This is a genomic window from Acinetobacter tjernbergiae DSM 14971 = CIP 107465, assembly GCF_000374425.1.
Taxonomy (GTDB): Bacteria; Pseudomonadota; Gammaproteobacteria; order Pseudomonadales; family Moraxellaceae; genus Acinetobacter; species Acinetobacter tjernbergiae.
In genome coordinates this window covers 1-57671 of sequence record NZ_KB894377.1, presented here as the reverse complement: position 1 = coordinate 57671, position 57671 = coordinate 1, and the positions used below count along the sequence as shown (strand labels likewise).

General features: G+C 37.7%; 49 protein-coding genes and 3 pseudogenes (1 of these 52 running past the window's edge). 23 read left to right on the top strand and 29 right to left on the bottom strand.

Features of this window, described 5'->3' with window-relative positions; translation table 11 throughout:
• Nucleotides 1-426, bottom strand: the beginning of a protein-coding gene (locus tag C502_RS0116080; RefSeq protein WP_018679811.1) for a hypothetical protein. 978 nt of this gene lie to the left of the window's left edge; only the first 426 of its 1404 coding nucleotides appear in the window; it begins with the start codon at nucleotides 424-426; the stop codon falls past the left edge of the window.
• A 336-nt stretch (nucleotides 427-762) separates the two neighbouring features.
• Between C502_RS0116080 and C502_RS18435 the strand changes: the two are divergent.
• Together C502_RS18435 and C502_RS0116070 are read left to right on the top strand one after the other, a co-directional pair.
• A pseudogene (locus C502_RS18435) lies at nucleotides 763-1711 on the top strand (ribonuclease Z).
• Nucleotides 1712-1964: 253 nt separating this feature from the next.
• Nucleotides 1965-3575, top strand: a complete 1611-nt coding sequence (locus C502_RS0116070; protein ID WP_018679810.1) for a TROVE domain-containing protein — start codon at nucleotides 1965-1967, stop codon at nucleotides 3573-3575.
• Nucleotides 3576-3890: 315 nt separating this feature from the next.
• On the opposite strand, the gene C502_RS19180 is transcribed toward C502_RS0116070, so the two are convergent.
• Together C502_RS19180 and C502_RS0116060 are read right to left on the bottom strand one after the other, a co-directional pair.
• On the bottom strand, nucleotides 3891-4049 hold the full coding sequence (locus C502_RS19180) for a hypothetical protein (protein ID WP_018679809.1): 159 nt from the start codon (nucleotides 4047-4049) through the stop codon (nucleotides 3891-3893).
• Nucleotides 4050-4495: 446 nt separating this feature from the next.
• Nucleotides 4496-4789, bottom strand: a complete 294-nt coding sequence (locus C502_RS0116060; RefSeq protein ID WP_018679808.1) for a hypothetical protein — start codon at nucleotides 4787-4789, stop codon at nucleotides 4496-4498.
• Between the two features lie 108 nt (nucleotides 4790-4897).
• Between C502_RS0116060 and C502_RS0116055 the strand changes: the two genes are divergently transcribed.
• The 6 genes from C502_RS0116055 (at nucleotide 4898) to C502_RS0116030 (ending at nucleotide 9837) form a co-directional block, all read left to right on the top strand.
• The gene (locus C502_RS0116055; protein ID WP_018679807.1) at nucleotides 4898-5188 is read left to right on the top strand and encodes a hypothetical protein; all 291 of its coding nucleotides are present in this window, start codon (nucleotides 4898-4900) and stop codon (nucleotides 5186-5188) included.
• Between the two features lie 236 nt (nucleotides 5189-5424).
• Nucleotides 5425-6699: an RtcB family protein gene (locus tag C502_RS0116050; protein ID WP_018679806.1), complete on the top strand. Its 1275-nt coding sequence runs from the start codon at nucleotides 5425-5427 to the stop codon at nucleotides 6697-6699.
• Between the two features lie 29 nt (nucleotides 6700-6728).
• The gene (locus tag C502_RS0116045; protein WP_228129349.1) at nucleotides 6729-7460 is read left to right on the top strand and encodes a hypothetical protein; all 732 of its coding nucleotides are present in this window, start codon (nucleotides 6729-6731) and stop codon (nucleotides 7458-7460) included.
• 28 nt (nucleotides 7461-7488) lie between these two features.
• The gene (locus C502_RS0116040; RefSeq protein WP_018679804.1) at nucleotides 7489-7947 is read left to right on the top strand and encodes a DIP1984 family protein; all 459 of its coding nucleotides are present in this window, start codon (nucleotides 7489-7491) and stop codon (nucleotides 7945-7947) included.
• Between the two features lie 258 nt (nucleotides 7948-8205).
• Entirely contained in the window at nucleotides 8206-9255 is a 1050-nt protein-coding gene (gene rtcA / locus C502_RS0116035) for an RNA 3'-terminal phosphate cyclase (protein ID WP_018679803.1), read from the top strand.
• A 12-nt stretch (nucleotides 9256-9267) separates the two neighbouring features.
• Nucleotides 9268-9837 (top strand): RNA 2'-phosphotransferase, encoded by a 570-nt coding sequence (locus C502_RS0116030; RefSeq protein WP_018679802.1) that lies wholly within the window; start codon nucleotides 9268-9270, stop codon nucleotides 9835-9837.
• 16 nt (nucleotides 9838-9853) lie between these two features.
• On the opposite strand, the gene C502_RS0116025 is transcribed toward C502_RS0116030, so the two are convergent.
• From C502_RS0116025 to pheA, 4 genes are all read right to left on the bottom strand, one after another.
• Nucleotides 9854-11314, bottom strand: coding sequence for an aminoacyl-histidine dipeptidase (locus tag C502_RS0116025; protein ID WP_018679801.1), 1461 nt, complete (start codon nucleotides 11312-11314; stop codon nucleotides 9854-9856).
• 101 nt (nucleotides 11315-11415) lie between these two features.
• Nucleotides 11416-11799 carry a hypothetical protein gene (locus C502_RS0116020; protein WP_018679800.1) on the bottom strand — a complete coding sequence of 128 codons (384 nt, stop codon included), beginning with the start codon at nucleotides 11797-11799 and terminating at the stop codon, nucleotides 11416-11418.
• A 285-nt stretch (nucleotides 11800-12084) separates the two neighbouring features.
• On the bottom strand, nucleotides 12085-14331 hold the full coding sequence (locus tag C502_RS0116015; RefSeq protein ID WP_018679799.1) for a bifunctional prephenate dehydrogenase/3-phosphoshikimate 1-carboxyvinyltransferase: 2247 nt from the start codon (nucleotides 14329-14331) through the stop codon (nucleotides 12085-12087).
• A 122-nt stretch (nucleotides 14332-14453) separates the two neighbouring features.
• Nucleotides 14454-15563, bottom strand: coding sequence for a prephenate dehydratase (pheA, locus tag C502_RS0116010; protein ID WP_018679798.1), 1110 nt, complete (start codon nucleotides 15561-15563; stop codon nucleotides 14454-14456).
• A 196-nt stretch (nucleotides 15564-15759) separates the two neighbouring features.
• On the opposite strand from pheA, the pseudogene C502_RS0116005 reads away from it, so the two are divergent.
• A pseudogene (locus C502_RS0116005) lies at nucleotides 15760-16087 on the top strand (alpha/beta hydrolase); the annotation flags it as partial.
• Between the two features lie 90 nt (nucleotides 16088-16177).
• Here the strand turns inward: C502_RS0116005 and C502_RS0116000 are convergent.
• The gene (locus tag C502_RS0116000) at nucleotides 16178-17323 is read right to left on the bottom strand and encodes an acyl-CoA dehydrogenase family protein (RefSeq protein ID WP_018679797.1); all 1146 of its coding nucleotides are present in this window, start codon (nucleotides 17321-17323) and stop codon (nucleotides 16178-16180) included.
• A 248-nt stretch (nucleotides 17324-17571) separates the two neighbouring features.
• On the opposite strand from C502_RS0116000, the gene C502_RS0115995 reads away from it, so the two are divergent.
• Both C502_RS0115995 and C502_RS0115990 read left to right on the top strand, forming a co-directional pair.
• A complete protein-coding gene (locus C502_RS0115995; RefSeq protein WP_018679796.1) occupies nucleotides 17572-18570 on the top strand; it encodes a glycosyl transferase family protein in 999 nt (332 codons plus the stop codon).
• A gap of 249 nt (nucleotides 18571-18819) precedes the next feature.
• Complete coding sequence (locus C502_RS0115990; protein ID WP_018679795.1) at nucleotides 18820-19089, top strand: hypothetical protein; 270 nt, start codon at nucleotides 18820-18822, stop codon at nucleotides 19087-19089.
• Between the two features lie 170 nt (nucleotides 19090-19259).
• Here the strand turns inward: C502_RS0115990 and C502_RS0115985 are convergent, their stop codons facing one another.
• Nucleotides 19260-19532: a YeaC family protein gene (locus C502_RS0115985; protein ID WP_018679794.1), complete on the bottom strand. Its 273-nt coding sequence runs from the start codon at nucleotides 19530-19532 to the stop codon at nucleotides 19260-19262.
• Nucleotides 19529-20437 carry an NAD(+) kinase gene (locus C502_RS0115980; RefSeq protein WP_018679793.1) on the bottom strand — a complete coding sequence of 303 codons (909 nt, stop codon included), beginning with the start codon at nucleotides 20435-20437 and terminating at the stop codon, nucleotides 19529-19531. The genes C502_RS0115985 and C502_RS0115980 overlap by 4 nt, the downstream gene beginning before the upstream one ends.
• A 232-nt stretch (nucleotides 20438-20669) precedes the next feature.
• On the opposite strand from C502_RS0115980, the gene mrcB reads away from it, so the two are divergent.
• Together mrcB and C502_RS0115970 are read left to right on the top strand one after the other, a co-directional pair.
• Complete coding sequence (gene mrcB, locus C502_RS0115975) at nucleotides 20670-23078, top strand: penicillin-binding protein 1B (RefSeq protein WP_018679792.1); 2409 nt, start codon at nucleotides 20670-20672, stop codon at nucleotides 23076-23078.
• 19 nt (nucleotides 23079-23097) lie between these two features.
• Entirely contained in the window at nucleotides 23098-23670 is a 573-nt protein-coding gene (locus C502_RS0115970; protein WP_018679791.1) for a tetratricopeptide repeat protein, read from the top strand.
• Between the two features lie 5 nt (nucleotides 23671-23675).
• Here the strand turns inward: C502_RS0115970 and C502_RS0115965 are convergent, their stop codons facing one another.
• Nucleotides 23676-24587 (bottom strand): thiamine phosphate synthase, encoded by a 912-nt coding sequence (locus C502_RS0115965; protein WP_018679790.1) that lies wholly within the window; start codon nucleotides 24585-24587, stop codon nucleotides 23676-23678.
• A gap of 177 nt (nucleotides 24588-24764) precedes the next feature.
• Between C502_RS0115965 and hemP the strand changes: the two genes are divergently transcribed.
• Nucleotides 24765-24935, top strand: a complete 171-nt coding sequence (gene hemP, locus C502_RS0115960; protein WP_004661888.1) for a hemin uptake protein HemP — start codon at nucleotides 24765-24767, stop codon at nucleotides 24933-24935.
• A 76-nt stretch (nucleotides 24936-25011) separates the two neighbouring features.
• On the opposite strand, the gene C502_RS0115955 is transcribed toward hemP, so the two are convergent.
• The 5 genes from C502_RS0115955 to tsaA form a co-directional block, all read right to left on the bottom strand.
• On the bottom strand, nucleotides 25012-26346 hold the full coding sequence (locus C502_RS0115955; protein ID WP_018679789.1) for a sensor histidine kinase: 1335 nt from the start codon (nucleotides 26344-26346) through the stop codon (nucleotides 25012-25014).
• 4 nt (nucleotides 26347-26350) lie between these two features.
• Nucleotides 26351-27010 carry a response regulator transcription factor gene (locus tag C502_RS0115950; RefSeq protein WP_018679788.1) on the bottom strand — a complete coding sequence of 220 codons (660 nt, stop codon included), beginning with the start codon at nucleotides 27008-27010 and terminating at the stop codon, nucleotides 26351-26353.
• 97 nt (nucleotides 27011-27107) lie between these two features.
• Complete coding sequence (locus tag C502_RS0115945; protein ID WP_018679787.1) at nucleotides 27108-27470, bottom strand: NirD/YgiW/YdeI family stress tolerance protein; 363 nt, start codon at nucleotides 27468-27470, stop codon at nucleotides 27108-27110.
• An 88-nt stretch (nucleotides 27471-27558) separates the two neighbouring features.
• Entirely contained in the window at nucleotides 27559-29337 is a 1779-nt protein-coding gene (locus tag C502_RS0115940) for a GspE/PulE family protein (RefSeq protein ID WP_018679786.1), read from the bottom strand.
• A gap of 43 nt (nucleotides 29338-29380) precedes the next feature.
• Complete coding sequence (tsaA, locus tag C502_RS0115935; RefSeq protein ID WP_023274672.1) at nucleotides 29381-30115, bottom strand: tRNA (N6-threonylcarbamoyladenosine(37)-N6)-methyltransferase TrmO; 735 nt, start codon at nucleotides 30113-30115, stop codon at nucleotides 29381-29383.
• Between the two features lie 100 nt (nucleotides 30116-30215).
• Between tsaA and C502_RS0115930 the strand changes: the two genes are divergently transcribed.
• Complete coding sequence (locus C502_RS0115930) at nucleotides 30216-30995, top strand: ferredoxin--NADP reductase (RefSeq protein WP_018679784.1); 780 nt, start codon at nucleotides 30216-30218, stop codon at nucleotides 30993-30995.
• Nucleotides 30996-31138: 143 nt separating this feature from the next.
• Here the strand turns inward: C502_RS0115930 and C502_RS0115925 are convergent, their stop codons facing one another.
• Entirely contained in the window at nucleotides 31139-31699 is a 561-nt protein-coding gene (locus C502_RS0115925; protein WP_018679783.1) for a TetR/AcrR family transcriptional regulator, read from the bottom strand.
• A 448-nt stretch (nucleotides 31700-32147) separates the two neighbouring features.
• Here C502_RS0115925 and C502_RS0115920 point away from each other — a divergent pair, with 448 nt between their 5' ends.
• Together C502_RS0115920 and C502_RS0115915 are read left to right on the top strand one after the other, a co-directional pair.
• A complete protein-coding gene (locus C502_RS0115920) occupies nucleotides 32148-33005 on the top strand; it encodes a hypothetical protein (RefSeq protein WP_018679782.1) in 858 nt (285 codons plus the stop codon).
• A 147-nt stretch (nucleotides 33006-33152) separates the two neighbouring features.
• On the top strand, nucleotides 33153-33608 hold the full coding sequence (locus C502_RS0115915; protein WP_018679781.1) for a DUF441 domain-containing protein: 456 nt from the start codon (nucleotides 33153-33155) through the stop codon (nucleotides 33606-33608).
• A gap of 128 nt (nucleotides 33609-33736) precedes the next feature.
• Here C502_RS0115915 and C502_RS0115910 read toward each other — a convergent pair whose 3' ends face one another.
• A complete protein-coding gene (locus tag C502_RS0115910) occupies nucleotides 33737-34657 on the bottom strand; it encodes a LysR family transcriptional regulator (RefSeq protein ID WP_018679780.1) in 921 nt (306 codons plus the stop codon).
• A gap of 147 nt (nucleotides 34658-34804) precedes the next feature.
• Between C502_RS0115910 and C502_RS0115905 the strand changes: the two genes are divergently transcribed.
• Entirely contained in the window at nucleotides 34805-35368 is a 564-nt protein-coding gene (locus C502_RS0115905) for a demethoxyubiquinone hydroxylase family protein (RefSeq protein ID WP_018679779.1), read from the top strand.
• A 51-nt stretch (nucleotides 35369-35419) separates the two neighbouring features.
• Here the strand turns inward: C502_RS0115905 and C502_RS0115900 are convergent, their stop codons facing one another.
• On the bottom strand, nucleotides 35420-36211 hold the full coding sequence (locus C502_RS0115900; RefSeq protein WP_018679778.1) for a DUF4198 domain-containing protein: 792 nt from the start codon (nucleotides 36209-36211) through the stop codon (nucleotides 35420-35422).
• A 226-nt stretch (nucleotides 36212-36437) separates the two neighbouring features.
• Between C502_RS0115900 and C502_RS0115895 the strand changes: the two genes are divergently transcribed.
• A complete protein-coding gene (locus C502_RS0115895; RefSeq protein WP_023274671.1) occupies nucleotides 36438-37643 on the top strand; it encodes an MFS transporter in 1206 nt (401 codons plus the stop codon).
• Nucleotides 37644-37671: 28 nt separating this feature from the next.
• Here the strand turns inward: C502_RS0115895 and C502_RS0115890 are convergent, their stop codons facing one another.
• Both C502_RS0115890 and C502_RS0115885 read right to left on the bottom strand, forming a co-directional pair.
• Nucleotides 37672-38280 (bottom strand): DUF2238 domain-containing protein, encoded by a 609-nt coding sequence (locus tag C502_RS0115890; protein WP_018679776.1) that lies wholly within the window; start codon nucleotides 38278-38280, stop codon nucleotides 37672-37674.
• A gap of 185 nt (nucleotides 38281-38465) precedes the next feature.
• A complete protein-coding gene (locus C502_RS0115885; RefSeq protein ID WP_018679775.1) occupies nucleotides 38466-39449 on the bottom strand; it encodes an ion transporter in 984 nt (327 codons plus the stop codon).
• A 241-nt stretch (nucleotides 39450-39690) separates the two neighbouring features.
• Here C502_RS0115885 and C502_RS0115880 point away from each other — a divergent pair, with 241 nt between their 5' ends.
• Nucleotides 39691-41148, top strand: a complete 1458-nt coding sequence (locus C502_RS0115880) for a DASS family sodium-coupled anion symporter (protein ID WP_018679774.1) — start codon at nucleotides 39691-39693, stop codon at nucleotides 41146-41148.
• A gap of 68 nt (nucleotides 41149-41216) precedes the next feature.
• On the opposite strand, the gene C502_RS18430 is transcribed toward C502_RS0115880, so the two are convergent.
• From C502_RS18430 to C502_RS0115850, 7 genes are all read right to left on the bottom strand, one after another.
• Nucleotides 41217-42893, bottom strand: coding sequence for an ATP-binding protein (locus C502_RS18430; RefSeq protein WP_018679773.1), 1677 nt, complete (start codon nucleotides 42891-42893; stop codon nucleotides 41217-41219).
• Between the two features lie 153 nt (nucleotides 42894-43046).
• Nucleotides 43047-43382: a hypothetical protein gene (locus C502_RS19590; protein WP_018679772.1), complete on the bottom strand. Its 336-nt coding sequence runs from the start codon at nucleotides 43380-43382 to the stop codon at nucleotides 43047-43049.
• 61 nt (nucleotides 43383-43443) lie between these two features.
• A complete protein-coding gene (locus C502_RS0115870) occupies nucleotides 43444-46083 on the bottom strand; it encodes a bifunctional aconitate hydratase 2/2-methylisocitrate dehydratase (protein WP_018679771.1) in 2640 nt (879 codons plus the stop codon).
• 259 nt (nucleotides 46084-46342) lie between these two features.
• Nucleotides 46343-46702 carry a hypothetical protein gene (locus tag C502_RS0115865; protein ID WP_023274669.1) on the bottom strand — a complete coding sequence of 120 codons (360 nt, stop codon included), beginning with the start codon at nucleotides 46700-46702 and terminating at the stop codon, nucleotides 46343-46345.
• Between the two features lie 102 nt (nucleotides 46703-46804).
• A complete protein-coding gene (locus C502_RS0115860) occupies nucleotides 46805-47287 on the bottom strand; it encodes a DUF4124 domain-containing protein (RefSeq protein ID WP_018679769.1) in 483 nt (160 codons plus the stop codon).
• Between the two features lie 134 nt (nucleotides 47288-47421).
• The gene (locus C502_RS0115855; RefSeq protein ID WP_018679768.1) at nucleotides 47422-51927 is read right to left on the bottom strand and encodes a translocation/assembly module TamB domain-containing protein; all 4506 of its coding nucleotides are present in this window, start codon (nucleotides 51925-51927) and stop codon (nucleotides 47422-47424) included.
• Nucleotides 51928-51975: 48 nt separating this feature from the next.
• Entirely contained in the window at nucleotides 51976-54699 is a 2724-nt protein-coding gene (locus C502_RS0115850; RefSeq protein ID WP_018679767.1) for an autotransporter assembly complex protein TamA, read from the bottom strand.
• Nucleotides 54700-54858: 159 nt separating this feature from the next.
• On the opposite strand from C502_RS0115850, the gene C502_RS0115845 reads away from it, so the two are divergent.
• Nucleotides 54859-56181 carry an MFS transporter gene (locus C502_RS0115845; RefSeq protein ID WP_018679766.1) on the top strand — a complete coding sequence of 441 codons (1323 nt, stop codon included), beginning with the start codon at nucleotides 54859-54861 and terminating at the stop codon, nucleotides 56179-56181.
• Between the two features lie 3 nt (nucleotides 56182-56184).
• Entirely contained in the window at nucleotides 56185-56820 is a 636-nt protein-coding gene (gene coq7, locus C502_RS0115840; protein WP_018679765.1) for a 2-polyprenyl-3-methyl-6-methoxy-1,4-benzoquinone monooxygenase, read from the top strand.
• A gap of 453 nt (nucleotides 56821-57273) precedes the next feature.
• Here the strand turns inward: coq7 and C502_RS19670 are convergent.
• Nucleotides 57274-57387 (bottom strand): annotated as a pseudogene (locus tag C502_RS19670) (DUF2799 domain-containing protein); the annotation flags it as partial.
• Between the two features lie 61 nt (nucleotides 57388-57448).
• Here C502_RS19670 and C502_RS0115835 point away from each other — a divergent pair.
• Nucleotides 57449-57671, top strand: a 223-nt coding sequence (locus C502_RS0115835) for an IS1/IS1595 family N-terminal zinc-binding domain-containing protein (protein ID WP_018678676.1), incomplete at its 3' end; no start/stop codon positions are given.

Below are 57671 nucleotides of genomic sequence, written 5' to 3'. Positions count from 1 at the left end.
GTTATTCTGACTTACATTATTTGATAATAAAACACCATTTGACATATCATGCCATAAATTTGATGTTGCATACTTCTTCTGTTCTTCACCCAAGGCATATGCTGAATATACAACCAAAACAAATAAACTTAGAGCAGAAAACGTTATTAAGTTTTTATAGCCATAATTCTGAATTAATGTACCTGCCAATAGCATCATTCCAGATAAAAACCATGTTACTGCCCCCCAACCTACTCCTTCACCATAAAATCCAAAAAACACCCCAAAAGCCATAAGTACCATCGTACCAACTGAAAGACCTAAAGCTTTTGATTTATCTTTTTTTAATACCAACAGTGTATAAATAAAGGTAATATTTGCCCAAACAGGAAAAGTTACAGGTATATAAACAATTGTAAATTGCGTGAGCATTGCTGCCAAAAACATAGTCCCCCCTAAAAAGTCGTTTGTAAATGGCAGAAATATCGAACTTAAGTAGAGGACGAGAGCAAAAATTGCAAAAAATTTAGTTATCTTATTCATATCTATTAAATCTTATATTTATCTTGGGGCTCAGGAAGTTAAAGAGGGTTTTTACGCAGTAATCCTACATTTGTGGATGGGTAATACAAAATATTATGTTCACGATTTCATGTAAATCAAAATATAGAGTGTAGGTAGTAACATCCGTTAATTATATTCATTTCAAATGCCATGATTTCTATAATATTTTATAAATGCCTATAATATACGATACGCATTTCAGTGAAAAATTCCAACAATATGCTTCATTTTACTTTTTTAGGCACATCTTCTGGTGTGCCCACATTGACTCGGAATGTTTCTGGCTTAGCAATCCGTAACAGTAATAATAAAGATTGGATATTAGTTGATGCAGGTGAAGGTACTCAACATCGGATTCAACAGGCCAAACTTTCATTACAAAGCTTGGTTGCCATCTGCATTACTCATGTTCATGGTGATCATTGTTATGGACTCGTCGGTTTATTGGCAAGTGCAGGTATGAATGCACGGACTGCGCCCTTAACCATTATTGCACCCAAACAAATTCAACAATGGATTGAAATAACTGCACAACTGACGGATCTGCATTTACCCTATCCACTGAAATTCATTGATGTGAATGAAGCCACTCAAATACAACAGTTGACTGATGAGCTTTCGATTCAAGCCCACCCACTCAGTCATCGAGTACCGAGTTTTGCCTTTAGTATTATTGCGCAATACACCCAAAAGAAATTAGATACCCAGGCTTTAATTCAACTCGGCGTACCAAAAGGTAAAGTTTGGGGTTATTTACAGCAAGGCTTAGACCTCCAGTTTAATGAGCAAACCTTAAAAGCGGTTGATTTTATTCAAATCCAAACGCAACGTGTACATGCAATTGTCGGTGGAGATAATGATCGTCCTGAGTTATTGGCTCAAGCTTGCCAAGATGCTCAACTCTTAATTCATGAAAGCACTTACACCCAAACCATTTTAGATAAAGTGGGTTCAGGCCCCATGCATAGTTCAGCAAAGATGGTTGCAGAATTTAAGCAATCTCATCCTGACTCATTTTAGCCCTCGCCATCAGGATAATATTGGACAACAAGCCATTGCTGAAGAAGTTCGTGAATTTTATCAAGGCAATTTCTATTTAGCCGATGATTTTGATCAATTTAGTTTAAATGAAACAGGTCAACTTTCAAAAATCGTTGCATCATCATAATTTTTCCTCCTATGTGATCTATCAATGAAAACTACATATAGATCACATATCTTTTTTAATACTTTCATATCTATTTAGATATATTATATTCATAAAAATCCACTCAACTTTTCTCATAAAAAATATTTATTATTTTATTTATAATAATTATCAGTTACTTAAAAATAAAATAAATTAAAAAAAAGAGAATTGGCACACTCTCTGCAATAACACAACCAAGATAAAACAATTTAAAATTTATGGAGGATGCGTCATGGCAAACCAGACAATTTTTGCCTCTCAGGCAACCAAAAACAAATTGATCAGCAATGAAGCTGGTGGACGTGCTTTTCAATTAGATGATCGTCAAGCTTTGGCGCAACTTGCAGCTACAGGTACGTTGAATCATACATTTTACCAAAATGCGCAAGCTCAGCTTGAGCAAGTTTTAGCATTTACACAAAATGTAGAGCCAACTTTTATTGCTAAAACGGCAGTCTACGCACGTAAAAACAATCACATGAAAGATATGCCTGTCTTACTGTTGGCAATTTTATCGCAACTTGAGCAAAACTTATTTAAAGCTGTATTCCCATTGGTGATTGATAATGGCAAACAGTTGCGTAACTTTGTGCAAATCATGCGTTCAGGTGCGATACAGCGTAAATCTTTGGGTAGCTTACCAAAGAAAATGATCAATCAATGGTTAATTAATGCCAGCGACAATCAGTTGCTTTCTGCCAACATTGGTAATCAACCCTCTTTGGCAGATGTGTTAAAAATGACCCATCCAAAGCCTAAAGATGCAAACCAAGATGCTTTCTTTGCCTATATCTTGGGTAAAAAATATGAGCTTGAGCAACTGCCACTCAAAGTGCAGGTATTGGAAAAGTTCCGTCAAGACTTAACACAGGATGTACCTGATTTACCAATGCAATTGCTGACCAATTTATCGCTTTCAGCACAGCAATGGGCAGAGATTGCTAAAAATGGCGGTTGGCAAATGCTCAGAATGAACCTGAATACTTTTGCCCGACACGGCGTATTTCAGATCGAAGGTATGGACAATGTCATTGCAAATAAATTACAAGATCAGGATATGATTCGTAAAAGTCGAGTTTTGCCTTATCAATTGATGGCAACTTGGGCAGCTTTAGATGATGCAGTACCTCAAGTTGTACGACAAGCTTTGGAACAAGTGATGCAAGCCGCCTTAGAAAATGTGCCTCGTTTAACAGGTCGTGTGGTGGTTGCTGTGGATGTATCCGGCTCAATGGCAAGCCCAGTGACGGGTTATCGTAAAGGTGCAACTTCAAAATTGCGTTGCGTAGATGTTGCATCGTTATTTGCTTGTGCTTTAAAGCAGGTCAACCCTGAGATTGAAATTATGCCGTTTGATACGCAATTGCATTCGCTCAACATCGTGGAACATGAATCGGATGTAAGCCTATTAGGTCGATTAAAACAGGTTTTCTCTGGCAACAAAACACGCTCTATTTTTGAGGTTGCCAAACAATTTGCTGCGCTTGGTGGTGGTGGAACGAATTGCAGCATTCCATTAAAGCGACTTAATCGAGATCAGAGAGCTGTCGATTTGATGATTTATTTTTCAGACAATGAATCTTGGGCTGACCAATTACGCACACAACACAAAACAGGCATGTTATATGAATGGGATATTTTAAAACAACGCTGCCCTCATGCAAAATTGGTCTGCGTAGATTTACAGCCATATACACATACACAAGTCCCTGAACGAATTGACACCATCAATATTGGCGGTTTTAGCGATGAGGTCTTTCGTTTAATTGATCTGTTTGCACAAGGTAAAATGCACGCTGATCATTGGGTCAGTGAAATTGAAAAAATCGAATTACGGACTTGATTCGTCAGGTCAGTAAAGTGTGGCAAATGCTTTAGGAACTACATCTTTTAAATGTCATGTTTCTAATTTTACTTTATTGCCATACAATAAAACTGCACAAATGCAGATGGAACTACATCACTATCCTTTCACGATAGCTCAGCACAAGCTGGCTCGATGTTTCATCATTCTTGTTGTGCAGATTTATGATTATCACAAATACTGATTGGATTACATCGCATAGGGCTAATACCCTAGTTCAAAAAAATCTAATTACTGACTTGTTGTGATAGTCATAGCCAGTAAAATGCCAATAGGACTACATTTGTTGAGGGTTCAAGTCCCTTCAAATTGATGCAAATCAGTTTGTAGCTCAATTGGATAGAGCCATGTATAAAAGGTCTTGTCATTTTTGTTTACTGGCCACAGACCAAATGCTGTTAGGACTACATAAAAGGCTTCAGCGTCAGCAATGACTTGATGGTTCGATTCCATCTTGATCGACTTCGATCAATGGCGGAAAGGAAAACGCACTGAAATGATTGTCTTAATACTCTTTGTTGGTCTATTTTTTGTGGTACGGCATAAAATGCATTAAGGACTACATTCCTACCATCAATGTGAGTAGCCACTCTCACCTGTATGCAAGTACAGTCGTCTAATTAAGGCAATGGTCTCAAGTCTTTAATTTTTTTGTTTATGTCGCATCATCACAAATGCCAATGGGACTACATGGTGAATGCGTAAGCACGGGGTTCAAATCCCTATTCCTTTTTAGGAAAAGTCTCATTATTTTTGTTGTGATGATTACTTTTAATCTCAATCAAATGCAATAAGCACTACATAGCAAAATCGTGCGTAGCTGTATATCTATTTATGGATATGGCAGTTAAGGAAAAAGAAGTGTTTACCCAACTTGTTGATTGAGATCAGTTTATTATTTATGGAATAATATCTGGAGATGAAGAGTCGAATATTCCTCGCAATAACCGAAATGGTAAAGTAACGATCCAATAAACAACTTCAACTGTAATATCAATCACATCCACCCAGTCCCACGCATCATTTCTACGATCGTGGTTTTCTCGTTTTGGTTTTACCCAATAAGCAAGCAGAAAACAGACAAAACTTACCGCTAGAAATATAAAATTAAAGTCGTCTACTAAAAAACGTATAAGGCATAATACCCCAGTAATAAATAAAAGAATCGTGAGTAGATAACGAAGAATATCCATGAGGCTTGGCAATTTATTTATCTTTTGCTATGGTTATAACATGCCTTTATGCAAAGACATATCCATACTCTTAATAAAAGACAGGTGTCAGTCTTTAAAACGCAAAATATGTCCATTACAGTCTATCTTCAAGACGATCAAGACATTGATCAAGCCTTATACTTGCTCAATCAAAAACATTACCACCTACAAGCCACCCGATGGTACAAAAAACGATATGGTTATTTTGAAAAGCCCTCAGTATTAAAGCGTAAGCGAAAAAAGATGAAACTCAACCTTAGTCAAAGAAACCGAGCATTGTATTATTGTTACCATGAACATCCTCAACATACTTTATGGTTAAAAATTGATGTAAAGCAACAGTTCTCTCGTACAGGTAAAAATGCAATGGGCTATTAAATATAATTTAGGATATAAAAATATATATTTTTATATCCAAATTCTTACAAGACTCCATTTTAAAAAATATTAAAATTAAATATATCAATAAATATCAATATCTTAAATCATATTTCTATATTTAAAAAAAGTTGGCACACTCACTGCAATAGTATAATCACACAATATCATTGGGATCTTGTGCATATCACCTGTCTGCAACCGCTTGGCAGGCAGGCTTTGAAAGGAAAGTGAAAATGTCAGTTATTGAAGAAGTTAAGCAACAAGCTCAAATTGAGCAAGCAAAACAACAACGCGCCTACCAAGTGCTGCAAAATGAAAAAAGTATGCCTGTGAAAATGTGGACAAATGGCGTAATTGTTGATGACAACTCAAAACAACAACTATTACAAACAGCACAAATGCCATTTATCTATAAATGGATGGCAGTGATGCCAGACGTACACTTTTGCTTAGGTGCAACCATTGGAAGTGTAATTCCAACCAAAGGTGCGATTATTCCTGCGGCTGTGGGTGTCGATATTGGTTGTGGAATGATGGCAACTCGCACCAGTCTAACGGCTTCAGATTTACCTGATAATTTACATGGATTAAGAACCGAGCTTGAACGTTTGATTCCACATGGTATGACTAAAACACGTGGTCGCCGTGATCAAGGTTCATGGGAAACGCCACCTGAAATGGTTGATCAAGCTTGGGCTGACTTAGTGACTGATTTTGAGTTGATTTGTGCTAAGCACCCTCGCCTAAAAAATACCAATAACCGTAAGCATTTAGGAACTTTGGGTACAGGAAATCACTTTGTCGAAATCTGTTTGGATGAATATGATCAAGTTTGGATTATGTTGCACTCAGGTTCTCGTGGTGTAGGAAATGCAATTGGAACACATTTTATCGAGCTTGCTCGTCAGGATATGCAAAAGCATTTTATTAATTTACCCAACAAAGATTTGGCGTATTTAGTCGAAGGTACTGAGCATTTTGATGATTATTGGTTTGCTGTGGGTTGGGCGCAACGTTTTGCCATGAAAAACCGTGAAATCATGATGCAATCTGCGATTAAAGCCTTAGCCACCATTATCCCAAAACCATTTAATGCCAAGCTAGAAGCCGTAAACTGTCACCATAATTATGTGGAAAAGGAAGAGCATTATGGCGAAGAAGTGATGGTGACACGTAAAGGTGCTGTACGAGCCAAACTAGGTGAATACGGAATCATTCCTGGTTCGATGGGTGCGAAGTCTTTTATTGTGCGTGGTCTTGGAAATCAGGAATCATTCTGTTCATGTTCGCACGGTGCAGGTCGTGTAATGAGCCGTGCAGAAGCCAAACGACGCTTTACCGTAGAAGATCAGATTGCACAAACTGAAGGTGTGGAATGTCGTAAAGATGCTGATGTGATTGATGAAATTCCATCGGCCTATAAACCGATTGAAGATGTCATGAAAGCTCAACAGGATTTGGTTGAAGTGATGTATACATTAAGACAAGTGGTTTGTGTAAAGGGTTAAATATGATCCATGAGGTTGAGGAAAATAAAATGACTAGTCTAACTGATTTAAAAAACTTAATTACAGAGGCTTATCAACTATTTTCCTCATATTTAATGGGGGATCAATTCGAGGTTTGTCATGGTACTTGCTGCTTACAAACCGCTGATGGTGAATTATTAAAACGTCTACCAGTGGCACAGCTTAACTGCCGATTGATTTATGAATATCTTGATGCTGCTGAAAGTATGGATAAATTTGCATTAGCACAACAAATTAAACATTTGCTACCTAAAATATTGGAATTACTGATTCAAGGCGAAAACCTTAGTCATAGCACAGAAATTATTTTAAACAAATGTTATTTTAATTTAGAGAACGCTTGGGAAACGAAAGAAATCCAATTTATGCAGAAATTTGCTTTGGCTTTCTTCCAATATAAAGCAATATATTTCGATGAAAATTATAGCTTAGATGAATACATTACTATGTTTCATCTAGCAGGCTTAGATATTCAACCATTACTTGATGAGTGGGTTCTTTTATTAACTCACCATTCAGCATTAATCAATTTAGCAAATATGCTCAATTATTGGTTCTACAATGGTATCTACAACAATAGTTTTGCGGATCATAAGCTAAAACAAATCATGTATGTTTGGATTAAAAATTCAGAGCATCAAAATATCATATTAGATCAATTTCTATATGCACTTGAACAGAATAGTTTAACTCCACAGCAAATAGAAACAATCAATTCTGCCTCTTATCATCTTTATTAAAGAGAAATGAAAATAAAGGTAAATTCAAATGAAACTTGCAGAAGCACTTTTACTGCGAAGCGATCAACAAAAAAAGCTCACTTCATTAAAACAACGGATCAACGCCAATGTATTGGTACAAGATGGTGATGAACCGAGTGAAGATCCAAATGAACTGATCAAACAGGTGTTTGCTTTAACTCAAGAAAGCAATCAATTGATTTGTCGTATTCATTTGACCAATGCGCAAGCAAAGCTAGAGGATGGCAAAATTCTGCTGTCCCTATTAAGCTTGCGGGGTAGTTATGCTGAACAACATAAGATTCTCATTGATGCGATTGCCAATACCCATCGTGAACCTGATCGTTATAGCGCACGTGAAATTAAATGGCAAAAAGTTATCCCTGTTTCTAGCTTGCAAAAACAAGCCGATGATATCAGCGCGAAACTACGCGATTTAAATATCAACATTCAGGCTGCCAATTGGCAGATTGACTTAGTCGAATAGACAATAGATTTTGTGGATTTATTTCACAATACCAGTTTGAACATACTGGGCGAGTACAAGATCCCGCTTTACTCCGATCTGAGGGATTGAAAATAATTCAGGCGGCTATGGCAGCATGTGAGCCGTGCATCAATCTTCACTGATTAGGCTCAGCACCGTGTACCTAGTAAACCTTTGCCAAAAACAAAGTGACACGTTACTTCGCATTACCATGTACTGACAGTATGTTCATTAAATTAGAAAATAAGGAAAATAGACGTGAATAACATTTTGGCAAAGCTGCCAACCACCATCCAAATTGATGGTTCACAAGGCGAAGGTGGTGGGCAAATTTTAAGAACCGCCCTTGCCCTTTCAATGATTACAGGTCAAGCGTTTGAACTGATTAACATTCGGGCTGGACGTAAAAAATCAGGTCTGATGCGTCAACATTTGGTCTGTGTACAGGCATCTCAACAGATCAGCCAAGCTTATATTGAAGGTGCTGAACTACATAGCCAACGTTTGTACTTTGCGCCACAACATGTGCAAAGTGGAAAATACCAATTTCAAATCGGTTCGGCAGGAAGCACAACTCTCGTTTTGCAAACATTATTGCCTGCTTTACTCTTACAAAATGAAGCCAGTGAACTCACCATTTCAGGCGGTACACATAACCCACTTGCGCCAACGGCGGATTTTATTGAACATTGCTTTTTGCCTTGCCTAAAAAAGCTAGGAATTGGTGTCGATTTCAAATTAAACAAAGCAGGTTTCTTCCCAATTGGCGCGGGAGAAATACAAATCACCATTCAACCCTGGCTAAACCGTGAGAAACTAGATTTATTAGATTGTGGTTCATTACAGAGTATTGATGCTTTTGCAGCGGTGCTGAATCTTTCAGAAGAAGCGCAAATCGTACAACGAGAATTAGCGACTTTAAATAAAAGGTTAACACTCAATTCTCAGCAGCACTTTCATTTAAAGGGAATCAGCCAAGGCAATACCGTTTATGTCAAAGTTGAACATCAGCATCACACCCAACTGTTTACAGCCTTAGGTGAAATGCGTAAAAGTGCAGAACAAATTGCGAACAATTTAGCTGAGGACGTCAAATATTATCTAAACTCAAAAGCAGTCGTTGATGAGTATTTAGCAGATCAACTCTTGTTACCTTTAGCATTGGGTCAAGGTGGTCGTTTTACGGCTCAATGCATCAGTGAACATACTCGCACCCAAGCAGCGATGATTGAAAAATTTATTGATTGTAATATTGAGTTTATCGAGTTGGATAAAACGCTATTTCAGGTCAATATACACGTTAAATAATGAAGATTAGAAATGAAAACACATACACAAATCAGTAAATTCTTAAGTTTAATCCTAAGACATAAACCTGAGCAAATCGGGCTTCAACTCGATCAAGAAGGTTGGGCAAAGATTGCTGAACTCATTGATGCAGCACAGCAACACAATACATTTTTGGATGATGAATTCATCCAAACAATTGTGGCGCAATGTGACAAGAAGCGCTTTCAAATTTCAGACGATGGTTTAAATATTCGTGCAGTACAAGGTCATTCAACCCATACAGTACAAAGAGAGATGATTGCAATTGAACCACCGCAACATTTATATCATGGTACAGCCAGTCGATTTATGGAATCAATTCAGGCACAAGGCTTAATTGCGGGACAACGTCATTATGTCCATCTCAGTGAACATAAAGAAACGGCGCTCAATGTCGGTCAACGTTATGGAAAGCCAATTTTACTCTTGATTGACACAGTACAAATGTATAAAGACGGCTTTGCGTTTTATCAAGCAGAAAATGGTGTATGGCTAATAACACATGTACCAACTCAATATTTATCACTGATTGATCAGACCAAGACAGGATCATTGGTCTGATCTCAGGATTAATTCGTTACTTCACACTTTCCAATGCAGTCACCAGTAACTTCCAGCATTTCTCGACCGTATCTACTTTAACCCTCTCACCCGGCGCATGCGCCCCTTGAATATCAGGACCAAACGATACCATCTGTAAATTCGGATAATGTTCAGCGATAATGCCACACTCCAAACCGGCATGAATCACTTTCAAGTTTGGCTCAATCTTAAATGCAGATTGATAAGCCTGTTGCAAACATTTCAATGCAGCCGAATCTGGATTCGGTGTCCAACCTGATACCAACGGCGTTAATTCAGATTGAATCTCAAAACTGGCAAAGTGCTGTTGAATCTTTTGAGCAAATGCTACTGCTTCTTGATTCACCATCGAACGAACCATAATTAAGGTTTTCGCTTCATCTTTAGTCAGTTTGACCACGCCAATATTATTCGAGGTTTCAACCACATCAGCTAAAGCCGCACTCCATTCAGCAATGCCATAAGGACACGTTGCTAATGCTTGCAACCAAGCTTGTTGATGAGGTAGTGCAATCACTTCATCAATCTGATTGGTATTTTGTTGTACTGTGATTTGGATCTGATCATCAATACCTTGTAGTTTTTTCTGCCATTCAACTTGTGTGACTAGAAGTACTTTTTTCAAATCAGCTAGTCGTTCTGCTTGAATCGCAATCGTTGCAACAGCTTCTCGAGGAATAGCATTCCGTGCTGTACCGCCTACAAATTCAACTAGTCGGGCATTTGATTGTGCAAAATAGTCATTGAGGAAATTGGCTAAAATCACATTGGCATTGCCACGACCTAATTGGATATCCACACCAGAGTGACCACCTTTTAGACCCGAGACCAATAGGTCAACATAGATCATATCTGTAGGAGCAGTGACATATTCCAATGGTTGTTGTACTTCGAGATCAATACTGCCTGCACAACCAAGATAAAGCTCACCCCATTCTTCGGTATCAATATTAAATAGCCATTGACCTTTTAAAACCCCAGACTCAAGTAAACGCGCACCACTCATTCCCGCTTCTTCATCAATGGTTAAAAGAACTTCAATTGGCCCGTGCGCAATATCACTTGATTCTAATATAGCCAGTGCGAGAGCAACGCCAATCCCATTGTCTGCACCAAGCGTGGTATTTTCAGCAATCAGCCAGCCATCTTTTAATACAGGTCGAATGGGATCTTTAAAAAAGTCATGCTGCGTGCCACGATTAGCTTGTGTCACCATATCCAAATGACCTTGTAAAATGACACCTGTAACCTGCTCTTTACCTGCTGTTGCAGCTTTACGAATAATTAAATTACCAATTTCATCAATATAAGTGTCTAAGCTGCGCTGTTCCGCCCAATCTTTTAAATGTTGTCTTAACTGTTGTTCATGCTTTGATGGTCTAGGAATCGTACACAAGGTCTCAAAATGTTGCCAAACCTGTTTTGGCGATAATTTAGAAAAATCGACCTGTGTCATGCACTTATCCTCTCAAATAGAACTTTTAAAAGAATATACACCATACGCCTAAGTGGCGATGCTTAAATCACTTTATTTAAGATTTTATTGGCAAAATTGTCTTAACTTTTCCACACAAACTGAGAAAAACTATGTTCTGCTTTTAAGCTATTTTCAACAGCCTGTGCAAGCTGACGAATGATACTTTGGGTCTCAATCTTTTCAAACCAAGCTTGTTCTTGTTGTGGGTTTGCAGAGATTTCACACAAAATATGACCCTCTGTATCTTGTTGAGAACATAAGATTGAAAGAGGCAGTTGATGATTATCAATCCTAACTTCAATTTTTTCATGTTCATGGCGAATATGTTCCGCATCAAAACCATAGTGTTCTAATTGTTTATACAATAGTGCAGCCACGTATTCTTGCGTGATATAGCATTCATTGGGTGGATGATCAATTACCCCATGCTTAGGGCAATCTGCTATAAATTGCAATGTTTTCATGGTATTCCCTCTATTTTTTATGTTCTTAGCTGGATCACAGCATAAAACCGACTCGTACGGTAAGGATTATTATATATACAATTGTCTTTAATTGATTAGCCGATTGTCTTACTTATTTTACTAATTTGATAAATTTCGACCCAATTAGATATGTACATGGCCAAACCCGTCATTTTGATTATTTATACGTTTTATAATATCGACGAACAACTTCTTTTTATGAATTTATTCACAAAAAATGCAGCATTTAGATCGAGTAAATACTGCATTTTGGGAATCAAATGATTAATTCACAACCTGTAAATCTAAACCTGCTGTATTTGCAAGCTCAGTAAAGGTTGGGAAACTTGTCGCAACAGTTTCAGTACCATGAATGGTAATTTCACCTGAAGTACGCAAACCTGCGATACTAAAACTCATGGCAATACGATGATCATGGTGAGATTCAATTTCGCCGCCTGTGAAAATTGCTGACCAATCACCAGACTTGCCTTTGCCTTCAATAATGATGCCATCTTCTGTTGGTGTGCAATCAATGCCCATGATTTTCAAACCATCTGCCATGACTTGGATACGGTCAGACTCTTTCACACGAAGTTCAGCCGCACCTGTTAGAACAGTTTGACCTTCTGCACATGCCGCTGCAATGAATAATGCTGGGAATTCATCAATTGCTAAAGGCACTTGGTCTTCAGGCATATGAATACCCTTCAACGTTTTAGAACCTTTGATATGAATATCTGCAATTGGCTCACCACCTGCAATACGTTCATTCTCAACCATCAGATCCGCACCCATTTGCTTCAGAATCTCGATTACGCCAGTGCGTGTTGGGTTGATACCCACTGCTTCTAGCACAACGTCCGAACCTTCAGTAATTGCCGCACCCACCATAAAAAATGCAGCAGATGAAATATCAGAAGGCACTTGAATATCTGTACCAACCAATTTCCCACCACCGACCAATGATATTTTATTACCTTCAGTTTTTACATCATAACCAAAGGCACGTAACATACGTTCGGTATGATCACGGGTTGGTTCTGGTTCAGTTACAGACGTTTCACCAGCAGCCCATAGACCTGCCAATAGAATACCTGATTTGACTTGAGCAGAAGCCATCGGTAAGTCGTACTGAATACCCTTTAACGCTTGGCTGCCAGTAATGCTAACAGGCGGGGTACCTTTCTCACCTGTGGTTTGAATTTGCGCACCCATTTCACGCAATGGCTTGGCAATACGCTCCATCGGACGTTTAGACAATGATGCATCACCTGTCATGACAGAATCAAACTTCTGCGCAGACAACATGCCAGATAACAAGCGCATACTTGTACCTGAGTTACCCATATATAAAGCGCTTGCAGGTGCTTTTAAGCCTTGCATGCCCACACCATGGATCGTGACTTCACCATTCTTAGGCCCTTCGATACTCACGCCCATATCACGGAAAGCCTGCAAAGTTGCGAGTGCATCTTCACCTTCCAAGAAACCTGTTACATGGGTTGTACCTTCCGCAATCGCACCAAACATAATCGAGCGATGTGACACAGATTTGTCACCTGGTACAGTGAATTTACCTGCGAATGTTTTCTTGCCTGGTAAAATGGTAAATTGCTGTGTCACCTTATTTTTCTCCATCAAAGGTTTGTTGGCTAACATATGGTTAAAGTGCTGACGTGCTGCTTGCGCATGTCCAAGTAAGCCCATCAACGCTTGAGAATCTTCCTGTTCAATCAATTTCTTCAAAACCGACAATTGCTGTTCAAAACCATTCACAGCATTCAAAATTGCAGTTTTATTGGCAAAGAAAATATCATGCCACATCTGTGGATCACTGGCGGCAATCCGAGAAAAGTCACGAAAACCGCCCGCAGCATAACGAAAAATATCGAGATTATCTTCACGATTTGCCAATTGTTCGACTAAATTAAACGCCATCAAATGTGGTAAATGACTCGTATGAGCAAGCACTTCATCATGCTTGGTGACATCCATACAAATCACTTCCGCTTTAGCCGCTGACCAAAGCTGAATCAACTTTGCAACCGCCCAATCCGCACTACTTGGAAGTGGTGTCAAAATCACTTTATGATTGGCAAATAAATCAACTTTACCTGCATGAACACCGGTATGTTCCGCACCTGCAATCGGATGTCCTGGTACAAAGCCTATTGGTAAATCTTCACCAAAAACAGCTTTTGCAGCATCCACCACATTGCCCTTAGTACTGCCCACATCTGTGATGATCACATTCTCTGCGAGATATGGCTTAATCTGTTCCAATACCTTCTGCGTAGCACGAACAGGTAAAGCTAAGACAATTAAATCTGCGCCCTGAACAGCTTCTTCTGGGCTTGCATACCCCTGTTGAATCAGCCCCAAAGCCTTTGCATCATCTAGTGTCTTTTTTGAACGTGTTGCAGCCACAATTTGAGATGCAAGTTGTTCTGCCACAATCACACGCGCTAGACTCGACCCAATCAGCCCAAGCCCAATAAATGCAACTTTTTTAAATAATGGTTGAGACATAAAACATATTTGCCTATGTAAAAATATCTCCTGAGGAACACCCTGTTTCACAAGCTCTTTTAAAAGAGAGGGACTTGCGCAGTTACGCTGCTCAGGAGGGATTTAAAATACAATAAATAGACCTATAAAACAGCGATTGGATAAGAACCTAATACGCGTAGCTCTTTGACTATTGGACGGATTTCATCCAAAGCGGCAGCTACATTTTCTTGACCAATATGCCCCTCTAAATCAATAAAGAATACATATGCCCATTTCTCAGGTAATGCAGGACGGGTCTCAATACTGGTCAAACTGATTTTATGTTTTGCAAACGGCGCAAGAATTTCTAACAAAGCCCCTGCACGATCATGTGCTGAAATTAATAATGACGTCTTATCATTGCCACTTTGAGGGATTTTCTCGCGACCAATCACAAGGAAACGTGTGGTATTTTCAGGATTATCTTCAATATTGCTATGTAAAACTTCAAGATTATACATGCTTGCAGCAATATCAGAGGCTATCGCAGCAGAATGCCACTCATTACGAATACGGCGAGCAGCTTCTGCATTTGAATTCAGCGCAACACGCTCCACCCCTGGATAATGGGCATCTAACCATTTACGACACTGCGCCAAAGTTTGCTGATGCGCATAAATCTGCTTAATACTGTCTTTACGAGTATTTTCAGAAACCAAGAATTGGTGGTGGATACGCAGCTCAACTTCACCAATCACATTGACTGTCGATGATTTAAAACAATCCAAGGTGTGATTAACAATCCCTTCTGATGAATTCTCGACTGGAACAACACCATAATGTGCGCTCCCTGCTTCAACTTCACGGAATACTTCGTCAATCGTTGGTAATGGACGCACAACCGCATCTTTACCAAAATGTTTTAATACAGCGGAATGTGTATAAGTCCCTTCTGGCCCTAAGAACGCAATGCTTTGCGGCGCTTCAAGAGCCAAACAAGCTGACATAATCTCACGGAATAAACGTGCCATCGTTGCATCAGATAAAGGACCTTGATTGCGCTCCATGACTTTACGCAATACTTGAGCTTCGCGTTCAGGGCGATAAAATAACGGATTCTCTTCGGATGCAAATTTCGCTTTAGCTACAGCTTCTGCCAACGTAGCACGACGATTGAGTAACTCTTGGATTTGTTGATCAACACTATCAATATCGTTACGAATCTGTTCTAAATTAAGTGAATTCGATGTGTTTTGTCCATCGTTTACCATTGAATGCAGCCTCAGCAAAATCATCTATAAGAATGGATTACAATTCATCTGTGAATTGATTATCCGAGCTAGTATAACAACACTTTAAGCTATTAAACACGCTGAGTTTTAACTCTTTTGATGCCCCAACTTTATTGATAATGATTTGCACGATATATTGAAAGGCAAAATTTCAACCTTGGTGAGGCAATTATGTTTAAACAACTCAGTATTTTGGCTTTTGCTTTACTTAAAGAACAAAAATGATGAAACACAAAATATCATGTTCATGATAACAGCGGGAACGCATAAACAACGTAAAAGCGCCATTCAAAATGATGCGTCGATACCGAAACAAAATGATTTTTATCAAAATTTTAACAAGCATCGTTCAGCGCAATTTTTCTTTTGGAATTATAAACACCCCGCAGAACAACATCTCACCAACTTAATATGCCAGCTTACCAGAAGCAGTGATGTTAGCTGGATGCCAAACTCTGAATTGTTCAAAATTATTTGATGAGCCAACAATACCAATATTTTAAAAACTATTTTTTACAAATACTTATAAACAAAAAGCTGAATCAGAAATTTGATTCAGCTTTTATGATTTTCACATGCGTATTGTGTATAGCTTAAGCTTTACCAATCAATCCACGTGCAACAATTTCTTTCATAATTTCATTCGTTCCACCATAGATACGTTGGATACGAGCATCAACAAAGAAACGTGAGATCGGATATTCAGTCATATAACCGTAACCACCAAATAACTGAAGTAAATTATCAGCCACTTTCATTTGCATATCAGTACTGAAGCTCTTCAACGCAGCCGCAGTTTCAACATCTAACTTGCCTTCATTATATAAAGCAACGTTTTGGTTATAAAAAGCAGCTGTTGCGAGTTCATCAATCTTCGCTTGAGCCAATACAAAACGGGTATTTTGGAATTGTGCAATCGCTTGACCAAATGCTTGACGTTCTTTGACATATTGCGTTGCAATATCAATTGCACCACGAATCGCACCTAAAGCCGTAGATGCAATCGCAGTACGCTCACGCGGTAATTCTTGCATTAAATATGCAAAACCTGAACCTGGATTACCTAACAATTGATCTTTAGGCACTTTGACATTATCAAAGAATAATTCTGAGGTATCTTGTGAGTGCAAACCGATTTTGTCTAAGTTTGTACCTTTTTTAAAGCCATCTAAATGCGTGTCAACGAGTAATAAAGATACACCTTTTGCACGTGCTTGAGGATCAGTTTTAACTGCTAGAACGACAACATCCGCATGTTGACCATTTGAAATAAAGGTCTTAGAACCATTCAATAAATAATGATCATCTTGCAAAATTGCACTGGTACGCATTGCTTGTAGGTCAGAACCTGCTCCTGGCTCAGTCATCCCAATTGCACCAACTGCTTCACCAGAAACCATCTTCGGTAACCAGTATTGTTTTTGTTCCTCAGTCCCAATATGTTGGATATAAGGTGCAGCAATTTCTGAATGACATGAAATACCTGTCGATAATGCGCAATAACCAGCACGAGCAGATTCTTCAACCAACATTAATGAGTAATGTGTTGGAACGCCATAACCGCCGTATTCCTCTGGTACATCTACACACAGAAAGCCATTTTCACCCAATAATGTCCAAACAGAACGCGGCATAAGCCCTTCACGTTCCCACTGTTCATAATGAGGCGCAATGTGTTCGCTCATAAAACGTTTAAAGTTATCACGGAAGAGTTCCAAATCTGCATCGTAAGCTAACATCTTTAATTTCCTTTCGCTTTCATTTTTCTTAAAAATTTGTATCGCAGCCATGCTAATGATTTTTAGACAAAATGTCATGTTCCGTTTGCATCAAATTACTAGACTGATTCGGTCAATAATTTTATTTATAGCGATTCATCTGACAAAACAATTGCTTAATCATTACACAGCCTCCCTCATTTTTTACGCTCAACACGCTGCTTTTATGTCATATTAATTCTATTCTTCGCGATGATTTTTACACGACAATGAATACAAAACGAAATATCTATCAAACAGCAGAACATCCCTTTGCTCAATATGTTCGTATTTTAGGTAAAGGCAAAACAGGCTCTCGCTCGCTAAGCTATGAAGAAGCCTACCAAGCGTTTAGTATGATTCTGAAAAATGAAGTACTTGATGTTCAGCTTGGTGCTTTTTTAATGTTGTTACGTGTAAAAGAAGAATCTGTCGATGAACTTGCAGGGTTTGTACAAGCTACACGTGATCATCTCAATTTTGAAGCATTAGATGTTGACTTAGATTGGTCGTCATATGCAGGAAAACGTAAACATTATCCGTGGTTTTTGTTAGCAGCACTCACCTTAGCTCATCACGGTTATAAGGTTGCGATGCATGGTGCATCGGGTCATACCATTAATCGTGTTTATACCGAACAAGTGCTTCAATACTTAGGCTATTCTATTTGTAAAAATGAGCAAGATGTTCGTGAACAACTTGATCAACATAATTTTGCATTTCTTCCGCTTGAAGCTATTTCCCCTGTTCTAAGTGATTTGATTTCACTCCGCAATGTGATGGGTTTACGCTCTCCAATTCATACCCTTGCTCGTTTGATTAATCCATTTAATGCCAAAGCGACCTTACAAGCAATTTTCCACCCTGCTTACCGTACTTCACATCAACAAACGGCTTTCCGTTTAGACTATCAAAATAGTGCTGTGATTAAAGGTGAAGGTGGTGAGTTCGAGCGTAATCCTGATGCCAAGACTTTAATTTGTGGCATTAAAAATGGTGAGTTGTACGAACACGAACTACCAAAGTTAACACCTGACCGTAGTCCAATCGAAGAAGAACTAGATCTTGCAGTATTTAAAGCGGTGTGGCTTGGTGAGCAAACACATGAATATGGTGAAATGGCTGTGACTGAAACGATGGGAATTGCTTTATACACGATGGGTGCTGTAGAAAGTTACGAGGAAGCGATGAATAAAGCGAAAGAGCTTTGGGACAATCGTTTTAAGTAGATATAGTCACTTAAATACTAAGTCTTAACTTGTTTGATGTTGCACTCTAGAAAGAGTGCAACAAGGAAATATAAAATGGTTTCTTTTACAAGTGAAGGTTCACTATTTTCAATAGAAAACAAAAAGTTTGTTTTAGAACCATATTTTAATTTTAGATAAATCAAAAGACATATCTATAGAAAAAGCTACTACTAGATAGGTCAAATAGCACACAAGTTGAATAAATAGGAGAATGGGGAGATATAAAATATGTCGCATTCTGAAGATATAAATCAATTGAAATTAATCTTGCAAGGCGAAAAACCAAGTGTTGTATTAAATCGTATACTAACGACTAATCCAGGATTAGATAAACATGATTTGGCTTCTATTTTCCTTGAAGAATTCTGTCTTTTAGATAGTAAAGCTCTACCTTTAATTTGGCACTGGAAAAGTATTAAGTCAGCTAGAGGAATATCTGATGAACAATTTGACGACTCAATTTTGGTGCAAATGAGAGAGGCAGGATATTTTGTTTAATCTACTCATCTCACGACTGTGCAGTGAAATGCCGAACTAGCTCACCGCTAATTTATAAAAATCTATTAAGTTAATATTGCAAATCATACAACTATTGAATTAGATATAACTCTGAAAGCAAAAAGCGATGACTTTATTAAAATCATCGCTTTAAATAACACTTGTATTAATTAAACAAACCGAATCGGCTTAAATTCAGGCTCATTTTTGTGATGATCATCATCACATTCCTCACCTTCTTCTTTAGTACCACGGTCGATATAACCACTACGCTGTTCTTTTGGTAAGTGTTCCATTTCCCACGCATACACAGCCTGCATACATGTTTCACGTTGCTCTTTGGTCAATGCAATACCATTTGGCCATTTACCAATTTCAACAGCAGTCCGAAGACGCTCAACAATTTCAGGATTTAAAATAGCGAGCATTTGTTCAATATTCATGAGTCATCCTGTTGAAAAGATTCAAAATCTTGATTCCACCCCAGTTTGGTACGACATGCCATATAGAAGTCATAGCCAGGTGGATGTAATAAGCTTAGTTTAAACGGATGTTTGCGAATATGCACAGTGTCACCGACATTTAATGCAACACTATGTTGACCATCGGCACTCACCATCGGCAAAACACGATTTTCACGGATGGTAATATTAATCTCACTTTGCCCACCTACAACGATTGGGCGAGATGACAAAGTATGTGGATGCATCGGCACCAATGCGATCGCATCCATACTTGGATGCAAAATTGGTCCACCACCTGATAGTGAATAAGCGGTCGAGCCTGTTGGCGTCGATACAATTAAACCATCACTGTGCTGGCGATAAACGTATTGCCCATCAATACTCAGCTCAAAATCGATCATATGAACCGATTTACCTGAGTGTAACACCACATCATTTAAGGCAATTGCATCATAAATGGTTTCATTATTGGTACGAACTTCCATTTCCAACAAGAAACGTCGATCGAGTTGAAATTGACCTTGTAGTACCTGATCCAGTTTGAAAATGGCTTCAGCAGGCTTAATGTCGGTTAAAAAACCAAGTCGACCACGGTTAATTCCGATCACTGGCGTGTTATATCTCACCAAAGCACGGGCAGCATGAAGTAATGAACCATCACCACCAACAACGATCACCAAATCGACTACTTCACCGAGTAAATTGCGGCTCACAGTCTGCCCATAGCTATAAGGTACGAGCTTTGCTGTTTCCTGATCAAAAACGGGATTTAGGCCTAAAGTGATCAAATGATCATGAATTAAACATAACGTTTCTACTACAGAATATTTATCTGGTCGTCCGATTAGACCAATATTTCGAAAGGATTTATGTGAAATTTGCACGAATAACTCAGCTACGTCGCGATTGCTGATATCATATCACTAACAATCAAATTTTCGTTGATGATTGATTAAAAAGTATAAAAATGTCTATTTGTTGTTTTTTTACACGTTTAATGTCAACACATGCTTAATTTTTTTATTGCATGTTGCTATTTATTCACAGTTTTATGATTGCAAATTGCTAATAAGCTATCGCATCATTACCCACATTGTTTCGGTTTAACTCAAATCTATGAAGTGTGAACGTGGTATTGGTTTTCTAGCACTAATTTTTTCAATTTTAGTGATTGGGGTTTTTATTGCCTTTAGTATCTATCTGATCCGCTTGGATAATATTATTCGTAATAAATTTGAGGGTCAGCGTTGGGATATTCCTGCCAAGGTATTTGCTCGTCCATTAGAAATCTATGCAAATGCACCAATTACCCAAGATAATTTTATTCAAGAATTAAAACTATTGGGTTATAAAAATACAGCAAACTATGACAAATCAGGAAGCTACATCGTTCAAGGTAACCAAATGTATGTACATACACGTGGTTTTGACTATGGTGATAGCAATGAGCCTGAACAAGTACTTGAGCTCGCTTTTGTTGAGGGTCAAGTGGGTGAAATACGTTCAACCAAACCATCTAGCACAGGGATTGCACGTTTAGAACCCTTATTAATTGGTGGCATCTATCCACAGCATAATGAAGACCGTGTACTCATTAAACTGAATAAAGTGCCGAAAACACTGATTGAAGCACTTATTTCTACCGAAGATCGTAATTTCTATCACCATCATGGAATTTCAATTCGTGGTACCGCGCGTGCTTTGGTCAGTAACGCAACGGGTGGTCGACGCCAAGGTGGTTCAACATTAACGCAACAGTTGGTTAAAAACTTCTATCTTTCACCAGAAAAAACACTGAAACGTAAAGTCAATGAAGCACTGATGGCTTTATTGATTGAATTGCATTACAGCAAAGATGAAATTTTAGAAGCCTACTTAAATGAAGTGAACTTAGGTCAAAATGGCAGTTACTCAATTAATGGCTATGGTCTCGCTTCACAATTCTATTTTGGCTTGCCATTAAGTGAACTAAACATCTCACAACAAGCATTTCTAGTTGGTTTAGTGCAAGGCCCATCCTTATATAACCCTTGGCGAAACCCTGAAGCCGCAAAAAAACGTCGCGATGTTGTATTGAATAATATGATGGTGATGGGCTATTTAAGCGAAGCTGAATATCAAGATGAAATTTCGCGTCCTTTAAATATTATTAGTAAACCAACTTTAGGGCCTGCAAAATTCCCTGATTTTCTTGATATCGTCCGTCGTCAATTACGCACAGAATATCAAGAAAGTGATATTACCAATCAAGGTTTAAAAATCTTTACAACACTTGATCCGATTGCACAAACTCAAGTGCAAAATGCTTTTAAAGATTCTGTTGAACGTTTAGCAAAAGCGAATCCAGCACGTTTGAAAAACTTACAAGGTGCTGTGCTTGTTGCCCATCCTGAAAATGGTGAATTGGTTGCTGCTGTGGGTTCAACCCAAGACTTTACAGGCTTTAACCGTACTTTGGATGCTAAACGTCAAGTCGGTTCATTATTGAAACCCGTCATTTATTTAAATGCAATTGAATCAGGTCGTTATACATGGGCAAGTCCGATTGAAGATAGTGCTGTGAATATTCCTATTGATGGTGATAAGAACTGGACACCTAAGAACTATAGCGGTGGTGAACATGGCGTTGTTCCAATGCAACAAGCCTTGGCAAACTCATACAACCTGTCAACTGTACGCTTGGCGAATGAATTTGGACTATCTGCATTTTCTAATAAATTAAAGCAATTTGGTGTCAGTTCCAGTATTCCTGCTTACCCATCTATTTATCTGGGTGCAGTGAATATGTCCCCAATGGAAGTGCTGAGCATATATGGCAACTTTGCAACTGGCGGCTTTAAATATCCTCCTCGCTCTATTCGCACCGTGGTTGATGCGCAAGGACATTTACTCGAACGCTACAGTTTAAATGTTCAACAAACCATTGACCCTGCTGCTGCCTATATTTTGAATTATGGTCTACAGCAAGTTATGCGTTCTGGTACAGGTCGATCGGCTTATAGCAGCTTGCCTGAAAATTTGAATTTAGCTGGTAAATCAGGCACAACTAATGATACACGTGACTCATGGTTTGCAGGTTACTCAGGTAATCATGTGGCGGTTGTTTGGTTAGGTCTCGATGATAATAAAGTGACTGGGTTAACAGGTTCTTCAGGTGCATTGCCTGTATGGACCAATGTCATGAAACAACTACGCCAACAACCTGTTAACCTGCGTCAAACAGACAATGTGGAATGGCAATGGATTGACAGTGCAACTGGTGACCTATCTGCTCAAGGTTGTGATGGCGCGATGTACATCCCTCTGCTTCGACAAACTGTGCCTCGTCGTGCGACCCTATGTGGTCAATCTCATTATGAAGTTGAACCAACCACTCTTCCATCAGCAGAAGGGACTCAAGGTGATGTACATAATGACAGTAACACCAATTATATTAGAGAAAGTGAAAACCAAATGGACACCGATTTATCCAATCATAACTCAACACGTGTGATTTCTAGCGGTAGTTATAGTGGTGAGAATTAAGTTACAAGGATGATTGGACATGATTAAGAAAACAACGATTGTAGTTGGAGTATTGCTGCTCGCAGGTTGTACTTCGGCTCCTCCGCCAAAAAATAAAAAAGTGGTCATCAAATTAGGTGAACCACCAACCATGACGAACACGCAGAAAAAGAAAACTGCTCCGCTAGCGTCGAATGTAAAAATTACGCCGTATGAGCAAAAGGAAATAAAGCGCCAAAATGTACCTGTGGTTGTGCCTGAACAAAAAGTTCAGCAAAAGTTCAATGATGGCAGCCAACTTCCTGCTTTTCGAACGTTGATGCAAAAAACCCAAGTGGCTTATAAACAGCAGCAACTTGCTGAAGCAGAACGTTATGCGCTTCAAGCTCAACGTATTGCTCCCCAAGCGACCGAAACTTATTTGTATTTAGCATTGATTGCAGACCAACGCAAACAATATGCAAATGCGGAAGCTTTGGCACGTCGAGGTTTAAGCTATGCGCAAAGTAACTCAATGAAAAAACAACTTTGGTTTATTGTGCTCCGAGCAAGCGAAGCACGTAATCACCCAGTAAAAGCCCAAGAAGCTAAAAAAGCCATTCAAGCACTGTAAAAGAATCAATTAATTGAACTAAATTGACGGATTCCCGCAAGCCCATAAGCATGATGTTTTTGGGCTTGCTCTAAATTTTCAGGTGCAACACCACCTAAAGCAAAGACTGGGATATCACTATCCTTTGCTAACTCAGCAAAATCATCCCACCCTAAAACTTTTGCATTCGGATGCGTTTCAGTCGAATTAACAGGGCTTAAAAATACCGCATCACAGCCAATATGATGTGCATGTTGTAGTGAAACCGCATCATGGCACGCTGCAATAAAACGTTTCCCGATGACTAATTCACCTTTGTTCAACCCCATTAATTGGGACTGTTTAAGATGAATCGTATCAATTTTGGCTTGTAATTCTGTATTAAGCTCTCGCCAAAGATCAATATTGAGTATCAATTTTTGTCGCTGAACATCATTTAAAGTCCTCAACTGCTGTTCAATTTTCTCGATTTCACCTGTTTGCACACGCCAATACAATTGGGCATTACTTTGGGGTAAAGCAGCAATTCGATCATTAATCTTGATCAAATGAGACCAGATTAAACGTTGCAGAATCACAGTATTCGCCTTAGGAAAATTTAAGCGAGCGAGTTGATCACGATCATACCAAGCCCAAGGCTGATGAATTTGATTAAGTAATTCATCAGGTACATAGGCATGAAATAAATGCAAATTGACAATAATGTCATCATATTCATGCTGAATCATATCAAACATATGCCAATCTTTTAGACCAATACCAACTTCTTCATAAATCTCTCTACGGCAGGCTTGTTCAGGTGTTTCACCCTGCTCAACTTTCCCCCCTGGAAATTCATGTTTATTGCCTTGATGTTGATTTGCTTGTCGCCACCCCACCAATACTTTGGACTTATGTAATAAAATTGCGATTGCAACATCAACTATAGCTTTTGCCATAACAGTCTAAAATCTCACATCTTTTCATAACAATTCTAAGTAGTTTGCCAAGTAATTCACATGACAAAAAACAAAATTAATAAATGATTTTGTAAATTCTTAAAATTTACGTTGACAGGCCTATTCGATAATGATTATCATTTAAAATATTAAAAAGCACACCACGGAGCATAACAAATGAACGCACCATTCAACTTATTTACTCGCAGTACAGACGCAGCTCAATCGTTACCAATGCTGCATTCCAATAACCTTTTTGCTTTAGGTCGAGAAATCCGCATTATGCATGCCGGCGAAGAATATCGTCTACGCTTAACTCGTAATAATCGCCTGATTTTAACGAAGTAATATAATAACAACCGCATAATAATAAACGTGGGAATAGCAGTCTGTCAGCGCATACTGCTTTTTTTATTTTCTCAAATTAAGTCAATGCCAGTCGAATCCTCACACTTAGACCGCCGTACTGAGATTGCTCAAACGTGATCTCCCCATGATGCAATTCGATGATTTTTGTACAAATTGACAACCCTAAACCTGAGCCTTGCGTTTTTGTGCCTAAAGCACGATAAAAACGTTCTCCAAGCCGTTCAAACACGGCTTCATTTAACCCATGCCCTTCATTTTCAAAGATAAGCTCCAAGTCCTGTTGCTGTATTAAAGTAATATAGACATGCCCATGTTCTGGCGTATAACGAATTGCATTGTCGATAATATTACGGATGCAGGTAAAAATTAACTGTTGGTTGGCAAGAGTCGTGTGATTCTCATCTGTCATAGACTGTAAATGGAATTGAATCGATTTTTGATTTGCAAATAAATGCAAAGCCTGTACAGCTTCATCAATCACGATATGCAAATTAACCTGTGTTTTAGGTAAGCTTCCAGCATGCTCTGGGTCTAAACGTGCCAATAAAAGTAGGTTTTCTAGTATCTGAATCCCTCGACTCACATCTTGCTGCATTTGCGTAAAATCTGCTGCACGCTCAGGATATTTACGCTGTAAAAGCTGTAAACGCATTTGAATAGCAGACAAAGGAGAACGTAGCTCATGTGAAGCATCAGCCGTAAAGCGTTGCTCCGCCTGTAAAGATTGATCTAAACGATGCAATAAATGATTGAGCTGCCTTAGCATCGGTTGTAACTCTTTCAGTTCAACCTCACTCGATTGAATGGGACTTAGATCGTCTGCACTTTTTGCTGATATTTTTGCTGCTAGTTGATGAATTACTTTAAATTGACGCTTAATCAAGAAATGTACAATGATCCACTGTAATAGCCAGACCATCAATAGGATAAATAAATAGCTCAGAAAACTATGCATTAACTCATCAAATCGCTCATCCAATGGTTGCAATAGCATGACTTGCAATTGTGAATCTGCCTCATCGATTGTATAACTTCGCCATAATTTATGATCCTGCCAAATTAAGCCATAATGATCAGCAGTTTTAAAGATGAGCTTGTAATACGATTGATCAAGCTGAAAATCTTCTGACTGCGTTAATATCTGTTGTTGATTGCTCAAACGGTATTGAATATCAAACTGATCACTTAATTCATCTATCTGATGCCCAGATGTTTTGGTTAAGTCGGCGATCAGCAACATATCAGAAATCTCATCCATGATTTGATCTTGTACTTGCATGGTTTGATATATTGAAATCAGCACGAATAAAAGTAATGCAATACAACCTGCAACGATTGAACTCATCAACGAGGTCTTTACCAGTTTGCTCTGTAATGACACGACTTTCATGATGTTATTCCTGATGCATTCGATAACCTAAACCACGAATCGTTTTGATGTATTGTCCACCAATTTTTTTGCGAATTTGATAGATAAAAACTTCAATCGCATTGCTTTCAATTTCATCACCCCACGCATACAGTGACTCTTCAAGTTGCTCGCGTGTCAAAATATGATCGGGCTTTTGCATCAGTTTATGCAGAATTTGAAACTCTTTGGCAGTGAGGTTGATCAACTGCCCTGCTTTGGTCAAGGTTTTCGCTTGTGGATCGAGTTGTAAATCTGAAAAACTCAAATACTGTCCAACTTGTGCTTGATGCTGACGTAACTGTGAACGAACTCGCGCCGATAATTCTTCTAAGTTGAATGGCTTCACTAAATAATCGTTTGCACCTAAGTCCAAGCCTCCAACCCGATCATGAATATGGTCTTTAGCCGTAATAAAAATGACGGGGGTTTTGGTATTCTGACGACGTATTATTTTAAGAATTTCGTCACCAGAGGCATGAGGTAAACCACGATCTAACAAGATACAATCATATTGGTGCTGTTCTATTGCTAAAATCGCATGATCACCACGCTCGACCCAATCAACACTATAACCATCCATTTCTAGCCAGTCTTTAAGACTTTCTGCCTGAGAAACATCATCTTCCGCCAATAAAATCCGCATAAAATAATCCTCTCATTTGAGCATTCAAATTTACCTTAAAATACCCTACACGTAAAAAACCACATGTTGTTCATGTGGTTTTGTAAAAAATTACGACTTAGAACTGTACTTGATCAACATCAACTTCGATACGTTTGGTTGGTTTATAGTCAATATCAATTTCACCGATAATCGTCACGGGTGTTTTCGCTGATATAGGTTTACCTTGCCATAAATCATCATCAATATCGACCGTGATCATGCCTGTTTGATCGCTAAATTGATATTTTTCATCACCGACTGCTTTTACTACAAAGCCTTTGAGTTTAACAGGTGTATCATCTTTTAAAATCGACGCTTGTTTTACTGTCGTCATTGACGGCGCTACGGCTTGTTCATTTACTGCGCTAGTGTTTGCAATTGCAAATGTTGTTGTACCAACTAAACCAGCGATCAACATAACTTTAGAAAAAATATTCATATTCAATTCCTCATCTTTGTTGCTTGATTTCAATAGAGCCATTAAAACAAATGAAGATGAGGTGAATCTGAAGATAACAATGATCTAATTAATTTAATGGTACAACCCTTAAGACCTCTTCTAAAGTTGTTGCGCCGTCTATGACTTTACGCGCACCTGCAATTCTTAAAGGTTCAATCCCTTCTTTTTTTGCTTGTATCTTCAAATCATTTAACGTGCCATTTGCACTAATTAAAGTTTTTAACTCCAAGCTAACTGGCATAAACTCATAAATACCAACCCGACCTTTATAGCCTGTATGTCTACAGGCTTCACAACCAACCGCTTTATACATCGTCGATGGCATTTCCATAATGTAATCAAAGGTAAGATGATTCCAATCTTGCTCATTTATTTGGGTTTTTTCTTTACAATGAGGACAAAGCCTACGTACAAGCCTTTGTGCTAGAACACCTAAAATTGTCGCTGCGGTTAAAAATGGCTGTATACCCAAATCATGCAAACGAGTCAAACTTGAGGGAGCATCGTTAGTATGTAATGTAGATAACACTAAATGACCTGTTAATGCTGCTTGAATCGCCATATTGGCTGTATCATGATCACGGATCTCCCCCACCATAATAATATCTGGGTCTTGGCGCATCAAGGCACGTACACCATCAGCAAATCCAAGTTCAATATTTGGATTCACCTGCATTTGATTAAAGCTAGGTTCAAGCATTTCAATCGGATCTTCAATGGTACAAACATTGACCTGCTCTGTTGCCAATTGCTTTAAAGAAGAATAGAGCGTTGTAGTTTTACCCGAACCTGTCGGTCCTGTAACTAAAATAATGCCATGACTGTGTTGGGTTAATTGCTGCCAACTCTGCAACAAATGTCCTTCAAAACCAAGCTGCTGAAAACTACGAACCAAAACTTCAGGATCAAAGATACGCATCACCAACTTTTCACCAAAGGCAGTTGGTAATGTAGAAAGCCGTAACTCCGTTTCTTGTGCTTTTGGTGTGCGCGTTTTTAAACGTCCATCTTGTGGTTTACGTTTTTCAGCAACGTTCATTCGCCCTAAAATTTTGATACGAGAAATTACTGCCGTAAGTGTGTTGGCAGGCATGTTATAAATGGTATGTAACACACCATCGATACGGAAACGCACTTTACCCTTGTCTTTACGAGGCTCTAAATGAATGTCACTCGCCCCTTGTTCAAAGGCAAATTGCAACACCCAATCGACTAACTTTACGATATGCTGATCATTGGCATCAGGCGTTTGCGTATCGCCTAATTGCAATAGAGCTTCAACGCCTTTATTTTCACGATCATACACATTCGAATTTTGTGAAGAACTGACTGCACGACTGACTTGATAATACTCAACCAAATAACGTTGAAGTTGTTCAGGATTTAATAAAACTCGATCAATCTTTTTCGGCGCTAAACTACGTTCTAAGTTATTTTGCCATTCTTTTGTAAAAGGTTGATCCGTACCGATCAAAATACGATCAGCATGTACTTCTACTGCAAGAATATGATTTCTAACTGCAAACTCTTGTGACATAACACTCGTTAATGCCGCTACATCTGCTTTTAGAGGGTCAATCACAAATAAAGGAATTTCTGCTTTTTCAGCCAGCCACTGACATAAACGATTAAGTGTAAACGTAGAGCCAAGATTCAACTGATCTTTTAAATTAAAATTCGCGATCCATTGTAAAGGATGCCATTTTAATTGGTCTTTTTGTCGATGCGTTGTTTGAATGAGTAACTTATCTCGTTCTGTAATACGACTATCTTGTAGCAGTTGTTCTAAGCACCATGTCACATCAACCGTAAAAGAAAAGTTTGCAAATTTTTTCTGAGCTTGCATGACCGTAAGTTCCCCAAAGTTATGACTCATTTATATTTTTAAATTATTGATTTTGCTCTACAGCAATAATGGTGACATTCCTTTCATTTACTGTAAAACGAATATTCAATTCTGCAAAACACATTCCATAGACTCGTTCAGCATTATCTTGGTACGCTGGTCGAGGATCTAAAGATAACACTTGTTCAAGTTCATCCAATATCATTTTATTCAAAATTCCGAGCTTTAAGAACTGTTGCTGCTGCAATCGTGCAGTTTCCATCCAAACAACCATTTTACGGATAGGTTCATCTTGCGCATAACCACTCACTGAATCTGCAATCGCATCGGAATATTGGATATAAGGCTTAATATCTAAGATCGGCGTACCATTTAATAAATCACTACCCATCACATATAAACGTATCCCTTTTCCATGCTTTTCAATCCGAATGAAACGAACCACAGATAAACCGATCGGAGATGGGCGATACATACTTCTAGTTGCAAAAACCCCGACTTTTTGATTCCCCCCCAAACGTGGTGGTCTTACTTGTGCCCGAAATTTAGACATTTGATTGGATGAGTTATCTTTATTTTTGTTCTCATGAAACTGCCACAATAGCCACAAATGACTAAACTCATCTATTCCTTCAAATGCCAGAATATCGTTATAGGGTTCCACCATCTCTATATACGACTCGACTTGCACTAAATTTGGCTGCCGTGGAATTCCAAATTTTTCACGATAAGGTGAATGCATGTAACCGATTATCGGCATCACAACTGAGTTACTCATCACTTTTTCTTATAAACACAATTAAATATATTCAGTTTATCGAGAATGATTTTAGATTAGAATAGCAACTTGTTTCTTTTAACTGTGATCGAGACCTTTAATGGCTGCTTTTAACGTTGAACGCATTACTGATGTTCACCACTGGAATGATACTCTGTTCAGTTTTAAAACGACACGCGATACAAGCTTACGTTTTAAAAATGGTCAATTTGTGATGATCGGACTTGAAGTGAATGGTAAGCCTTTAATGCGTGCTTATTCGATTGCGAGTGCGAATTATGAGGAAGAACTCGAATTCTTCTCGATTAAAGTACAAGATGGTCCATTAACTTCTATTCTACAAAAAGTACAAGTGGGCGACGAAATCCTTATTTCTAAAAAACCGACAGGTACTTTAGTACACGATGATTTATTACCAGGTAAAAACTTATATCTTTTATCTTCGGGTACAGGATTAGCACCATTCCTTTCTTTACTTCGTGACCCAGAAACTTACGAAAAGTTTGAAAAGGTCATCATGGTTCATGGGACTCGTTACATTTCAGAACTTGCTTACCAAGATCTAATTTTGAATGAGCTTCCAAATCATGAATTTTTTGAAGAACTTGGGATCAAAGACAAATTAGTTTACTACCCAACAGTTACTCGTGAACCTTTTCATACTCAAGGCCGTGTAACAACAGCAATCGAATCAGGCGAACTGTTTGAAAAAATAGGTTTACCTCGTTTCAACCGTGAAACTGACCGTGCAATGCTCTGTGGTAGCCCTGCTTTCCTAAAAGATGTTGCGGCTCTACTTGATCAGCATGGTTTAGTAGAATCACCACGCATGGGTGTGATGGGTGATTATGTAATCGAACGAGCGTTTGTTGAAAAATAAAATATAGAATTTGTAGATAAAAAAACCGAGTTTATATACTCGGTTTTTTATCTTAATTATTTGGCTTTGATTAAAGATTGTTGTAAATATTAAATTAGATAAAAAAATTATTTAGAAATATTAAAATTATATTTTTCTGCCAATTATGCAGCATCCAAATTAATCAGTTTTTCTATATAATACCAACATTCTTCAATTTTTGTATGATCTTTGTTTAATTTTGCATATGCAGTCATACCATCCAAAATATTAATATACATTGCAGTTAATACATGTGGTTGAAACACTTTAGCTTTTTCAAATAAACCTTCAAGTAAATGCATTAGCCATTCTCTATACTCAATAATCGGTCGAATAATAGAGGGATATTGTTGTAGAACTTCAAGTGAAGCTTTTTGAAACATACACCCATGGAAGTCATCAGAGTTAAACCAAGCTAAATGCCAAAAATACACAGCTTTAATTCGACCTAAATAATCATCCTCCTTTTGTAGACTAATTTCTTGCTCTATGGCCTGCTGAATGCTTTTGTTTCTACGAGATAGACACTCTTCTATAAGATTTTCCTTAGAGGGAAAGTACTTATAAAAGGTCATTTTAGCAACACCTGATTCACTAATAATTCGATCTACCCCAACAGAACTATAGTTGTAGCGATTAAAAAGGTTAAGAGCCGTTGTAATAATATCTTCTTTTTTTGACATTTTATTATCCTTTTAGAATTCTATCAAAAAACTTAATGTATTATTTAGACATAGTTAAATGCTGGATAAGTCTGGCAACTATGTTCACTCATATTATTTTAAGAACTTTTTAGAAAGTATTAAATTTTCTTTATTTCCTCCCCTCTAAATTAAGCAAAAATTTAATTACAAACAAGATCATTTGTAAAGAAAATTTACTATATTTTAAGAAAATTAAAATATATAGTGAAGTATATCACCTTTTTATCAAAATTAGGTTAATTAACAAACTTTATTTTAATTTTTAAGATTGTTTAATAAATTGATTTCACAAAAAATTCATTTTATATTTAAATTATCCAATAAAAAGATATTTGGTTGAACTAATAGTTATACTCATAAGCAACCAAAGCAAATCGAAACTATATAATTGGAAAAGCAATAATATTAATTCATTGAGTACAAGACTATGCCAAAAAAATTCGAAGATTTTAACAACCCTAGACAGAAAGCTATAGACGGAATGAAAAATAGTATTTCTGAAGAGCTATGGAATAAAAACCTGAATTTTCTGAAAGAGCTAAGAGCAGAGATTTCAAATCATCCTGTTTCAAAACATCCAGCAATCCAGTTATTAAATGATGGTTTGATTGACAAAGAAACTTTAAAACATATCCATTTAGAGTACCGTCATGCGATTGTTCAAATTTTCACTGATGCTTTGTTGATGGCCCAATTCCAAACTAGACAGTTAGAACCTCGTTTATTATCTGGTTCAAAAATGTATGCACGTTTTTTACTAAATCTTAATATTCTAGATGAATTTGGCTTCCGCCCAGCTTTAGACAAAGATGGATACTATTCTGGCAATCCTGAATATGCACACTATCCTCTTTTTGAAGATGTGCTAAATGATTTTGAACTAAGCCAATCAGAACGCAATGATTACCAACCATCAATCATAGCCCAACAAGTCTGTAATTATTTAGAAAATTCTTTTGATCGCTATCAAGTCGTTACTGCTTTACTTGCTGTCGCTGAAGAAGAGGTGATCTTATTTAGTCCAGCACTTCGCCAAGCAACTAATGCTGTTGGTTTTGATGTTGATAGTGGATACTACTATGTCCACGGTGTTTCACATGATGAAACAGCAGAAGCCGCAGATGACGATCATGAAGACGATTTATGGTTTGTACTCGCTCAAGCATGTGTTGAAGCAGACTACAGTGCAATTCGCCAAATCTGTTTAGAATATTGTGATCTATGGCAACAATTTTGGGATGAACAAATTGCCTACCAATACGAAACATATAAAAAATTAGCTTAATTTTTCCACACAAACCATCTCAAGGCTTGAGATGGTTTGTGTGCATTCGTAAATTAATTTTATCCAATAATGACAAAACATCTTTTTAAAATAAAAATCTAGAATTTACGATATAATTCAACTTTATTTTCCCAAATATCCCATATCATGTTTTCACAGTTTGATGTCAATTTATTGGTACTTTTGATCTTGTTAGCTTGTGGAATTTTTAGTCACAATACAGCAATAATCGTTGCAGCTGCTAGCTTGATCTTAGTAAAACTTACTCCATTAAATCAATTTTTCCCTTATATTCAAGATCATGGTTTGAATATTGGCATTATCATATTAACGATTGGCGTATTGGCACCAATTGCAAGCGGTAAAATTAGTGGTCATAGTATTCTCAAGTCTTTTATCAGTATTAAATCATTGCTTGCGATTGCCGTTGGCTTAGCTGTGGCATGGTTAGGTGGTCGCGGTGTAAAACTAATGAGTAATCAACCTGATATTGTGGCAGGATTATTAATTGGGACGGTCGCTGGTGTTGCACTCTTACGTGGTGTTCCTGTTGGCCCGCTGATTGCTGCTGGTATTTTATCGCTTTTGATTGGGAAATCTTAACAGGTTCAAGTCAATGCTTATGTTGGATTGGCATCTTGGTTAATCATTCTGTGTATACAAATAAAAGTATATAAGCCGTTCAGGGAGAATGTATATCTCCCCCTTTAGACCCTAGATAACAAAGTTAATCAATCTTCATAATACATCGCACGCTTCTTTGAAAATTTCTCAAGTTGCTTCAGAAAACCTTCAAAATAGTTTTTGTCTTTATCTTCAACTCTATAACCTGCATAGAGTGTACGTCTCAGACCTTCTGGAGCTACGCATTCTAAACGACGGCTCACAACCCAACCTTTTTGCTCATATTCATTAACCACCCAATCAGGTAAAGCAGCAATGCCTCGTCCACTGGCAACCAATTGAATCAACATCTGAGTCAAATCAGTTGTCCGAATGTGCTTAGGATGAATATTCGCTGGAATAAACAAATGCGCCATAATGTCTAAACGGTGCTTATCAACAGGATAAGTAATCAGTGTTTCATCAGCTAAATCTTGTATTGAAATGTGTTCAGCACGAGCCAAAGGATGTGTATTAGACAAAACCAAACGTGATTCATATTCAAAGATTGGGAAGTATTCAATACCCTTCAAAGCAATTGGGTCAGCTGTGATCAATAAATCAAATTCAGCATTTTGCAATAATTCATGTGGATTGGATTCAAATCCCGCAGCAAAGTCTAAATCTACATCTGGATATTGCTGGCGGTATTGATTTAATAACGGCATGAGCCAATCAAAGCAACTATGGCATTCCGATGAGAAAATAATTCGTCCTGTTTGTCCATGTACGATACGGGTAATATCGGTTTGTGCGATTTGCACTTGTGGTAACACATCGTCCGCTAATTTGAGCAGGCGTTCTCCAACATTAGAAAAACTGACAGGACGGCTGCGGCGATTGACAACTTCGATCCCATACCAATGATCGAGTTCTTTTAATTGGTGTGAGATTGCTGATGGTGTAAGGCATAAATCAGTTGCAGCAGCCACCAATGAACCATGTTCTCTTAAAGCAATTAATGTTTTTAAATGACGAAGTTCTAACACAGCACAAACCAAAATTGAATTTAATTCATCTTAACATTAAATTAATTATTTTGTCTCAGCATCAATATACTGAAACCAATTTGTATCAGAATTGCCTAATACTGTATATTTTACAAACAAAAATAATCAGCAACTGTGAGCCACAATATGAGTCAGAATAAAGAAATAGAAACTCAACTTAGGATTATTCATGCTTGTGAAAAAGGTGCAACAGGGGTTTATTATGGACATCGCATCATTGCTAAGCTATTTTTCCGAGATATGATTACAACCTTGGATGAAATGCATAGGCATGAAACCGAACATTTTTATTTATTTGGAAATTTTCTTAATCAATATAAAAATTCAGTTGTATTACCTTCTCTGCTTTGGTGTATTGGTGGTATTTTCTACGGGTTACTTATTGGATTATTTGGCAGAAATGCCATTTGGGTGAGTACTGCTAGTATTGAAAATATTGTTAATAAGGAACTAGAAGTAGCTTCCTTTTTCTTTAAAGAGAGAAATATTAAGATTTATCAAGCTGTTTTAGAAATCCGAGAAGATGAAATAAGTCATCAGCATATTGCTTTAGAACATGCAGACTTTAACTATCCCATAGCAAAAATGATTGCTAAATTTGCCCAACAATGTGCCTATCTGGCAAAATTTCTCGCCATACACCTTAAAATATCTTTGCCATCAAAAAAGAATTCGCCTCTTACAGATTAAAACCCTCAAAATTTAGAAGGCTAATCTTGTCTCGATCAGCCTTCGTATTGCTTAATTTACAGAGACACTAATAATGCTATAAAACTGATTACTTGGCTTTTGCTTCGTATCCACTATTTCACTCACTTCAATCAAATATTCACCTGCTTTGGCAAATAGCAGATCAGCACTTCCATCAATTGTCGTTTTTAAGCTGATGCCTTGCTTATCAGTCGCTCCTTTCGCACGAATCACGACATCGGCATTTGCTAATGCTTTATTGGCTTTAGATACTTTAATTTTTACGGCTTGATTCGCTTTTAGTTCACTCGGATGTGTCAAAAATTCAACCTGAATTGGTGCTGTACTTACCTGAACAGGTGTGTTCTTGTCTTTAGATACATAAGTCAATAATGTCCATTCACGAGTAATTTCAACAGGCGTAATTTTTTTCGATTTTAAGTCAGAAGGAATAACAAAATCACGTTCAGCTTTGGCAGGTGCTTTGTCTGCCGGCATATCAAAGAACATTTTCCATTCTTTTTGATCCTGTACATATTTCAAAGGGTAACTCGCGCTGGTTTGAACACTATAAGTACCAACTTCAGGTAACTTCAAATCAAAAACTGTAGCCGAACCTAATTTAGAATCTGCTTCAATTGTGGTCTTGGTATTATTTGGACTCGTGATTTCAAATTTTGCATTTTTTAATGCATATTCACTTTGTAAAGCTTCTTCAGCATAACCAGAAATGATTGTTACTTGTGTTTGTTCCGTTGTATAGGCAATCGGAGCAACATATGGTTCATGCGCAAAGCTATAACATGAAACTAAAAGAAATGATGCAATTAATAATTTGTTCACTCGTTCTTCCCACCTTTAATAATCCAACATGATTCTCATCACATTAAATTGTTTAATAAAATTCTATGTTGAGCATTATACATAAATGCAAATAATTATCATTAGTTTTAACTTTATATCTATCAATTGAATGAATTCAGCAAATCAACATAAAAATTACGTTCTCTTTCACCTTTCTCAAATTCACTTGAATATAATGCTTGGGTGTTATTATTTTTGAAATATTATGCCTGTTCTCAGTTCTCCTACTACCAAAAATTACTCCTTATTCTTAGTTATTTTCTCTCTTGCCATAGGAAGTTTTTGCATTGGTACAACCGAATTTGTGGCAATGGGTCTGATCCAAGAAATTGCCACTGATTTAAATGTAAGTGTTCCACATGCAGGTTACTTCATTAGCGCTTATGCACTCGGTGTCATGGTTGGTGCCCCCATTATTGCAATCTTGGGTGCAAAAGTTCCACGTAAGACCTTATTGCTCAGCCTAATGCTATTTTACGGCTTAGCCAATGCCGCAACAGCCTTTGCAACAACATCAGAAGCAATGCTAGTGTCACGTTTTATCGCTGGTTTTCCTCACGGTGCTTACTTCGGCGTCGCTGCTTTAGTTGCCGCTGAACTTGCAGGTAAACAACGTAGAGCGACCGCGATTGCCCAAGTTATGATGGGCTTAACGATTGCCAATGTGATTGGTGTGCCTATTGCTACATGGCTAGGTCAAAAATTCGGTTGGAAAGCAGGTTTTGAGTTTTCTGCAGTCATCGCATTCATTACCCTAATTGGCGTTGGCTTATTTGTTCCCAATATTCCACTGCAAAAAACAGCCAGTATCAAAGCTGAATTGGAAGGTTTAAAAAATATCAATATGTGGCTTACACTTGCTGTCGGTGCGATTGGCTTTGGTGGCATGTTCTCTGTCTATAGCTATGTTTCACCCATCTTGACCGAATATACACATGCCAATATTGAAATTGTTCCGATTGCTCTAGCCATTTGGGGCGTTGGCATGGTGGTCGGTGGATTAGTAACAGGCTGGTTAGCTGATAAGAGCCTATTTAAAACCATGATCGGAATTTTGATCAGTTCGGCACTCGCCTTTGTTTTTGCCAGTTTTATGATGAGTAATCTCTACACAGCTATCTTGGCTCTATTCCTGATTGGCTTTACTGTGATTGGTTTAGGTGGTGCATTACAAACACATCTTATGGATATTGCTGGCGATGCTCAAACCTTAGCAGCATCTTTGAATCATTCGGCATTTAACCTAGCCAACGCTCTAGGTGCATTCTTAGGTGGATGGGTACTTAGTCACAATATGGGTTGGTTAGCGCCTATTTGGGTTGGTTTTGTATTAAGTTTAGGTGGATTAGCGATCTTATTAATTGCATTAGCTTATGCCAAATATTCACACAAAAATGAATCTATCTCTTAGCGATAGATTCATTTATCTCATGTAGTGACTACATTAATTTTGCAATTTGTCGATCATGCCATTTGGATAATAGCAACAAGGCTACGATCGCCCCAATCAAAGCAAAGAACATGTCTGACTGGGTATCCCATTCATAACCTTGCGTTCCTAGAAACTCCTCAGCACCTTGACCTAAGGACAATGCAGCCGCCCATTCAATCAATTCATAGCTTGCACTAATCGCCAATACAATACAGATGACAATAAAACTTAGCATTTTTCCTTTGACTAAAATATGATTTCGAATAAGGACTTCACGAGCAACCATTACAGGCACAAAGCCCTGCATAAAATGTCCAATCTTGTCATAAGGATTTCGATCTAAGCCAAACCATGTTGCTATTTCAAACCCCAACGGGACTCGAGCATAGGTATATATCCCACCCACCATCAAAACAATCGCATGAAAGAAAATCAAAATGTATAAAAGATTCGTCAATGGAAACTTTTTATAGGTCGAACATAATATGGGTAATGCAATAAGAACAGGTAAAACCTCCATTAACCATGTAGCGCGGTCATAGGGTTGAATACCTGAGTAACTTAAAAATAACACTAAAATACTGGTCGCAAACAATAATATCTGTTTTTGGTTCATCTCAACCTAGCCCCTCTATATACAATAATGGAATTTTTTATTCAAATCATAAAGATAAAAAACTTGAGATGAATCTTCGGTTTCATCTTGAAAACCAAAGATTCTAAGTAAGTGCTAAAACAGCTTCAATCTATCATTGCAAATAAGAACAATTCATCACAGCAAGGCCATCCCATCGTTCTAATTTATTCCGAAAGTTTTTCACCACAATGCGGACAGAAACGATAAGATTTCTTCTCTTGTTCCTGCTCTTCTAAGAATTTTTCTCTCATCAGTTGCATAATGATTTCATGGGTTTGTTCTTTCGGTAATCCAACCTTTTTACGGATGCGTTCTATTTCATCTTGATTGTGTAATAAATCTAAACCTTTCGCTTGCAGAACTTCTCGAAACTCCTGCTCAAGCCGTTGATTACGTTGATTCAATTCATTTGCTAAACCTGATGCTAAAATACCCGCGGGTAAAGCTGCAATACCGACACCTAAAACAGTAATAAATGCACCAAGTATTCGACCTAAATTGGTCACAGGTGTCACATCACCATAACCCACTGTCGTCAATGTGACTACCGCCCACCACATGGCTTGTGGAATCGAACTAAACGCTTCTGGCTGAGCTTTATTTTCAACGACATAGATTGCTGATGCAGTCATGACAATCATAATCACCAAAATAAAAATAACGGCTTGGAACGAACCTTTTTCTCGTTGGATTACCCTTAACAATATCTGTAATGAAACAAAATATCGGGTCAGTTTGAGTAAGCGGAATAAACGCAGAACTCGTAAAAAACGTAAATCGATATGAACAAAGAAATTAAGATATGCAGGTAAAATCGCCATTAAATCTATAATCGCACCACCACTTTTCATCCAACGAATACGCTGCTTCCATACAGCCTCGTCTGGATTTTTTTCGACGATACTCCATAATCTTAATAAATATTCTCCACTAAAAATCAGGATTGAGATATTTTCAAATAAGTCGAAATAAGGTTGGTACAACTTATAGATTTCATTGATTGACTCAAGGAGAACAGCAGCAACATTACCAATAATGAGAATAATTAATAAATAGTTAATACAAGTACTTATTGTACTTTTGTAATCATCATTATGAAGGTTGTTATAAATAAAAAGTCGCAACCGTTGCCATGAAAATTGAGCCATACCGTACATATCATGATGTAAACCAAGCTAAAAATGTAACACGTTGCTTAGTGATTTGATAAGTGATTTTCAGCGAAGACAATAATTTTACTCATCAGTTAAAATAACGCTCTATAAACAAAATTACCTTTGAATTTTTTCCTTTTGCTTTTAATAATCAATCTTTAATGAAAATTTTTTAAATGCTCATTTATACACAACTATAAATTTTATTAAACCCATGACAACAAGGGGAATTCACGTGGGATTCAAGCCTATTCCAACCCTTATTTCTTTATTCATTTCGCTCCTCATATGGTTCATTATTCCAGTTCCTTCAGGTGTCGACCCTAATGCATGGCATTTATTGGCCATGTTTGTCGGTGTGATTGCTGCCATTATCGGTAAAGCGATGCCGATTGGTTCAATTGCCATCATTGCGATTACTTTGGTCGCCGTAACAGGTGTCACCAATGATAGTCCAAGTGGCGCGATTCAAGATGCCCTCAGTAGTTTTGCTAACCCCCTAATTTGGTTGATTGGTATTTCGATCATGATTTCTAAAGGTTTGCAAAAAACGGGATTGGGTGCACGCTTAGGCTATTTATTTATCGCCGTTTGGGGCAAGAAAACCATTGGTATTGGATATAGCATGGTGCTTTCCGAGCTGATTCTTGCGCCAGTGACACCTAGTAATACGGCTCGTGGCGGTGGGATTATTCATCCGATTGTACGCGCGATTTCCACCAGTTATGACTCTGATCCTGCTAAAGGCACTGAGGGTCGTATGGGGAAATATTTATCATTGGTGAATTACCACGCCAATCCAATCACCTCTGCGATGTTTATTACAGCGACCGCCCCTAACCCGTTGGTGGTTGATCTAGTGGCAAAAGCAACCAATAGTGAAATTTCTTTGAGTTGGAGTACTTGGGCACTGGCAATGTTATTACCGGGTTTAATTGCCCTGATTATCATGCCGTTGATTATGTACTGGATGTATCCACCTGAAATCAAAGAAACACCAAATGCTGCTCAGTTTGCCAAAACCAAATTGAAAGAAATGGGTTCGGTAAGTAAGAACGAAATCATCATGCTCGGTGTGTTTGGCATTTTGCTGCTGTTATGGGCAGGTATCCCTGCAATCATCTTCGGTTCAGCTTGGGCAGTTGATCCCACCACAACTGCCTTTATTGGTTTGGCTTTGCTGTTGCTCACGGGTGTACTGACTTGGGAAGATATCCTGACGCAAAAAAGTGCATGGGATACCATCACTTGGTTTGCAGCCTTGGTGATGATGGCGACTTATTTAAATAAGCTCGGTTTAATCACGTGGTTCTCTGGTGTGCTCGAAACTGGGATTGGTCATTTAGGTCTGAGCTGGATGCCTGCATGTTTGTTATTGATGCTCGCCTACTTGTACGCACATTACATGTTTGCAAGCACCACAGCACATATCACTGCTATGTTCGCGGCCTTTTATACGGCTGGACTGGCGTTAGGTGCGCCACCGATGTTATTTGCATTAATAATGGCAGCGGCTTCTAGCATCATGATGACCTTAACCCATTATGCGACTGGCACGTCTCCTGTTGTGTTCGGTTCAGGTTACACCACACTGGGTGAATGGTGGAAAGCTGGCTTTGTCATGAGTGTGGTTAATATCATCATCTTTGTGGTGATTGGCGGAGTTTGGTGGAAAGTGTTGGGTTATTGGTGATTTGAAAAGAGTCTTTTATAAGTATGATTAGCTATTAAAAACTAGCCAATCATACTTAATTTCAATATTTATACAGCACAAATATCAGACAACTCATCATATAGACTAATTAAATGATTCATAGACATATCAACTAATGGCTCGAACATAAAAGAATTAATATGAATATGTTCGGGAGTCATTAAATTTACTCTATTCAAAATTTTAAGAGTATTAACATCAATTTGTTTATCTTTACATTTCTGATATAAATTCTGTGTTTGGTTCTCAAAAATCTGATTTAACTCTACTTTTTCATCATCGGTTAATTTTGAAATCATATAAATTTCAGCTTTTAATCGACAGGCAATTGCTATAAGTAGCTTATCCTCTAAATCTGATGAATGCTCATTTAATCCAACCTTTAGTGAATCAGCTTCATTAAAAATTAGATTAATGATTTTTTGATTAGCAAATTCTAACGTAATATCAGTTTTCTCAGGAATTGCACGAATTAGAACATTATGAACATCTTGCACTGTCAAATTCAAAGTATTACTTTTAATATGCAAACAACTTGTAAGGAAAACATATTCATTATCTTTATTAAGATATTCAAATAAATTTCGAACAAATGGAATAACCCCAATAAAATTCTTTCTGATATGATAATTTTTTACAAATATACTTTTAAAGACATCTTCAAAATATTTTCCCTGTTTAACCTGCACAATACCTTGACTACATTTAGTTGCGATATGACTAGACTTTTTTAAAAATAGCCTTTTAGCTACCGTTCTGTAAAAATCAAAATTATGTGTCAAAATTATGGCATTTACATTAGGTCTCTCCAGCAAATCTTTAATATATTCTATAATTGCATATTTATTTTTATAATCAAATGAGTCTGCCACATCATCAAAAATCATTAGCAAATCTTCATTTGAACTCAACCTAGACTCAATCTCAAACAAAAATCTAAGAATATAATATGCTCGGCTTTCGCCTCTACTCAATACATCTAAAAGAACATTTTCATTATTTTCAGGGATTTCTCTATCTTTATATACAAACTTCAACTTAGGAATATCACTTTTAAGTATTATATCAGACTGATTTTCTAGTTTTATAGTAAAAGGGACATAAAATCTTGAATTGAATAACTCTATGGTTTCTTTCCATTTTTCAACTTCATCATTAGCACTATTAATTATTTGTTGTAACTCATTTTTCCGATCCTTATAAATGCTTATAATTTGATCCACATCTGATTTAATTACAGATATATGACTCAACCATATCTTTTCTCTAAAGCTTTCAAAGTCTATTAGTTCAACAAGTAAACTTGGTTTCGACTCTAACAATTTCTTGAAACTTTTCAGCTCTGCATTTTTCGCTAAAGCTTTATCCACTTTATCAAAGCTAATTAATAACTGTTTGTCATTTAGAATTTGATCTTTTTCAGCCTGTATCAGGCTCTCAAGTTCATCTTTTGAATTAATAAAATCTTCTGCATTTATGCTAATTTTATGACCAGCCTCAAAAAATGAATTATCGCTTAATGAATCTAGTAAATTAGTAGCCTGAGTTGTTCCAAAAGAATTATTTGACTTACTAAAAAACTTAGATTGGCTTAATAAATCTGTATAGCGTTTTAGATATTCATCCAATAAGTTCTCATTAGATTCTAAAAATTTTTTGACTTTATTACCTTTGTCAAAAATATCATTGTATTTAAAATTATAATCTTCATATTTCTCTAACAATTGGCTTTCTATTCTTAATAAATATTCAAAAAAAGTCTCCCCATTACTGAATATAGTTTCTAACTCACGCTCACAATCTGTACTTCTTGATTGCCGTTTCAGTGCTACTATAAATTTAGCTTTTTCGCCTAATAATTCTGCAAATATTTCATCTTATCGACCTTTTAATTCTGCCTTCGCTATGAATTTTGTTATAGATTTTTCTGATACTTTTGTTTCAGCATTAATAACTAAAATCATATCTTTATTAAGATTTTGACTATTAAATTTGATGTCACATATTGGTACTTTTTCAGAAAAAATTCTATCTTTTATCTCACTATTTTGATCTTTAGATAGATATTCAAATACATTAGCAAATGAGGATTTCATTGTACCATTTGGCGCATATATTAACTGAGCTCTTTCTTTAGGTGTAAATTTAAATTCTTTCTCTAACTTACCTATACCAAAACAATTTTCTAATTTTACATTTAAAATTCTATTCATTTTTATACTCAAAAAAATAGGGGCTGATTACTCAGCCCCTATTTTTAGCTAAACCAACAAATTAAGTCAATTGAGCTGCTTGGATTTTCTTAGTATCAACTTGATCAGCTTCTTTAGTATATTCGCCCATCTTGTCGAAGTTTAAGTATTTGTAGATGTCAGCAGAAGCGCTGTCGATTTGCGACGCGTACTGTTGATATTCTTCTGGGCTTGGTAATTTACCAAGAACCGCAGCTACAGATGCAAGCTCAGCAGAAGCCAAGTAAACATTTGCACCTTGACCTAAACGGTTCGGGAAGTTACGAGTAGAAGTCGATACACATGTAGTGTTCGGAGCTACACGTGCTTGGTTACCCATACACAATGAACAGCCCGGCATCTCTGTACGCGCACCAGCACGACCATAGATGTTATACAAGCCTTCTTCCATCAATTGGTGCTCGTCCATACGCGTTGGTGGAGCCAACCATAAACGAGTAGACAATGAACCACTAGGTACTTTATCAAGTAACTGACCCGCAGCACGGAAGTGACCAATGTTCGTCATACAAGAACCGATGAATACTTCATCAATTTTGTCGCCTTGAACATCAGAAAGAAGTTTCGCGTCATCTGGATCGTTCGGGCAGCAAAGAATTGGTTCTTTGATGTCAGCAAGATCGATTTCGTAAACTTTTAAGTATTCTGCATCAGCATCCGCTTTCAACAAGCTTGGGTTATCTAACCACTTCTGCATGTTTTCAGCACGGCGCGCCATAGTACGAGCATCGCCATAACCTTCTGCGATCATCCACTTCAACATAACGATGTTAGAACGTAAGTATTCAGCAACTTTCTCTTCAGAAAGTGTTACTGAACAACCAGCCGCAGAACGCTCAGCAGAAGCATCAGAAAGTTCGAACGCTTGCTCAACAGTCAAGTCATTTTCCATTTCTGATAAATCGATCTCAAGGATACGACCAGAGAAGATGTTTTTCTTTCCTTTCTTCTCTACAGTTAAGTCACCCGCTTGAATTGCATAGTAAGGAATTGCATGTACTAGGTCACGTAGAGTGATACCAGGTTGCATTTTACCTTTGAACTTAACAAGTACAGATTCAGGCATATCAAGTGGCATAACACCAGTTGCAGCTGCGAACGCAACAAGACCTGAACCCGCTGGGAATGAAATACCGATTGGGAAACGAGTATGCGAGTCACCACCAGTACCAACTGTATCTGGAAGCAACATACGGTTTAACCAAGAATGGATAATACCGTCACCTGGACGTAAAGATACACCACCACGGTTCATGATGAAGTCAGGTAATGTATGGTGAGTTGTTACGTCAACTGGTTTTGGATACGCAGCAGTGTGACAGAAAGACTGCATCACTAAGTCAGCTGAGAAGCCCAAGCACGCTAAGTCTTTTAACTCATCACGAGTCATAGGACCAGTTGTATCTTGAGAACCAACAGTTGTCATCTTAGGTTCACAGTAAGTACCTGGACGGATACCTTGACCTTCAGCTAAACCACATGCACGACCAACCATCTTCTGAGCTTGTGTAAAGCCTTTACCAGTGTCAGCAGGTTGTACAGGCGTACGGAATAAAGTAGAAGGTGCAAGACCTAATTCTTCACGCGCTTTCGCAGTTAAACCACGACCGATGATCAAGTTGATACGACCACCCGCACGTACTTCATCTAAAAGTACAGGCGTTTTAAGTTCAGCTTCAGAGATTTGTACGCCATCTTTGAATGCAGTTACTTTTGCAGCAGCATGATCAATTTTCAATACAACTTCGTCGCCCATGTTCATGTTAGCAACGTCGATTTCTACAGGTAATGCACCTGCATCTTCCATTGTATTGAAGAAAATTGGAGCGATCTTAGAACCTAAGCACACACCACCATCTTTTTTGTTTGGAATGTGTGGAAGTTCGTCACCGAAGAACCAAAGTACAGAGTTAGTTGCAGATTTACGAGAAGAACCCGTACCAACAACGTCACCTACGTAAGCAACTTGGTTGCCTTTCGCGATCAATTCTTTGATTTGGTTTAATGGACCAACTTCACCTGGTTTTTCAGGGTTGATACCATCACGTTCGTTTTTCAACATTGCATTTGCATGTAATGGGATATCTGGACGGCTCCAAGCGTCTTGAGCTGGAGACAAGTCATCCGTATTGGTCTCACCTGTTACTTTGAACACAGTGATTTTGATTTCTTCTGGAACGTCAGCACGGCTTGTGAACCATTCTGCTTCAGCCCAAGATTGTAATACAGCTTTAGCTGAAGCATTACCTGCTTTTGCTTTGTCTGCTACGTCATGGAATGCATCAAATACAAGAAGTGTTTTCTTTAATGCTTCTGCTGCTAATTCAGCAAGCTCAGCATTATCAAGAAGATCAACTAAAGGAGCAACGTTATAACCACCAAGCATCGTACCTAGTAAGTAAACTGCACGTTCTTTAGTTACAAGTGGAGAAGTTGCTTCGCCTTTTGCTAGAGCAGCCAAGAAAGCAGCTTTAACATAAGCAGCTTGGTCAACACCTGCTGGAACACGGTTTTCAAGCAAATCTACTAAATATGCTTCTTCACCTGCTGGTGGGTTTTTTAATAAAGTTACAAGTTCAGCAGTTTGAGCATCATCAAGCGGCTTCGGTGGGACTCCGAGTGCGGCACGTTCTGCAACGTGTTGGCGGTAAGCTTCTAGCACAGTGTTATTCCTCTTTTTTAAAAAATTACTCGTAAGTTCCAGCTTGCTACAAGCTTTACAAGTAATATGGACATTAAAATTTTACTAGACTTCGAGTTAAATGTTAATGGAACTACCGTATTTCTACGTGATGCCCATTATTTTATAGCGAAATGTTCGTCTCTTTTGAATACCGCTTTGGTCTTAGATCAAAGCCCAATAAAACAATAGATTAGATCTATAAAAAAAGACAACACGTGTTGTCTTTTCTGTGAATCCATTAAAATGATTTATACTTTGGTAGCTTATCATGTGGTGTTGCTAAGCATTGCGCTGTAAATTTTTGCTTCAATTGTTCACGTTCTGCATCAGGATTTGCCTTGAGCTGGTCAACAGGTAACGCATATACCGTCTCAATAATTTCAAAAATAAATTTACGTGTTGTTTCATCTTCAATTTTAGTCGCATGTTCTATTGCTTGCTTGTGTTCAATTCCATTTTGGCGATCTAAAGTAATTGAACGTGCTGCATTCCCCACACTTACACAAAAGCCATGCCACTGTTCTGCCGGAGTTAATGGTTTTTTATCTGCACAAGCAACGAGAACCAAACCTATTGCAATCAATAAAACTTTCTTCATCATCATACTGCGACTAATTTGATGCACACATCATACTGAAACTGGTTAATTTTGCAAAAAGAAGCTTTCAAATCTGTATGGCTCGTAATAAAAATATACAAATCATTTACTACAACGCATGTTATTTCCGATTTTTAAACATTTTCCCCCATTTGCTGACAGATAGGTATTTCCAGCAACTAAATTATAATGCTTACCTTTTGCATCCCAACATCTCACACCATTACAATTTTTGACAGCGAAAAGTATTTCCGTTGATGCTGCTAATTTCGGATTCATTGTTACTGTATTTGCTGCTACAACTTTAGTTGTTGAAGTATTGGTATTTACCGTATTTTTTTGTTCTTTTAAATTCGATACTGATGATGGATTTCCAGTCGTCGTAGACGATATTGCATTAAGATTTTTCTTGGTAGGATCAAGTTGTGGGTCTTGTTTTTGTTTAGGTGGTGGTGTCGCAGAATAAGTGGTAACGCCTTTTGCATCTACCCATTTATAATACTCTGCTGCATTTACTTGAGATACGCAATTGAGTATCCCCAAACTAATGATTGCCAAAAACTGGCTAAAAGTGACAGGTTTCATCCCATTCCTCCAAAAAATGTCATTAAATCTTTAAATTTCAATTACTTAATAAAATTTTACCATATTTTTATTCTAAAATATCTACAAATAAAAAAACCTGCTCCATCTTCATAGAAACAGGTTTTTTGTTGACCTTAAAAGCGCCAATTATAGAAAACGTCTATTGCTCGCTCTAAAGACTGACTCGCTTCCAAATATAAACGGCGATTCATTTGATAACGTAGGGTCAATTTATTTACTGGGGTAAATACACCAATACCATAACGAATAAAAAGATCTGGCGTGATATAGCCTGTCAAACTGACCTGTGTATCATCACCAGTTCCTTGTGCATCAAGTGCTAAACCACTTAAACCAAAGGTTCGACCAATTTGATTGGTTAATGCCCGCGTTCCACCTAAGCCCATACTAATACCAGCTGCAGCAATTGTGTTATTCACATCAGACTTAAAGCCTTCTGTATTACTCAAACCACTACTTCCTTCATTGATACGTCCAGTCACCAATGCATTCAAAGCCTCTTGTTCTGATAATCCTGCATCATTATAAATTTGAATATTAGGTACAGTAGCCGTTCCTGTAACGCGTAAGCCAACCATACTACCTTGAACAGATTTATTGGCATCAATATCTAAGGTTGGGTTAGCTAATGGCCCATTAAAACGAGCAATCGCACGATTTAAATCAAGACTTTGACCATAGGCCTCGATCTTCACTTTTTGACTGACCCCAATCGCACCATTTGCACGCATCGCCGTTTCTAAACCACGTTGTGATAAATGTAACCGCCCAACCAATGGAATATTACTTTCAAAACCTTGGAAAATAACTTGATTCCCCAAAGTCAAAGTCATATCCGCCCGTATATCCCACGGTTTTGCTGCCTTTAATGTTGCTAACAAATCTTGTCCTTGTTTAACGACACGAACGTCTGGTGAAACATTCACAACCACAGCTGTTGTTTCAGGCATAGAAATACGCGCACGAGGTACATCAATCGTTCCTTTCAAACTCAATCGTTGATCCAGTGGGTAAACATCCAAACTTAAATCAGGTTGTACAATCGCAGTAATCATTGGGGCTTGACGAATCAATAGATTATCGCCTTTCAAAGTTAATGCAAGATGTGGATCATCCTTCCAATCAAAACTTCCTTTTAAACGACCAACACCTTGTCCACTATTAAATGCACCATCAATACTGGCTGAATCTTGGCGAATAGATGAGTAAAGCTGAATATTATTTAAATTAACAGGCAATGAAATCATGCTGATCGCACCATCTTTTAAGCGCATTTCACCTGTAAATTGTGGTTGAGTTAGTGTTCCATTGACTTTTCCAGCCAGTGCTAATGTGCCAGCCATTGAACGTACATCTTTAATAAAGGGTTTAAAGACTTTGAGCTGAACATCATCGAAAGCGACTTCACCACGCATTGGCATTCCATTCTGGAAAGGATTCACAATCACATTGGCATAACCCGTACCGATATCTGGTGTTTTCATATCCACACGAAATAACAATCCATCACTGACACTTTTGGCAATTAAACTTAATTCGTCATACGTGACAGTTGTCGCGATATCTTGCGGATCATCCGCTGCTAAACCTATTTTACCTTGACGTGTAACCAAGCGCGCATCAAGTTTCGGACGACTATCGACAGCCCATGTCGCTCGAGCATAGCCATTTAGCTGACCTGTAACCGCCAGCCCCTCAGGCATAAATGCAGCAAAGTCATTTAAATCTAAATTCTTAGTAATGATAGAAAAATTACCTTTTGCCTTGCTAATTCGTGCAGATTGATCAAGACAGACCTGACTACCTAAACTCTGCCAACAATGTTGTCCAATATATAATTCAGACTGAGCGGTAGAATATATGATCGGTGCGCTTTGATTTTGGACTAGATCAATAAGGCGTGATTTAAAGTGACCTTTTTGTAGTTGCCCTAACCAATCATTGTTTTGGTTAAAACCACCTGCAAGCTGTACATAGAAGTTAGATTGACGATTGTTACTTTCAACTTTCAGTACATGGGCTTTACGTGTACCCCCCAAGTTGATTGTTGCATCTTCAATTTCACGATTGCCGCTACGCAAATGATCAACTTTCGCAATCAACAAGGTCGGTGTCGCTTCTGAAGTTGGCAATTCACCTTGAATACGTAGCGACCGAATACTTGCCAATTCGTTGAATGCAAAATTATCAACAGCGATATTTGCGGTTGCCTTTAAACGTGGTTGCGATTGAACATTTAAGCTTCCATATGCCCGACCTTGCAGACCTGGATAAAGTTCATATAAGGCAGGTGCATTTAACTTAATTTTTAAGCTTTGTGCATTTCCTGTCGCTTGTAATTGATTTTGTGCATAGGCAAAAAATAAATTATTGGCTTCAAACTGTTGTGGTAAGAAACCTTTTTGATTGGAATCTAACAATAACGAGAGATTTCCACGTCCACGAATAGGTTTGTTATTGAGAAAACCTGCTGCATTTAGATCACGAATATCAATACGTTTAAGCTTCTCAGACCAAATACCTTGTGTTTTAACATGCCCCGAGAGTTCACCTTGAACACTAGAAACAAAATATTGCGGTTTAAAGCGTACCAAGGATGCATTGATGTCCCAACCTAATTTGTCTTTTAGGTTAATAGCACCCGTAGCAAAAACCTTACCTGCAACACCATCATGCTTTAGTTCATTGATTTTAATGTACTCAGGCGTACCTGCAATATTGATTTTTAACAAGCCATTGCCTTGGTTCAGAGCGTTGAGTGAACCATCGTAACCCACTGCAAAACTTTTAAAACCACCACCCAACTTTTGATCATTAAATAATAACGCCGTAGTACTTTTGCCTTTTAAAGCAACAGTTTCGACACGACCCGATTGAACAATCTGACCTTTTAAATCAATCCGTTCAAGTTGGATAATTTGTTGATTTGGTTTTGCAAAACCCGTTGCTTTGATATCGCCATTCAATAAATTGACAGGTGCAGCGGCAACCACCGTTTGGGGATTAAAATTCTCTGCTTTAAGCTGTGCCTGCCATGTAAGTTGTTGCTTTTCTGTTGGTAATTTAACTTTAGCCTGCCCAGATAAGCTACCTTTTAGCGCTTGATAACGAAAATTTTCGACATTAAGAAAATTGGCTTTTAAGTCAAGACGAGCATCATATTGACCTGTTGGCAATAACGCTTTTTCATGTGGTTTGATAGTCGTAGAAACATAGATATTTTGTTGACCTTGTTTTAATGCAATATCGGTATGACCTTCGTCACTACTCAACCAACCAATATATGGCACCGCACGATCTATATCTTTCCAAGCAACATTTAACAGCATTGGCTGTGGTTTGTGATCTTTAGATGCAGCTTGATTTAATTTGACAGCCCAAGTTTCATATTGATCAAAAGCAAGCTGTGCATTGAGTGCCAAACCTTTTTCCATTGACCCAGATGAACTCAGATTTGCATCCAAATTAGGCGGTAAGAAATCCTGAGCAATTTTCGGCACAGTCTTATCTTTGGGATTCAAGCGATCTAAACGCCCTTTAATATCCCATGAAACATGTTTATGCCAATTCACTAAACCTTTGAGAGCAACAGAGCCGCCCATTAACTGACCATTAAAATCTTGAATATTCAATTGATTCTTTAAGTCAGTATCCATTAATACATTATATTTGCCTTCTGGTATTTGTTCGCCTTTCAAATCAGTATCTAGGCTTAAAACCAATTTTTGAATATCACCATTGAATCGTGCAACGCCATCTTTGGCAAATAACTTCTGTTCTTTCAACAAAGGTAAATGATAGTTTTTGAATATTAATTCACCTTGCATTGGGACATGATCACGTACAGGATGTATCACCGCCCAGCCTGTGAGCAAATCAGGCGTTTCCGTCGCAACACCAGCCTTTAATGTATCTAATGAGCCTGCTGCAACTACCTTAATGGTATGAATATTTAAGCTTTTTAATGATGGAAGCGTCAGATCAGCTTTCGCATTGATTGGATATTTCCCACTAAAATCCATTTGCCCAGTGGCATTTTTGACAGCCAAATAGCCCATATCCATTTTAGAGTCTTTAAACGCTAATTTTGTTCCAGACCACAAAGCATCTTTGAGATAAATATCATTAAAACCGACTTTTGCTGTTTGAGTCTTAATTTCAAGATGGTCTAAGGTCGCTTCATCGACACGCAATATAAATGGAAGTTTGATCGCACTAAAAGCGAATGGTTGACCCGATGGTGGTTTTTTATTAATAATTTTTAAGTTTTGGACATCAGCATGACTTAAATGTATTTCTTTATTTAGGATAGCTCTCCATCCAAGAGAAACATCTGCTCGATCTAAAGAGACATCAACCGCTTTCAATTGAACTAAAATGTTTTTGAGGATGATCCCTCGGAGCAAATTTCCACCTTCATATTCATAGCGAATCATTTTCTGACTTTGTAGAACACGATCTAATAGGAAGCGACTCCCTTTATCAGTAGAGATCATGACAATTAAAGAGCTCACCAATAATAAAAGTATGATCAGCAAGATCAGCGCAATACTACGAATAATGCGCCGTTCTTGTTTTGGTTCAACTGGTGGTGTTAGTTGCTGTTCTACTTCCGTCATAATCAACCTGAAATTGTTTGACCTTCTCGAAGGGTTTTTTAAAAATTATTAAAGTTGTGGACCAATGAAAAAATGCAATCGAATTGGATTGTTATCATTTGAAACTCCTGAAGCCACATCTAATCGAATTGGACCAATTGGTGATTTCCAGCGAATCCCAACGCCAATACTATACTCCGTCGGATTACTAAACTGTTTATCATAGGCATTACCAAAATCTGAAAAAATTGCCGCGCGCCAACCATCTTTAAACTGATAATTATATTCTAAAGAGCCAACCCCTAAGGCTTGCCCACCGATTTTAAAACCGTTTTCTTCTGGTGATAAACTTTTATAATCAAAACCACGTAACGACTGATCTCCACCTGTAAAGAAGCGTAAATTATAAGGTACTTTGCTAAAGTCATCCGTAAAAATATAACTTGCATCCCCACGCCCTACAAATTGATGATCAGCATTCTCGCCTAATGAATAAATAAACCGCCAACCTGCCGATACAATTGCCATATTCGCGTCTGAAAGTAAGGATTCTGTACCCAATTCAAGTTTGTATGTTTGTTTAAAGCCAATTGTTGGATTCAACCGTGAATTAGAATTCGTTTTCGATGCTTCATAGCCAAATAATAAAGACTCTTGCTCAGAATCTATTCCTGAAACTTTAAAGGCATCAGGAAGTTCATCTATATTAACATCACCTTTTTTTGTCAAACGGTCTAAACGATAACGTAAGCCAATCGTATGTTGCCAATCACCAAGCGGATTTTTAATGACGCGCTCTCCACCCAATACCGCAGATTCCACCAATAAATTTATGTCTGGCCCAATATCATCACGTTCTTCACGCTCATAACCCCCAACAAGGTTAAAATAATCATTTAACGGATGTTTATAGGGAATACTATAACGTCCATCTATAGATTGACGAATTTGCGATACCTCAATATTGGCATCAAAAGCATGCCCATATTTATTCACAATTGCACGGCGATATTGGCTACGAATACGTGCTCCTGTATCTGTGCCATAACCAAGACCCGTTTCTAAACTATTCAATCTATCAGCGTTTAATGTCACAACAACTGGGATTTTTTTCTCAATTCTAGTTTGCTCTTCAAGCTTTTGACGTTCATCGTCATCATCTTCATGCTCATGTGCTAAGGGCATACTACGTGCCAAAGCATAGGCTTGTGGCGCTTGCCCACCTGAGAATTGTGATTCATCCACAAGATCCTGAGTGACTTCTTGATCGGAAGTAACTTTTTGACGTGCCAATTCAGCTTTCTGTTGGCTATTCAACAGTTGCGATTGTTGAATTTTTTGTTGATCAACCAATGCTTGTAAATCTGGTGCTAGTTCCAAAGGGGGCTGGATTGGATCAGGTTTAATCGTATCCACTAAGGTATAATTAAAATAACGAGTATTGGTCAAGTTATTTGCTAGAGCATTCACACGCCAAAAAGCATAATCATCACCGTCTTTCCAAGGTGCTAAGCTGTCCAAAACTTTTTGAGTTAATGGTAGGGGTTTACTTGGATCGCTCATCCGATATTCAACTTGTTTCAGTTTATATCGCTCGCCTGTCTCATATTTTAAATTAACATCAGCTACTTTTGCAGGTTGGCTAATTTTAACATCATGTAATTTCCAAAAAGCATCAAAGAAACCATTGTCTGTTGCTGCACTTACGATCTTGTTCTTGGTCGTTTCATACTTACCATGATTAAAAATATCACCTTCGTCTTGTTCAGGAACCAATCGAATCACTTGGAATTGAGGTAGTTTTTCACCCATTCCAGAAAATTCTATATTTTGCTCTTTGATCACAATTGGTTCATTCGGCGTAACATTAACTTTAACCTTAATATCACTTACTCGTTCAAATTTAAACTCAGCATTATAATAACCCACGGCTTGAGCAGCTTGGTTGGTTAATGATCTTAATTGCGGTAAAGCAACATTAAAATCTTCAAAAGCTTCTTGAGTAAAACTCGAAAGTTTCGCTTTAATATTAGCTGCTAAAACAGGCGGTGCTCCAACAATATCTGCAGTAATACGTGGAACTTTCTCAACGTTTAGTAAGTTTTCTGGGTGAAAGCGATTCCATATTTTCCTAAAAAATCCTACTTTTTCAGCTTGCGACTCACTTTGTGTTTGAAATGCAGCTAATGTTCGACCTGTTTCATTGGCTTCAACAACAATTTTGCTGTCCGTTTGAATGTCCTGCATCAGTTGATCAATATTTATAGGTGCTTTACCAAGTTCTACAAGTTCCGTTTGAGAAGTATCACTCACTAAAACCTGTGGAGTTTTAGACATATTTTCTCTATACGCTTGTGCTTGGTTTTTTGCATCTTCTGCAACTCGAAAGATCTCATTTGCCATACTTTGATCAACGGTAATAACCGGTAAGTTTTCTAAATTATCTTGAAACTGAATTGGTTTTAATTCATTGATTTGATTGACTGCTTGTTCTTGTTGTTTTAATGCCAATAAACTATCTTTTTCAATTAACTTTTCACTAGATTGGTTGGTTTCTATTTTTAAATTTGATACAGCACTCTCTGTTAACTGTGGTGGCTGAACTTGATCAAGTGACATATCAATTGTTGCATTTTTGGACACATCTAAAATTTGTTCTTTTGCATAAACCACTGATACGCAAGAACTAATTAAAAAAGTACTACAAATAAGTTTATGAAAACTCTGCATTTTAAAAATTAAATGCATAGAATGGACAAGTAATAACTGTTTAAAATTAGCATTAGATAGCATGTAGAACTCTAAACTTATTTTTAATTTATCGTTTTTGACGGGTGAAATAACTTCAAATCTTTGATTTTCATCCAATCAAACATGAAAGTATCATACATGCATTTTATTGCATTTTTACAGTTCGTCACATTTTTTTATAAAACACAATGAAGTGAACACATGATGAAACAAGATGAGCAGTTAATGACCTCACGTCGGTTCGCACCGATGTTTCTCACCCAATTCTTTGGAGCACTGAATGATAATGTTTATAAGCAAGCACTTCTATTAGTTATTACTTATGGTTTGATTCAGCAGCAAAACACGCCTGTGAGTACTTTAAATAATCTAGCTGCACTACTTTTTATTTTGCCTTATTTTTTCTTTTCAGCAACGGCAGGGCAAATTGCTGATAGATATGAACGCTCACAACTCATTCGCTTCATTAAAATATTAGAAATTGTGATTATGCTTATCGGTTCAGCGGGTTTTTTACTGGGAAATTTATGGCTGCTATTATTGGCACTTTTTTTGATGGGAACCCATTCCACCTGCTTTGGCCCGATCAAGTACGCTATATTGCCTGAAATATTAAAACCGCAAGAATTAATGTCAGGAAATGCTTTATTTCAATCTGGTACATCAATTGCTATTTTGTTAGGTATGGTTTTAGGTGGTGCTGTGATTGCCACCTCTGAAGGTAATCTCTTGTGGATTAGTATTACTGTTATCACTATTGCCTGCTTAGGCTATTTATGTAGTCGCTTTATCCTCCCTCAAAAAGTGGCTGCACCTGACTTAAAAATCAATTGGAATTTTATACAAACCAGTTTAGAAACCTTAACATACGCAAAGCGTATTCCAGTCATTTTCATCGTTCTACTCGGCAACTCTTGGTATTGGTTTTATGGAGCAACCTATTTAACCCAAATTCCACAGCTGACATTGCAAAATCTTCACGCTTCAGAAAATGTTGTTAGCTTACTTTTGACCTTTTTTTCCGTTGGAATTGGTATAGGTTCGTTACTTTGCCGCAAAATAGGTGGCATAGAAATTAATATCAAAATGGTACCTTATGGAGCAATTGGCTTAACCATTTTTGCCCTGTATTTGGCAGCGAGCCTCTCGTTTGTACCTGAGCGTACGGGTGATTTACTCAGCTTAAAAGATATTTTTACTCAAGGTGCTGTGTATTACCATGTCATGCTTGCAGTCACTTTACTTGGGATTAGTGGTGGTTTTTACATCGTGCCACTTTATGCCATGATGCAAGCTTACTCCCCACGTTCTCATCGTGCACGTGTTGTTGCCGCAAATAATATTCTCAATGCGGTATTTATGGTTTCTTCTGCTATTTTTTCAATTTTGATCTTAAGTATTTTAAAAATTGATATTAAAATCTTATTCACGATTACGGCTGTTTTAAGTGCAATTTTTTCATTTTGGTTATTAAAACGCTTAAAACCTTTATTGGAAAATGCGCCGAATACTTTAGAGGATTAATATATGCGTCATTACACAGGTCTCGATAAACTTATTAATTCTTTCGATCAGGCTTTACGTAGTTTGGTGCCAGGTGCAACCACTGCTCAGCGGACGAATCCAGCAAATGATGAACCGTCACAATTATGCGTAAGTGATGCTCGCCATGTAGCAGGTTTAATGCGTGTCAACCATAGTGGTGAAGTCTGCGCCCAAGCACTTTATCATGGTCAAGCACTTACGGCAAAACTACCACATGTCCGTGAAGAAATGCAGCAAGCAGCCATCGAAGAACAAGATCATTTGGCTTGGTGTGAAGATCGTTTAAAAGAATTAGACAGTCATACCAGTGTTTTAAACCCTGTTTGGTATGGTTTATCGTATGGTATGGGCGCAATTGCAGGCATTGCAGGTGATAAGTATAGTTTAGGTTTTGTTGCTGAAACTGAACGTCAAGTCAGCCAACATTTACAGGAACACCTTCAACAACTTCCTGCACATGATGACCGTTCACGTAAAATTTTGGAACAAATGAATGAAGATGAGTTAAATCATCGTGATACAGCCTTAAAAGCGGGTGGCGTGGACTTACCCGTTCCAGTTCGTATTACCATGACTGCGATCTCAAAACTCATGACCAAAACAAGTTATTATTTATAAAATAATAAATAAAGGGAGCTATTTAAGATAGTTCTCTTTATTTTCTTAGATTAATTATCAACCAAGTTTCAATTGGATATAAGCTGATTTATAATTGACGATCTTAATAAGAACCACTTGTCTATCGTCTAATTTTCGAGCAATTCATTGATTCTTTTTTAGCAATTACATCTTTTGTAGACATGGTGTTTTTTGCTCAACAATATCTACTTTTGTGTGTTTTCGTTGATTTCATCAATATCACATCCTTACATTTCTGTAATCTGCATACCACACGAATGTTCTAATTACTGCTCTATATGATGAGCATGCATAGAGCTCATTACACGGCATGTAGAACATCTTATAAAAATAATTTTTAGTTGTATCTTTCATCTCATTTTAGGAATCTGTCAGTATTCATTTAATGATCAATATGATAATTATTAGGTTGATCTAAAAATATAATTGAAATTAACGAAGTCCACGCTCAGCTTTGAAACGCTCTAAATTCCGTACCGCATCCTGATAACGAGATTGCACTCTGCTACTATTGATACGCAAATCATATAAACGCTTGGTAGTGTCCAAAATCAACGTGTTTTAATCTAGAATAAAAATGGAAACGCCTGAGCAATAGACCTTAAATATGATCATAGAAACGATAAGCTATGTATGTACCCGTTGCCAATCAGCAAATATCTATAAGAATGGGCACAACCAAAGTGGGAATGCACAGTTCAGATGTAAAGATTGTGGTCGATCAAGTGTGCTCAAACCTAAAATCAAATACACAGAAGAGCAAAAAGAACTCATTATGAATACTTATCTTGAACGAGGTAGTTTAAGAGGCATGCAACGCTTATTTGGTG

What these genes read in the sequence shown, in the direction of transcription:
- C502_RS0116070 (WP_018679810.1), top strand. Translation starts at nt 1,965, where the DNA reads ATGGCAAACCAGACAATTTTTGCCTCTCAGGCAACCAAAAACAAATTG.
- C502_RS19180 (WP_018679809.1), bottom strand. Translation starts at nt 4,049, where the DNA reads ATGGAATCGAACCATCAAGTCATTGCTGACGCTGAAGCCTTTTATGTA.
- C502_RS0116060 (WP_018679808.1), bottom strand. Translation starts at nt 4,789, where the DNA reads ATGGATATTCTTCGTTATCTACTCACGATTCTTTTATTTATTACTGGG.
- C502_RS0116055 (WP_018679807.1), top strand. Translation starts at nt 4,898, where the DNA reads ATGTCCATTACAGTCTATCTTCAAGACGATCAAGACATTGATCAAGCC.
- C502_RS0116050 (WP_018679806.1), top strand. Translation starts at nt 5,425, where the DNA reads ATGTCAGTTATTGAAGAAGTTAAGCAACAAGCTCAAATTGAGCAAGCA.
- C502_RS0116045 (WP_228129349.1), top strand. Translation starts at nt 6,729, where the DNA reads ATGACTAGTCTAACTGATTTAAAAAACTTAATTACAGAGGCTTATCAA.
- C502_RS0116040 (WP_018679804.1), top strand. Translation starts at nt 7,489, where the DNA reads ATGAAACTTGCAGAAGCACTTTTACTGCGAAGCGATCAACAAAAAAAG.
- C502_RS0116030 (WP_018679802.1), top strand. Translation starts at nt 9,268, where the DNA reads ATGAAAACACATACACAAATCAGTAAATTCTTAAGTTTAATCCTAAGA.
- C502_RS0116025 (WP_018679801.1), bottom strand. Translation starts at nt 11,314, where the DNA reads ATGACACAGGTCGATTTTTCTAAATTATCGCCAAAACAGGTTTGGCAA.
- C502_RS0116020 (WP_018679800.1), bottom strand. Translation starts at nt 11,799, where the DNA reads ATGAAAACATTGCAATTTATAGCAGATTGCCCTAAGCATGGGGTAATT.
- C502_RS0116015 (WP_018679799.1), bottom strand. Translation starts at nt 14,331, where the DNA reads ATGTCTCAACCATTATTTAAAAAAGTTGCATTTATTGGGCTTGGGCTG.
- pheA (WP_018679798.1), bottom strand. Translation starts at nt 15,563, where the DNA reads ATGGTAAACGATGGACAAAACACATCGAATTCACTTAATTTAGAACAG.
- C502_RS0116000 (WP_018679797.1), bottom strand. Translation starts at nt 17,323, where the DNA reads ATGTTAGCTTACGATGCAGATTTGGAACTCTTCCGTGATAACTTTAAA.
- C502_RS0115995 (WP_018679796.1), top strand. Translation starts at nt 17,572, where the DNA reads ATGAATACAAAACGAAATATCTATCAAACAGCAGAACATCCCTTTGCT.
- C502_RS0115990 (WP_018679795.1), top strand. Translation starts at nt 18,820, where the DNA reads ATGTCGCATTCTGAAGATATAAATCAATTGAAATTAATCTTGCAAGGC.
- C502_RS0115985 (WP_018679794.1), bottom strand. Translation starts at nt 19,532, where the DNA reads ATGAATATTGAACAAATGCTCGCTATTTTAAATCCTGAAATTGTTGAG.
- mrcB (WP_018679792.1), top strand. Translation starts at nt 20,670, where the DNA reads ATGAAGTGTGAACGTGGTATTGGTTTTCTAGCACTAATTTTTTCAATT.
- C502_RS0115970 (WP_018679791.1), top strand. Translation starts at nt 23,098, where the DNA reads ATGATTAAGAAAACAACGATTGTAGTTGGAGTATTGCTGCTCGCAGGT.
- C502_RS0115965 (WP_018679790.1), bottom strand. Translation starts at nt 24,587, where the DNA reads ATGGCAAAAGCTATAGTTGATGTTGCAATCGCAATTTTATTACATAAG.
- hemP (WP_004661888.1), top strand. Translation starts at nt 24,765, where the DNA reads ATGAACGCACCATTCAACTTATTTACTCGCAGTACAGACGCAGCTCAA.
- C502_RS0115955 (WP_018679789.1), bottom strand. Translation starts at nt 26,346, where the DNA reads ATGAAAGTCGTGTCATTACAGAGCAAACTGGTAAAGACCTCGTTGATG.
- C502_RS0115950 (WP_018679788.1), bottom strand. Translation starts at nt 27,010, where the DNA reads ATGCGGATTTTATTGGCGGAAGATGATGTTTCTCAGGCAGAAAGTCTT.
- C502_RS0115945 (WP_018679787.1), bottom strand. Translation starts at nt 27,470, where the DNA reads ATGAATATTTTTTCTAAAGTTATGTTGATCGCTGGTTTAGTTGGTACA.
- C502_RS0115940 (WP_018679786.1), bottom strand. Translation starts at nt 29,337, where the DNA reads ATGCAAGCTCAGAAAAAATTTGCAAACTTTTCTTTTACGGTTGATGTG.
- tsaA (WP_023274672.1), bottom strand. Translation starts at nt 30,115, where the DNA reads ATGAGTAACTCAGTTGTGATGCCGATAATCGGTTACATGCATTCACCT.
- C502_RS0115930 (WP_018679784.1), top strand. Translation starts at nt 30,216, where the DNA reads ATGGCTGCTTTTAACGTTGAACGCATTACTGATGTTCACCACTGGAAT.
- C502_RS0115925 (WP_018679783.1), bottom strand. Translation starts at nt 31,699, where the DNA reads ATGTCAAAAAAAGAAGATATTATTACAACGGCTCTTAACCTTTTTAAT.
- C502_RS0115920 (WP_018679782.1), top strand. Translation starts at nt 32,148, where the DNA reads ATGCCAAAAAAATTCGAAGATTTTAACAACCCTAGACAGAAAGCTATA.
- C502_RS0115915 (WP_018679781.1), top strand. Translation starts at nt 33,153, where the DNA reads ATGTTTTCACAGTTTGATGTCAATTTATTGGTACTTTTGATCTTGTTA.
- C502_RS0115905 (WP_018679779.1), top strand. Translation starts at nt 34,805, where the DNA reads ATGAGTCAGAATAAAGAAATAGAAACTCAACTTAGGATTATTCATGCT.
- C502_RS0115895 (WP_023274671.1), top strand. Translation starts at nt 36,438, where the DNA reads ATGCCTGTTCTCAGTTCTCCTACTACCAAAAATTACTCCTTATTCTTA.
- C502_RS0115890 (WP_018679776.1), bottom strand. Translation starts at nt 38,280, where the DNA reads ATGAACCAAAAACAGATATTATTGTTTGCGACCAGTATTTTAGTGTTA.
- C502_RS0115885 (WP_018679775.1), bottom strand. Translation starts at nt 39,449, where the DNA reads ATGGCTCAATTTTCATGGCAACGGTTGCGACTTTTTATTTATAACAAC.
- C502_RS19590 (WP_018679772.1), bottom strand. Translation starts at nt 43,382, where the DNA reads ATGAATAGAATTTTAAATGTAAAATTAGAAAATTGTTTTGGTATAGGT.
- C502_RS0115865 (WP_023274669.1), bottom strand. Translation starts at nt 46,702, where the DNA reads ATGAAGAAAGTTTTATTGATTGCAATAGGTTTGGTTCTCGTTGCTTGT.
- C502_RS0115860 (WP_018679769.1), bottom strand. Translation starts at nt 47,287, where the DNA reads ATGAAACCTGTCACTTTTAGCCAGTTTTTGGCAATCATTAGTTTGGGG.
- C502_RS0115855 (WP_018679768.1), bottom strand. Translation starts at nt 51,927, where the DNA reads ATGACGGAAGTAGAACAGCAACTAACACCACCAGTTGAACCAAAACAA.
- C502_RS0115850 (WP_018679767.1), bottom strand. Translation starts at nt 54,699, where the DNA reads ATGCTATCTAATGCTAATTTTAAACAGTTATTACTTGTCCATTCTATG.
- C502_RS0115845 (WP_018679766.1), top strand. Translation starts at nt 54,859, where the DNA reads ATGATGAAACAAGATGAGCAGTTAATGACCTCACGTCGGTTCGCACCG.
- coq7 (WP_018679765.1), top strand. Translation starts at nt 56,185, where the DNA reads ATGCGTCATTACACAGGTCTCGATAAACTTATTAATTCTTTCGATCAG.